Source organism: Nocardioides marinquilinus (assembly GCF_039543705.1).
In the GTDB taxonomy this organism is placed as follows: domain Bacteria; phylum Actinomycetota; class Actinomycetes; order Propionibacteriales; family Nocardioidaceae; genus Nocardioides; species Nocardioides marinquilinus.
This window is the reverse complement of the sequence record NZ_BAABKG010000004.1, coordinates 224,122-278,796: the sequence shown is the minus strand read 5'-3', so window position 1 is coordinate 278,796 and position 54,675 is coordinate 224,122. Positions and strand designations below refer to the sequence as shown.

Annotated in this window: 56 protein-coding genes and 1 other RNA gene (2 of these 57 cut by a window edge); 16 read left to right on the top strand and 41 right to left on the bottom strand. The window is 75.2% G+C overall.

Going from position 1 to position 54,675, the window contains the following annotated elements; translation table 11 throughout:
• The 7 genes from ABEA04_RS16755 to rpsB all read right to left on the bottom strand — a co-directional run.
• A protein-coding gene (locus ABEA04_RS16755) for a phosphatidate cytidylyltransferase (RefSeq protein WP_345461155.1) crosses the window boundary here: on the bottom strand, positions 1–646 show its 5' portion. The gene continues 239 nt to the left of window position 1, outside the view; 646 of the gene's 885 nt are visible here — the first part of the coding sequence; its start codon is at positions 644–646; its stop codon lies off the left edge, out of view.
• Between the two features lie 24 nt (positions 647–670).
• Positions 671–1,225 carry a ribosome recycling factor gene (frr, locus tag ABEA04_RS16750; protein ID WP_345461787.1) on the bottom strand — a complete coding sequence of 185 codons (555 nt, stop codon included), beginning with the start codon at positions 1,223–1,225 and terminating at the stop codon, positions 671–673.
• Positions 1,226–1,267: 42 nt separating this feature from the next.
• Entirely contained in the window at positions 1,268–1,981 is a 714-nt protein-coding gene (gene pyrH, locus ABEA04_RS16745) for a UMP kinase (protein ID WP_345461152.1), read from the bottom strand.
• A 73-nt stretch (positions 1,982–2,054) separates the two neighbouring features.
• Positions 2,055–3,245 carry a phospholipase D-like domain-containing protein gene (locus tag ABEA04_RS16740; RefSeq protein WP_345461149.1) on the bottom strand — a complete coding sequence of 397 codons (1,191 nt, stop codon included), beginning with the start codon at positions 3,243–3,245 and terminating at the stop codon, positions 2,055–2,057.
• A 47-nt stretch (positions 3,246–3,292) separates the two neighbouring features.
• The gene (locus ABEA04_RS16735; RefSeq protein ID WP_345461146.1) at positions 3,293–4,516 is read right to left on the bottom strand and encodes a phospholipase D-like domain-containing protein; all 1,224 of its coding nucleotides are present in this window, start codon (positions 4,514–4,516) and stop codon (positions 3,293–3,295) included.
• Positions 4,517–4,538: 22 nt separating this feature from the next.
• The gene (gene tsf, locus ABEA04_RS16730) at positions 4,539–5,348 is read right to left on the bottom strand and encodes a translation elongation factor Ts (protein WP_345461143.1); all 810 of its coding nucleotides are present in this window, start codon (positions 5,346–5,348) and stop codon (positions 4,539–4,541) included.
• Between the two features lie 61 nt (positions 5,349–5,409).
• A complete protein-coding gene (gene rpsB / locus ABEA04_RS16725) occupies positions 5,410–6,507 on the bottom strand; it encodes a 30S ribosomal protein S2 (protein WP_345461140.1) in 1,098 nt (365 codons plus the stop codon).
• A gap of 423 nt (positions 6,508–6,930) precedes the next feature.
• On the opposite strand from rpsB, the gene ABEA04_RS16720 reads away from it, so the two are divergent.
• Positions 6,931–7,533: a peptidoglycan DD-metalloendopeptidase family protein gene (locus ABEA04_RS16720; protein ID WP_345461137.1), complete on the top strand. Its 603-nt coding sequence runs from the start codon at positions 6,931–6,933 to the stop codon at positions 7,531–7,533.
• Positions 7,534–7,705: 172 nt separating this feature from the next.
• Here ABEA04_RS16720 and ABEA04_RS16715 read toward each other — a convergent pair whose 3' ends face one another.
• From ABEA04_RS16715 to ABEA04_RS16700, 4 genes are read right to left on the bottom strand one after another with little or no spacing between them, the layout of a single operon-like run.
• Positions 7,706–8,605, bottom strand: a complete 900-nt coding sequence (locus tag ABEA04_RS16715) for a tyrosine recombinase XerC (RefSeq protein ID WP_345461784.1) — start codon at positions 8,603–8,605, stop codon at positions 7,706–7,708.
• 38 nt (positions 8,606–8,643) lie between these two features.
• Positions 8,644–9,810, bottom strand: coding sequence for a DNA-processing protein DprA (gene dprA / locus ABEA04_RS16710; protein WP_345461134.1), 1,167 nt, complete (start codon positions 9,808–9,810; stop codon positions 8,644–8,646).
• Entirely contained in the window at positions 9,807–11,411 is a 1,605-nt protein-coding gene (locus tag ABEA04_RS16705; protein WP_345461131.1) for a YifB family Mg chelatase-like AAA ATPase, read from the bottom strand. The genes dprA and ABEA04_RS16705 overlap by 4 nt, the downstream gene beginning before the upstream one ends.
• The gene (locus ABEA04_RS16700) at positions 11,411–11,851 is read right to left on the bottom strand and encodes a YraN family protein (RefSeq protein ID WP_345461128.1); all 441 of its coding nucleotides are present in this window, start codon (positions 11,849–11,851) and stop codon (positions 11,411–11,413) included. Before ABEA04_RS16700 ends, ABEA04_RS16705 begins: the two co-directional genes overlap by 1 nt.
• Before the next feature lie 459 nt (positions 11,852–12,310).
• Here ABEA04_RS16700 and ABEA04_RS16695 point away from each other — a divergent pair, with 459 nt between their 5' ends.
• Positions 12,311–12,658, top strand: coding sequence for a nuclear transport factor 2 family protein (locus tag ABEA04_RS16695; protein WP_345461125.1), 348 nt, complete (start codon positions 12,311–12,313; stop codon positions 12,656–12,658).
• Here ABEA04_RS16695 and ABEA04_RS16690 read toward each other — a convergent pair.
• Positions 12,655–12,966 carry a DUF2469 domain-containing protein gene (locus ABEA04_RS16690; protein WP_345461122.1) on the bottom strand — a complete coding sequence of 104 codons (312 nt, stop codon included), beginning with the start codon at positions 12,964–12,966 and terminating at the stop codon, positions 12,655–12,657. The genes ABEA04_RS16695 and ABEA04_RS16690 overlap by 4 nt on opposite strands.
• Before the next feature lie 93 nt (positions 12,967–13,059).
• On the opposite strand from ABEA04_RS16690, the gene ABEA04_RS16685 reads away from it, so the two are divergent.
• Positions 13,060–13,836: a YqjF family protein gene (locus tag ABEA04_RS16685; protein ID WP_345461781.1), complete on the top strand. Its 777-nt coding sequence runs from the start codon at positions 13,060–13,062 to the stop codon at positions 13,834–13,836.
• Here ABEA04_RS16685 and ABEA04_RS16680 read toward each other — a convergent pair.
• The 8 genes from ABEA04_RS16680 to rpsP all read right to left on the bottom strand — a co-directional run bounded on the left by ABEA04_RS16680 (position 13,765) and on the right by rpsP (position 19,349).
• Positions 13,765–14,511, bottom strand: coding sequence for a ribonuclease HII (locus ABEA04_RS16680; RefSeq protein ID WP_345461119.1), 747 nt, complete (start codon positions 14,509–14,511; stop codon positions 13,765–13,767). The two genes, ABEA04_RS16685 and ABEA04_RS16680, sit on opposite strands and share 72 nt — an antisense overlap.
• A complete protein-coding gene (gene lepB, locus ABEA04_RS16675; protein ID WP_345461116.1) occupies positions 14,508–15,287 on the bottom strand; it encodes a signal peptidase I in 780 nt (259 codons plus the stop codon). Before lepB ends, ABEA04_RS16680 begins: the two co-directional genes overlap by 4 nt.
• Before the next feature lie 37 nt (positions 15,288–15,324).
• Positions 15,325–15,675, bottom strand: coding sequence for a 50S ribosomal protein L19 (gene rplS, locus ABEA04_RS16670; RefSeq protein ID WP_345461113.1), 351 nt, complete (start codon positions 15,673–15,675; stop codon positions 15,325–15,327).
• A gap of 215 nt (positions 15,676–15,890) precedes the next feature.
• Positions 15,891–16,736, bottom strand: a complete 846-nt coding sequence (locus ABEA04_RS16665) for a cupin domain-containing protein (protein WP_345461110.1) — start codon at positions 16,734–16,736, stop codon at positions 15,891–15,893.
• Between the two features lie 46 nt (positions 16,737–16,782).
• Positions 16,783–17,964 (bottom strand): tRNA (guanosine(37)-N1)-methyltransferase TrmD, encoded by a 1,182-nt coding sequence (gene trmD / locus ABEA04_RS16660; protein WP_345461107.1) that lies wholly within the window; start codon positions 17,962–17,964, stop codon positions 16,783–16,785.
• 11 nt (positions 17,965–17,975) lie between these two features.
• A complete protein-coding gene (rimM, locus tag ABEA04_RS16655) occupies positions 17,976–18,515 on the bottom strand; it encodes a ribosome maturation factor RimM (protein WP_345461104.1) in 540 nt (179 codons plus the stop codon).
• Between the two features lie 61 nt (positions 18,516–18,576).
• Positions 18,577–18,816 (bottom strand): RNA-binding protein, encoded by a 240-nt coding sequence (locus ABEA04_RS16650; RefSeq protein WP_345461101.1) that lies wholly within the window; start codon positions 18,814–18,816, stop codon positions 18,577–18,579.
• Positions 18,816–19,349, bottom strand: coding sequence for a 30S ribosomal protein S16 (gene rpsP, locus ABEA04_RS16645; protein ID WP_345461098.1), 534 nt, complete (start codon positions 19,347–19,349; stop codon positions 18,816–18,818). Before rpsP ends, ABEA04_RS16650 begins: the two co-directional genes overlap by 1 nt.
• A 228-nt stretch (positions 19,350–19,577) precedes the next feature.
• On the opposite strand from rpsP, the gene ABEA04_RS16640 reads away from it, so the two are divergent.
• Entirely contained in the window at positions 19,578–21,605 is a 2,028-nt protein-coding gene (locus tag ABEA04_RS16640) for a sulfatase-like hydrolase/transferase (protein WP_345461095.1), read from the top strand.
• A gap of 110 nt (positions 21,606–21,715) precedes the next feature.
• Here ABEA04_RS16640 and ABEA04_RS16635 read toward each other — a convergent pair whose 3' ends face one another.
• From ABEA04_RS16635 to ffh, 4 genes are all read right to left on the bottom strand, one after another.
• Positions 21,716–22,537, bottom strand: coding sequence for a sulfotransferase (locus ABEA04_RS16635; protein ID WP_345461092.1), 822 nt, complete (start codon positions 22,535–22,537; stop codon positions 21,716–21,718).
• A 73-nt stretch (positions 22,538–22,610) separates the two neighbouring features.
• Positions 22,611–23,693, bottom strand: a complete 1,083-nt coding sequence (locus tag ABEA04_RS16630) for an amidohydrolase family protein (RefSeq protein WP_345461089.1) — start codon at positions 23,691–23,693, stop codon at positions 22,611–22,613.
• 9 nt (positions 23,694–23,702) lie between these two features.
• A complete protein-coding gene (locus ABEA04_RS16625; protein ID WP_345461086.1) occupies positions 23,703–24,080 on the bottom strand; it encodes a hypothetical protein in 378 nt (125 codons plus the stop codon).
• Between the two features lie 8 nt (positions 24,081–24,088).
• Complete coding sequence (gene ffh / locus ABEA04_RS16620) at positions 24,089–25,672, bottom strand: signal recognition particle protein (protein WP_345461083.1); 1,584 nt, start codon at positions 25,670–25,672, stop codon at positions 24,089–24,091.
• Between the two features lie 90 nt (positions 25,673–25,762).
• On the opposite strand from ffh, the gene ABEA04_RS16615 reads away from it, so the two are divergent.
• From ABEA04_RS16615 to ABEA04_RS16595, 5 genes are all read left to right on the top strand, one after another.
• Positions 25,763–26,047: a hypothetical protein gene (locus tag ABEA04_RS16615; protein ID WP_345461080.1), complete on the top strand. Its 285-nt coding sequence runs from the start codon at positions 25,763–25,765 to the stop codon at positions 26,045–26,047.
• A gap of 33 nt (positions 26,048–26,080) precedes the next feature.
• Entirely contained in the window at positions 26,081–27,277 is a 1,197-nt protein-coding gene (locus ABEA04_RS16610) for a YibE/F family protein (protein WP_345461077.1), read from the top strand.
• Positions 27,274–27,732 (top strand): NUDIX domain-containing protein, encoded by a 459-nt coding sequence (locus ABEA04_RS16605; RefSeq protein WP_345461074.1) that lies wholly within the window; start codon positions 27,274–27,276, stop codon positions 27,730–27,732. The genes ABEA04_RS16610 and ABEA04_RS16605 overlap by 4 nt, the downstream gene beginning before the upstream one ends.
• A 60-nt stretch (positions 27,733–27,792) precedes the next feature.
• Positions 27,793–28,175: RNase P RNA component class A (gene rnpB / locus ABEA04_RS16600), an RNA gene on the top strand.
• Positions 28,176–28,362: 187 nt separating this feature from the next.
• Positions 28,363–28,947 carry a collagen-like triple helix repeat-containing protein gene (locus tag ABEA04_RS16595; RefSeq protein WP_345461071.1) on the top strand — a complete coding sequence of 195 codons (585 nt, stop codon included), beginning with the start codon at positions 28,363–28,365 and terminating at the stop codon, positions 28,945–28,947.
• A gap of 72 nt (positions 28,948–29,019) precedes the next feature.
• Here ABEA04_RS16595 and ABEA04_RS16590 read toward each other — a convergent pair whose 3' ends face one another.
• From ABEA04_RS16590 to ABEA04_RS16580, 3 genes are all read right to left on the bottom strand, one after another.
• A complete protein-coding gene (locus ABEA04_RS16590; RefSeq protein WP_345461069.1) occupies positions 29,020–29,730 on the bottom strand; it encodes a VIT1/CCC1 transporter family protein in 711 nt (236 codons plus the stop codon).
• A gap of 108 nt (positions 29,731–29,838) precedes the next feature.
• A complete protein-coding gene (locus ABEA04_RS16585; protein WP_345461067.1) occupies positions 29,839–30,462 on the bottom strand; it encodes an FMN reductase in 624 nt (207 codons plus the stop codon).
• The gene (locus ABEA04_RS16580; protein ID WP_345461065.1) at positions 30,459–31,604 is read right to left on the bottom strand and encodes an LLM class flavin-dependent oxidoreductase; all 1,146 of its coding nucleotides are present in this window, start codon (positions 31,602–31,604) and stop codon (positions 30,459–30,461) included. The genes ABEA04_RS16585 and ABEA04_RS16580 overlap by 4 nt, the downstream gene beginning before the upstream one ends.
• A 123-nt stretch (positions 31,605–31,727) precedes the next feature.
• Here ABEA04_RS16580 and ABEA04_RS16575 point away from each other — a divergent pair, with 123 nt between their 5' ends.
• Positions 31,728–32,231 carry a MarR family winged helix-turn-helix transcriptional regulator gene (locus tag ABEA04_RS16575; protein ID WP_345461063.1) on the top strand — a complete coding sequence of 168 codons (504 nt, stop codon included), beginning with the start codon at positions 31,728–31,730 and terminating at the stop codon, positions 32,229–32,231.
• A gap of 195 nt (positions 32,232–32,426) precedes the next feature.
• Positions 32,427–32,981, top strand: coding sequence for a hypothetical protein (locus tag ABEA04_RS16570; protein WP_345461061.1), 555 nt, complete (start codon positions 32,427–32,429; stop codon positions 32,979–32,981).
• 131 nt (positions 32,982–33,112) lie between these two features.
• Here the strand turns inward: ABEA04_RS16570 and ABEA04_RS16565 are convergent, their stop codons facing one another.
• From ABEA04_RS16565 to ABEA04_RS16535, 7 genes are all read right to left on the bottom strand, one after another.
• Positions 33,113–33,661 carry a DUF3618 domain-containing protein gene (locus tag ABEA04_RS16565; RefSeq protein ID WP_345461058.1) on the bottom strand — a complete coding sequence of 183 codons (549 nt, stop codon included), beginning with the start codon at positions 33,659–33,661 and terminating at the stop codon, positions 33,113–33,115.
• Positions 33,637–34,137 carry a phage holin family protein gene (locus ABEA04_RS16560; protein WP_345461055.1) on the bottom strand — a complete coding sequence of 167 codons (501 nt, stop codon included), beginning with the start codon at positions 34,135–34,137 and terminating at the stop codon, positions 33,637–33,639. The genes ABEA04_RS16565 and ABEA04_RS16560 overlap by 25 nt, the downstream gene beginning before the upstream one ends.
• Complete coding sequence (locus tag ABEA04_RS16555; RefSeq protein WP_345461052.1) at positions 34,134–34,862, bottom strand: hypothetical protein; 729 nt, start codon at positions 34,860–34,862, stop codon at positions 34,134–34,136. Before ABEA04_RS16555 ends, ABEA04_RS16560 begins: the two co-directional genes overlap by 4 nt.
• 120 nt (positions 34,863–34,982) lie before the next feature.
• Positions 34,983–35,978 (bottom strand): NAD-dependent epimerase/dehydratase family protein, encoded by a 996-nt coding sequence (locus tag ABEA04_RS16550; protein WP_345461049.1) that lies wholly within the window; start codon positions 35,976–35,978, stop codon positions 34,983–34,985.
• Positions 35,975–38,596, bottom strand: coding sequence for an alpha/beta fold hydrolase (locus ABEA04_RS16545; RefSeq protein WP_345461046.1), 2,622 nt, complete (start codon positions 38,594–38,596; stop codon positions 35,975–35,977). Before ABEA04_RS16545 ends, ABEA04_RS16550 begins: the two co-directional genes overlap by 4 nt.
• On the bottom strand, positions 38,593–39,618 hold the full coding sequence (locus ABEA04_RS16540) for a 3-oxoacyl-ACP synthase III (protein ID WP_345461043.1): 1,026 nt from the start codon (positions 39,616–39,618) through the stop codon (positions 38,593–38,595). Before ABEA04_RS16540 ends, ABEA04_RS16545 begins: the two co-directional genes overlap by 4 nt.
• A gap of 129 nt (positions 39,619–39,747) precedes the next feature.
• Entirely contained in the window at positions 39,748–40,746 is a 999-nt protein-coding gene (locus ABEA04_RS16535) for an RNA polymerase subunit sigma-70 (protein ID WP_345461040.1), read from the bottom strand.
• A gap of 137 nt (positions 40,747–40,883) precedes the next feature.
• On the opposite strand from ABEA04_RS16535, the gene ABEA04_RS16530 reads away from it, so the two are divergent.
• From ABEA04_RS16530 to ABEA04_RS16520, 3 genes are all read left to right on the top strand, one after another.
• Positions 40,884–41,849: an SDR family oxidoreductase gene (locus ABEA04_RS16530; protein WP_345461037.1), complete on the top strand. Its 966-nt coding sequence runs from the start codon at positions 40,884–40,886 to the stop codon at positions 41,847–41,849.
• Between the two features lie 70 nt (positions 41,850–41,919).
• The gene (locus ABEA04_RS16525; protein ID WP_345461034.1) at positions 41,920–42,891 is read left to right on the top strand and encodes an NAD(P)H-binding protein; all 972 of its coding nucleotides are present in this window, start codon (positions 41,920–41,922) and stop codon (positions 42,889–42,891) included.
• On the top strand, positions 42,888–43,367 hold the full coding sequence (locus tag ABEA04_RS16520) for a hypothetical protein (RefSeq protein WP_345461031.1): 480 nt from the start codon (positions 42,888–42,890) through the stop codon (positions 43,365–43,367). Before ABEA04_RS16525 ends, ABEA04_RS16520 begins: the two co-directional genes overlap by 4 nt.
• 4 nt (positions 43,368–43,371) lie before the next feature.
• Here ABEA04_RS16520 and ABEA04_RS16515 read toward each other — a convergent pair whose 3' ends face one another.
• The 3 genes from ABEA04_RS16515 to ABEA04_RS16505 form a co-directional block, all read right to left on the bottom strand.
• Positions 43,372–44,283: an NAD-dependent epimerase/dehydratase family protein gene (locus ABEA04_RS16515; RefSeq protein WP_345461028.1), complete on the bottom strand. Its 912-nt coding sequence runs from the start codon at positions 44,281–44,283 to the stop codon at positions 43,372–43,374.
• Between the two features lie 563 nt (positions 44,284–44,846).
• On the bottom strand, positions 44,847–46,004 hold the full coding sequence (locus ABEA04_RS16510) for a SpoIIE family protein phosphatase (protein ID WP_345461025.1): 1,158 nt from the start codon (positions 46,002–46,004) through the stop codon (positions 44,847–44,849).
• Positions 46,004–46,801 carry an alpha/beta fold hydrolase gene (locus ABEA04_RS16505; protein WP_345461022.1) on the bottom strand — a complete coding sequence of 266 codons (798 nt, stop codon included), beginning with the start codon at positions 46,799–46,801 and terminating at the stop codon, positions 46,004–46,006. Before ABEA04_RS16505 ends, ABEA04_RS16510 begins: the two co-directional genes overlap by 1 nt.
• Positions 46,802–47,885: 1,084 nt before the next feature.
• Here ABEA04_RS16505 and ABEA04_RS16500 point away from each other — a divergent pair.
• Together ABEA04_RS16500 and ABEA04_RS16495 are read left to right on the top strand one after the other, a co-directional pair.
• Positions 47,886–48,536 (top strand): LuxR C-terminal-related transcriptional regulator, encoded by a 651-nt coding sequence (locus ABEA04_RS16500; protein WP_345461018.1) that lies wholly within the window; start codon positions 47,886–47,888, stop codon positions 48,534–48,536.
• Positions 48,536–49,726, top strand: a complete 1,191-nt coding sequence (locus tag ABEA04_RS16495) for an FAD-dependent monooxygenase (protein ID WP_345461015.1) — start codon at positions 48,536–48,538, stop codon at positions 49,724–49,726. Before ABEA04_RS16500 ends, ABEA04_RS16495 begins: the two co-directional genes overlap by 1 nt.
• Here ABEA04_RS16495 and ABEA04_RS16490 read toward each other — a convergent pair.
• The 4 genes in view from ABEA04_RS16490 to ABEA04_RS16475 are tightly spaced (at most 33 nt apart) and all read right to left on the bottom strand, a layout consistent with a single transcriptional unit that may run on beyond the window.
• A complete protein-coding gene (locus tag ABEA04_RS16490) occupies positions 49,678–50,610 on the bottom strand; it encodes a thiopeptide-type bacteriocin biosynthesis protein (protein ID WP_345461012.1) in 933 nt (310 codons plus the stop codon). The two genes, ABEA04_RS16495 and ABEA04_RS16490, sit on opposite strands and share 49 nt — an antisense overlap.
• Before the next feature lie 33 nt (positions 50,611–50,643).
• A complete protein-coding gene (locus tag ABEA04_RS16485; protein ID WP_345461009.1) occupies positions 50,644–52,152 on the bottom strand; it encodes a nitroreductase family protein in 1,509 nt (502 codons plus the stop codon).
• Positions 52,149–54,044 (bottom strand): TOMM precursor leader peptide-binding protein, encoded by a 1,896-nt coding sequence (locus ABEA04_RS16480; RefSeq protein ID WP_345461007.1) that lies wholly within the window; start codon positions 54,042–54,044, stop codon positions 52,149–52,151. The genes ABEA04_RS16485 and ABEA04_RS16480 overlap by 4 nt, the downstream gene beginning before the upstream one ends.
• Positions 54,041–54,675: the 3' portion of a hypothetical protein gene (locus tag ABEA04_RS16475; RefSeq protein ID WP_345461005.1), read on the bottom strand. It continues 856 nt past the right edge of the window; only the last 635 of its 1,491 coding nucleotides appear in the window; the start codon falls outside the window, past its right edge; it ends in the stop codon at positions 54,041–54,043. The genes ABEA04_RS16480 and ABEA04_RS16475 overlap by 4 nt, the downstream gene beginning before the upstream one ends.

Here is a 54,675-nt window from a genome sequence, read left to right as displayed (position 1 = left end):
AGCCGGCGGCGAGGCAGGCGACGGCCGAGCCGGCGAATCCCTCCCACGACTTCTTGGGCGAGATGACCGGGGCCATCGGGTGCCGGCCGAACAGGACGCCGGCGATGTAGCCGCCGATGTCGGAGGCGATGGTGACCAGGATGAAGGCCAGGATGCCCTGGACGCCGTCGTTGTCGAGACCGCCGCCGCTGCGGCCGCCCTCGGCCAGCATCAGGCCGACGAACGAGCCGAGGAACGGCACGTAGATGAGCGTGAAGACCGACGCGGTGGCGTTCTTGACGTAGCCGTCGATGCCGCGGTGCAGCAGCCACAGCATGATCACCAGGGCGGTGACGGCGGTGGCGGTGACCAGCGCGTCGGTGCCCCACAGGAAGGCGACGACGACCATGATCGCGCCACCGAGCATCAGCGGCTGCTCGGGCAGGTCGATGTCGCGGGCCAGCAGGCCCTGGCGCAGCTCCCAGACGGCCACCACGACCGCGGCGACCACGATGACCATGAACGCCGGCTTCCAGAACGCCAGCGAGGCGGCGATGCCGACCAGCAGCACGAGCGCCGACAGGACGGCGGCCCGCAGGTCGCGACCGGCGCGGCCGTGGTCCTTGACCGGTGGGGTCGCGGGCGACGGGGAGGAGGACGTGGCCATCGAGGGCATCGAGGGGCGAGGCGCTCAGACCTCGAGCAGCTCGGCCTCCTTGTTCTTGAGCATGTCGTCGATGGCGTCGGTGTGCTTCTTGGTGATCGAGTCGAGCCGCTTCTCGGCGCCGGTGACGTCGTCCTTGCCGACCTCGCCGTCCTTCTCGAGCTTCTCGAGGTTCTGCTTGGCGGTGCGGCGCAGGTTGCGCACGGCGACGCGGCCCTCCTCGGCCTTGGAGCGCGCGAGCTTGATGTACTCCTTGCGCCGCTCCTCGGTGAGCTCGGGGAACACGCAGCGCAGCACCTTGCCGTCGTTGGCCGGGTTGATGCCGAGGTCGGAGTCGCGGATGGCCTTCTCGACGTTGGCCATCGCGCCCATGTCGTAGGGCTGCACCATGATGATGCGCGGCTCGGGGGCGGTGAAGCCGGCGAGCTGCTGCAGCGGCGTCGGGGTGCCGTAGTAGTCGACCATGATCTTGGCGAACATGGCGGGCGTCGCACGGCCGGCGCGGATCGTGGCGAACTCCTCGCGGGTGGAGTCGACCGACTTGTCCATCTTGGAGTCGGACTCGTTGAGGATGTCGTTGATCACGGGTGTGCCTTCCTGATCACTGGTGCGGCGTCGAGCCGGTCACGACGGGCGGACCAGCGTGCCGATCCTCTCACCCCGCATGGCCCGGGTGATGTTGCCCTCGGGCTCCATGCCGAAGACGACCATGGGCAGCTTGTTCTCCGCGCACAGCGTGAACGCCGTCTGGTCGACGATGCGCAGGCCGCGCGAGATCGCCTCGTCGAAGGTGAGCTCGTCGTACTTGGTGGCGGTGGGGTCGACCTTCGGGTCGGCGGAGTAGACGCCGTCGACGCCGTTCTTGGCGAACAGCACCCGGTCGCAGCGGCTCTCGAGGGCCCGCTGCACAGCGACGGTGTCGGTGGAGAAGAACGGCATGCCCATGCCGGCGCCGAAGATGACGACGCGGCCCTTCTCCATGTGGCGGATGGCGCGGCGCGGGATGTAGGGCTCGGCGACCTGGCCCATCGTGATGGCGGTCTGCACCCGGGTGTCGACGCCGAGCTTCTCGAGGAAGTCCTGCAGCGCCAGGCAGTTCATGACGATGCCGAGCATGCCCATGTAGTCGGCGCGCACCCGGTCCATGCCGCGCTGCTGCAGCTCGGCGCCGCGGAAGAAGTTGCCGCCGCCGGTGACGACGGCGACCTGCACGCCGGCGCTCGCGACCTCGGCGATCTCGCGGGCCACGGCCTGCACGACGTCGGGGTCGACGCCGACCCGGCCACCTCCGAACACCTCGCCCGAGAGCTTCAGGAGCACACGCTGGTCGCCGGTCATCTGGTCCTCTCGTCGCCCCGAAGCGCACTCGTCACCGGGCCGCGAGAGGGCCCGTCGCCGGGTCGGAGCGAGGCTACCGCTCCCCCGCCTCGCGCTCGACCCGGGCCGTGATCTCCTCGACGAGACGCACGTAGCGGCGGTAGTCGCGCTCGGCCGGCCCGCGGTCGGCGTCCACGGCGACGAGCACCTCGTCGCGCTCGAGCGGGCCGTCGCCGAGGTTGAGCGAGCCGGTGACGATCATGCGCTGCTGGCCTCCGTCGCCGTCCCACTCGGCCAGCGCGAGCTTGTTGTGGGTGTCGGAGCCGTCGTCGAACTTCGCGAGGTAGACCGGGACGTCGGCCCCGCGGAGGACGTCGGAGACGCGCGGGGTGAGCACGTCGCCGCTGACCACCTCGACGTCGGCGCCGGCGCGCCGCAGGGCGGCGACGCGGTCGGCGAGGCGCAGCCCGCGCTCGCCGCTCCACGCGTAGGCGACCATGCGCAGCCTGGTGCCCGGACGGGCGGGCAGGTCGTCGAGCAGCCGCTGCAGCGGGTCGTCGTCGAGGGTGAAGCCCGGGAAGAACCACGCCCGGACGTCGTCCAGCCGTGCCGTGACCGCCGGGTCGCGCACCGGGCGGTCGCGGCGCTGCTGGTCGAAGACCCGGCCGAACGCACGCCACACGTCGCGGCGGTCGACGAAGGCGTAGGTGTCGTTGTACTGCCCGGTGGAGTAGTAGGACAGGTTCATCGAGCCGACCATCACCACGTGCCGCGACTGGCCGGTCCGCGAGAACATCCAGGTCTTCTGGTGCATGCGGCCGCGGGAGCCGCGACGGGCGGAGCCGTCGGTCTGCACGATGAACGAGTCGGCGGAGGCGTCGTCGCCGAGTCCCTCCTCGAGCAGCTCGTCGGCCTCGCTGTCGCGGTTGGCCTTGTAGTCGAGCACCACCTGCACCGAGACGCCGCGGGCGTCGGCGGCCAGCAGCGCCTCGGCCACGGGGTAGAGGCTCAGCGAGTAGCCGACGATGCGGATGGTAGCGCCGGGCGGGGTGTGCGCGATGTTGTCGAGCAGCGCCCGCAGCGCGACGTAGTCGGTCTCGTCGCCGTCGGGCACCGGCCGCGAGAGCAACGCCCCCGCCTGCGCCCGGAACGGCTCGCGGTAGGTGGTGGCGTCCTGGGGTGGGTCGTCGCCGGAGATGGCGTCGCACCCCGCGACCAGGGCCGAGGACGCCAGCAGCGCGGTCGCCAGCGCCAGGGCGGCGGGCCGTCGGGGGCGTCGGGTCACGCGGTCATCATGCCTGGCGGCCCCGCCAGGGCGCGGTCACGGCGCGGTCAGCGGCCCTCGCGGCGGGCGCGGGCCAGCAGGGTGTCGACGTGGCGCCGGTACGACGTCCACGACCGTCGGGCCGCACCGCGGTCGGCGTCGACGTGGGCGACCACCTCGTCACGGCCGAAGGGGGCGTCGCCGACGTTGTCGGACCCGGTGGAGACGACCCGGCGGACGCGGCCGGCGTCGTCGCGCCACGAGACCAGCACCAGCTTGTGGTGCACGTAGTCGCCGTTGTCGAACGGCGAGCGGTGCACCTCGATGCCGCCGTCGGCGAGGGTGCGCTCGACCAGGGGCCCGAGCGCGCCGACGACCACGTCGACGCGCACGCCGGCGTCGTGCAGGGCGACCACCCGACGGGCGATGTCGAGCCCACGCTCGCCGCTCCAGGCGAGCTGGACGATCCGGAGCCGGGCGCCCGGGCCGGGCCGCACCCGGTCGAGCAGCCGCTGCACCGGGTCGTCCTCGCGCGAGAAGCCGGGGTGGAACCACAGCCGGACGCCGTCGAGGTCGACGACGCGGGCGGGGTCGGTCACGGGCCGGTCGCGCACCTGCTGGTCGAAGACCCGGTTGAAGGCCCGCCAGACGTCGCGCCGGTCGACGAAGGTGTAGACGTCGTTGTACTGGTCGAGGCAGCCGTAGGTCAGGTTCAGCGAGCCGACCATCGTGACCCAGCGCGACCCGCCGGTGCGCGAGACCATCCAGGTCTTCTGGTGCATCGCCCCCTCGGGCCCGCCGCGGGCCGACCCGCGCACGCGGTAGAGGAACGACTCGGCGCTGCGGTCGCCGCCGAGCGCCCGCTGCACGATGTCGGGGGCGTCGTCGTCCCGGTTGATGCGACGGTCGACGAGCACCTGCACGTGGACGCCGCGCTCGTGCGCCGCGACCAGCGCGTCGGCCACCGGCAGCAGGTGGAAGGAGTTGGTCGCGACCCGCACCGTCGCCCCCGCCGGGGCGTGCTCGACGGCGTCGAGGAAGGCGTCGACCGCGGTGCAGTCGGCGACGTCGTCGCCGGCCGGCGGGGCCATGATCGCCCCGGCCCTGACGCGGAACGGCCGCTCGACCCCGCCCGGTGCGCGGCCGTCGTCCCGGCCGGACGGCGTGGCCCGCGGCCCGGGCGGGGGGTCGTCGTCCGGGCTGCTGCAGCCGGCCAGGAGGCCCGAGACGCACAACAGCGCTGCCGCGAGCGGCAGCGCTGCTGTGAGTGGACTGCGTGGACGTCGGGTCACCCCGACGATGATGCCTGGTGCGTCAGGCGCCGACCTCGAAGCGGGCGAACCGCTTCAGGGTGGTGCCGGCCTCGTCGAGCACGGCCTTGACGGTCTTCTTGTTCTCGGTGACCGACGGCTGCTCGAGCAGCACGACGTCCTTGAAGAAGCCGTTGAGGCGGCCCTCGGTGATCTTGGCGATCGCCTGCTCGGGCTTGCCCTCCTCGCGCGAGGTGGCCTCGGCGATGTCGCGCTCCTTGGCGACGACGTCGGCGGGGACCTCGTCGCGGGTGAGGTACTGCGGGCGCATGGCCGCGATCTGCATCGCCGCGGCACGGGCCGCGGCGGCGTCGCCCTCGTACTCGACCAGGACGCCGACGGCGGGCGGCAGGTCGGCCGCGCGCTTGTGCATGTAGGCGACGACCTCGCCGTCGAACTGGGCGTATTGGCCCAGCTCGATCTTCTCGCCGATGCTGACGGCCAGCGCGTCGACGAGCTCGCCGACGGTCTGGTCGCCGACGCTGACGCCACGCAGGGCGGCGGCGTCGGCCGGGCGGGCCTCGGAGGCCGCGTCGGCGATGCGCTGGGCCGCGTCGACGAAGTCACCGTTCTTGGCCACGAAGTCGGTCTCGCTCTTCAGCTCGACCAGGACTCCGGGGGCGTGGGCGACCAGGCCCGAGGAGGCCTCGCGCTCGGCGCCGCGCTTGGCGGCCTTGGCCTCGCCCTTGATGCGCAGCAGCTCGACGGCCTTGTCGAAGTCGCCGTCGGTCTCGTCGAGCGCCTTCTTGCAGTCCATCATCCCGGCGCCGGTCTGCTCACGCAGACGCTTGACGTCGGCAGCGGTGAAAGCCATGGGGTAACTCCTCCGTTGGAACAGCGGGGGTGGGACGGGAGCGGGCCGGGGCCCGCGCCGGTCAGGACTCGGTGGTCGCCTCGGCGGGCTGCTCGGCGTCCGTGGCCTCGGCCGGAGCCTCGGCAGCGGCGTCCTCGGCGGGGGCCTCGGTGGCGGCGTCCTCGGCGGGGGCCTCGGTGGCGGCGTCCGCGGCGGGAGCCTCGGTGGCGGCGTCCGCGGCGGGAGCCTCGGTGGCGGCGTCCGCGGCGGGGGCCTCGGCCGGCTGGGCCGACTCGGCGGCCTCGGCGGCCGCAGCACCCTCGGACGAGGCGCCGGTGGACTCCGAGGCCGGGGCGTCGGTGGTCTCGGTGCCCTCGGCGGGGGCGGCGGTCGCGGCGGCGGCGGCCTGCTCGGCGTCGCCGCCCAGCAGCTCGCGCTCCCACTCGGCCAGCGGCTCCTGGGCGCCGGCGTCGGTGCCGGTGCGCGCGCCGGAGCGGGCGATGAGGCCCTCGGCGACGGCGTCGGCGACCACGCGGGTCAGCAGGCCGACGGCGCGGATGGCGTCGTCGTTGCCCGGGATCGGGAAGTCGACCTCGTCGGGGTCGCAGTTGGTGTCGAGGATGCCGATGATCGGGATCCGCAGCTTGCGGGCCTCCTCGACCGCCAGGTGCTCCTTCTTGGTGTCGACGATCCACACCGCGGAGGGGGTGCGGCTCATCTCGCGGATGCCGCCGAGGGTCTTCTCGAGCTTGTCGCGCTCCCGCTTCATCTGCAGGAGCTCCTTCTTGGTGCGACCGGAGCCGGCGACGTTGTCGAAGTCGAGCTCGTCGAGCTCCTTCAGGCGGGTGATCCGCTGGTTGACCGTCTGGAAGTTGGTGAGCATGCCGCCCAGCCAGCGCTGGTTGACGAAGGGCATCCCGACGCGCGTCGCCTGCTCGGCGATGGCCTCCTGGGCCTGCTTCTTCGTGCCGACGAACATCACGGTGCCGCCCTTGGCGACGGTCTCCTTGATGAAGGCGAACGAGCGGTCGATGTAGGCCAGCGACTGCTGCAGGTCGATGATGTAGATGCCGTTGCGCTCGGTCATGATGAAGCGCTTCATCTTCGGGTTCCAGCGACGGGTCTGGTGTCCGAAGTGCACGCCGCTCTCGAGGAGCTGGCGCATGGTGACGACTGCCATGATGGTTCTCTCCAGGTGGTGGAGGCACCGTCCGTGCGCCCACCCTTGTGCGGACGGCGAGGCCGTGCCGCGGCAGGGTGGACCGGTGGTGCTTCCGGTCGATTTCTCAGTTGTTCGCCTCGGACGGGTGCCCTCGGCCCTGACGCTCCGCGCGATCCCACCGTCCGGGACCTGAGGTGCGGGTGCCCGGGCGGACCGAGGATCGTCGCCCACGGGTGGCCGGTGCCGGCCTGGGCCGACGCCGTCGCGGTCTGGAGGCGTGCGAATTGGCCGTTCCGGAGAACGACCTGTCGCCAGACTAGTCCGTGGGTGTGGGGACGGCGAATCGCCAGGAACCGTGCACAGGCCGCGCTCGCGACGGGGTTCTCCACAGGGTGCCGGACGCCGCTCGACGTCGGGGCGGCAGGACGGGAGGGTCGCCCGATGCGCCGTCCTGCCGCCGTCCTGGCCCTGCTGCTGCTCGTGCTCGCCGTCGTCCCGGCCGCGGCCGACGGGGCCGACCGTGCCGACGGGGCCGACCCGGTCGGCGTCTGGCCGCTGGCGCCCGAGCCCGCCGTCGTCCATGACTTCGACCCGCCCGAGGACCCCTACGGACGCGGGCACCGCGGGGTCGACCTGGCGGGAGCCGTCGGGCAGCCGGTGCGCACGGCGCTGCCCGGCCGGGTCTCGTTCGCGGCGCCGCTGGCCGGGCGCGGCGTCGTGGTGGTCGACCACGGCTCCACCCGCACCACCTACGAGCCCGTCACCGCGTCGGTGGCGGTCGGCGACGCCGTCGCGGCGGGCGACGTCGTCGGCGCCCTGCAGCTGCCCGGGTCGCACTGCTTCCCGCGCGCGTGCCTGCACTGGGGCTGGATCGAGGGGGCCGAGCACTACCTCGACCCGCTGCGCCTGGTCGGGCTCGGGCCGGTGCGACTGCTGCCGCTGTGGCGTGACTCCCCCGTCGGCGCGCCCGGCGTGGGTGGTGTCGGCGTCGTGCCGGTCGCGGCGCGGGACGTGGTGGCCGCGATGCGCACCGCGCTGCTGTGACGACGGACCTCGCCGTCGACGGGGGTCGGATCTGTGGGCCAGGTGGGCACGGAGGGCCCGCGGTCTCGAGGCTCGTCGCCGGGGCTCCTCGCACCTCGACCATCGTCGACGCCCCGGTGCACGGTGGTCGAGGCGCGAGGCCGGCCACGGCCGAGCCTCGAGACCTCCTAGGTCAGGCGCGGGGGTGGGCCTGCTGGTAGGCACGACGCAGCCGGTCGGTGGTGACGTGGGTGTAGCGCTGGGTGGTGGCGAGCGAGGCGTGGCCCAGCAGCTCCTGCACCGAGCGGAGGTCGGCGCCGCCCTCCAGCAGGTGGGTCGCCGCGGAGTGCCGCAGGCCGTGGGGGCCGATGTCGGGCGCCCCGGGCACCTCCGCGATGCGGCGGTGCACCAGCGTGCGCACGGCCCGCTGGTCGATGCGCCGCCCGCGCGCCCCGAGGAACAGCGCTCCCCCGGCCCCCTCGGCCATGAGGGCGGGGCGGCCACGGCGCAGCCAGGCGTCGAGCGCGGCGGCGGCGGGACGACCGAACGGGACGGTGCGCTCCTTGCGGCCCTTGCCGAGCACCCGGACGACGTCGCGCTCGCGGTCGACGTCGTCGACGTCGAGCCCGACCAGCTCGCCGACCCGCACGCCGGTGGCGTAGAGCAGCTCGAGCATGGCGACGTCGCGCAGGCCGACCGGGGTGCCGTCGTCGGCGGCCGCGACGGCCGCGGCGATGAGGTCGCGGGCCTCGTCGGCGCGCAGCACCGACGGCAGCGTGCGGTGGGCCCGCGGGGTGGCGAGCGTGGCGCCGGCGTCGGCGGAGGCGCGACCGGTGCGGGCGAGCCAGGCGGTGAAGACGCGGGCGGCGGTGGCCCGGCGCGCAAGCGTGGTGCGCGACCGACCGAGCGTCTGCTGCTTGGCCAGCCAGCTGCGCAGGGTGCGCAGGTCGAGCTCGGCGGCGTCGGTCTGACCCAGCCGGTGGGCGTGCTCGAGCACACCGGCGACGTCGGCCAGGTAGGCCCGCACCGTGTGCGGGGTCAGGTCGCGCTCGGCCCGCAGGTGACGCTCGTAGTCGGCCAGCACCCGCACCATCGGCTCGGGCAGCAGGTCGGTCTCGTCCACACTGCAGGTTAGGCGCGGGCGAGCTCGGTGAGGCGCCATCCGGCGGGGGTGTCGAGCACCATCCCGGCCGCCTGCAGCCGCAGCAGCGACGAGCCCACCTCGAGAACGCCCAGCCCGGCGACCCGCGCGATCGAGTCGGCGCCGGCCGCGCTCGCGGCGGGGACGGCGTCGAGCACCTGCCGCAGCCGGTGGCTCAGCGCGTCACGTGCCGTGCCCGGCACCGGCGGCCGCTCGACCAGGGCCTCCCCCGCCCCGCCCACCAGCTCGAGGACGTCGGCGCCGCACGTGACCAGGGCGGCCGCACCCGCGCGGATCTGCTCGTGGACGCCGGCCGACCCGGCGCTGGTGACCGGGCCGGGCACGCCCATGAGCGGGCGGTGCAGCCTCGTCGCCCAGCCAGCGGTGTTGAGCGCCCCGCTGCGTCGCGCCGCCTCGACGACGACGGTGCCGGCGGCGAGCGCGGCGATGATGCGGTTGCGGGCCAGGAACCGGATGCGCAGCGGCGCGCAGCCGGGCGCGGCCTCGGAGACCACGGCGCCCGTGCGGGCCAGGTGCTCGATCAGCTCGCGGTGGGCCGCCGGGTAGACGCGGTCGGCGCCGCACGCCAGCACCGCGACGGTCGGGGCGCCGGCGGTCACCGCTCCCCGGTGCGCCGCGACGTCGATGCCGAAGGCGCCGCCCGAGACCACCGGACGGCCGGAGCGGCCCACGGCGGCCGCGATCTCGGCCGCGACACCGTCGCCGTAGGTGGTGGCGGCGCGTGAGCCCACCACCGCGACCGACCGGGCCAGCTCGTCGAGGCGCAGCGGACCGCGCACCCACAGCCCGACCGGCACGCCGCCGCGCTCGTGCAGCGGCGCCGCGGTCGCCAGCGACTCCAGCTGCACCGGCCACTCGGCGTCGCCGGGCACCACGAAGCGCAGGCCGAGCCGCGCCGCCTGCTCGAGCTCGCGGGCAGGGTCGAGCGCGGCCAGCCGCGCAGCGACGTCGGTCTGCAGCCCGTTCGTCTCGCCCTCGCCCAGGAGCATCTCGTGCAGCCGCTCGGCGCCGAGCTCGCGAGTCAGCGACGTCAGGCGCAGGTCGCCCGGCTCGCCGAGCCGGTTGAGCGCGACCCGGGCCAGTCGCTCGCGCTCGCGGACGACGGCGGTCGGGGACGGCGTCGTGGCGGCGCTCATCCGGCCGCCCGCCGGTCGAGGGTGGCCACCCGCATCGGCTCACCGGTGCGCAGCTGCAGGGCGACCCGCACCTCCGACGGCCCGGGGACGACGTCGTCGCCGGACGCGACCGAGCGGAGGTCGGCGACGGTCCAGGCCAGGCGGTGCACCCGCACCGCCCCGCGGCTGCTGAGGCGCCCGGCGTACAGCTGGTCGTCGACGAGCCGTTGGGCCTCGGGGGGCAGCGGCCACCGGTCGCGCATCACCGGGCCGGGAACGTGGCCGTTGAGGCGGTAGCCGCGGCCCTCGTAGCGCTCGTGCTGCCGCCGGCGGGCGGCCGTGACCCGGGCCCGCACGTCGGCCGAGCTCTCGCGCGGGGAGAACGGGTCGTCGTCGTGGGGCTGCACCGGTGCGACGTGCCGGGTGATGTCGACCCGGTCGGCCAGCGGGCCGGTGAGCTTGGCCCGGTAGTCGCGCAGGGCGACCGGCCGGCAGGTGCACCGGTTGGTGCCGTGGTCCTCGGTGTAGTCGCCGCAGGGGCACGGGTTGCAGGCCAGCACCAGCAGGCCGCGCGCCGGCAGCGTCACCGACTCCTCGGCCCGGGCGATCGTCACCTCGCCGCTCTCGAGGGGCTGGCGCATCGCCTCGATGATGTCGCTGCGGAACAGCGGCCACTCGTCGAGGAACAGCACCCCGGCGTGCGCGCGGCTGATCTCGCCGGGCCTCACCTGACCGCTGCCGCCACCGACGATGCTCGACTTGCTGGCGTCGTGGTGGGGTGCCGAGAACGGCGGCCGCTCGACGAGGCCGTCGCCCGGCTCGAGGGCACCGGCCAGCGAGTGCAGGGCGGTCAGCTCGAGCGACTCCTCGGCCGTCAGGTCGGGCAGCAGCGTGGGGATGCGCTCGGCCAGGCTGGTCTTGCCCGCGCCCTTCGGCCCCGACAGCAGGACGGCGTGCCCGCCCGCGGCCGCGACCTCGACGGCGTACTTGGCCTCGCCCATGCCCCGCAGGTCGGCGAGGTCGAGCTCGTCGAGCCGGTCGTCGCCGCGCCAGCTGAGCAGCCGCGAGCCCGACATCGGCGCCACCGGCGGGGCGGCGGGTGTCTGCCGGCCGTGCAGCTCGGCGACGACCTGCAGCAGCGAGCGCAGCCCCAGCACGTTCATGCCCGGCACCATCATCGCCTCGCGCGCCTGCGGCTCGGGCACGAAGACGTGCCGCACCCCCTTGTCGGCCGCCGCCAGCACCATCGGCAGCACGCCGGGCACCGCCCGCAGGCCGCCGTCGAGCGCCAGCTCGCCGATGAAGACCGTGCGGCCGAGCGCGTCGGTGGGCACCTCGCCCTCGGCCGCCAGGACCGCGATCGCGATGGCGAGGTCGAAGTGGGGGCCGCGCTTGAGCAGGTCGGCGGGCGAGAGCAGGACCGTGGTGCGGCGGGTGGCCGGCCACGGCAGGTCGCTGTTGACGATGGCCATGCGGCAGCGGTCGCCGGCCTCGCGCAGCGAGAGGTCGAGGCGGCCGCCCATGACCAACCCGGCCTGGCCGGGCGAGACGTCGGCGGCGACGTCGACCAGGTGGCCGAGCGCACCGTGCAGCGAGACCGAGCGGGCGGTGGCGAAGGCCATCAGCCGATCCCCCGCACGTGCTCGACCAGCGCCGGACCGCGCCGGGGCCTCATGACGGCGACGAGGTCGACGCGGGTCTCGGGCGGGACGACCCCGCGCGCCGCGGCCCAGCGGCCGCCGAGCCGCCGCAGCCGGTCGAGCTTGGCGTCGGTGATCGCCTCGTGGGGGCTGCCGTTGACCAGGCTGGTGCGGGTCTTGACCTCGCACACCACCAGCACCGGCCCCTCGCGCAGCACGAGGTCGATCTCGCCCTCGTCGCACCGCCAGTTGCGCTCGAGCAGCACCAGCCCCGCCTCGGCGAGGTGGCGCGCGGCCACCCGTTCGCCGTAGGCGCCCAGCGCGCGGCGCTCCAGGCGTGGGCCCGCGGTGCCGGTGTCTGGGGTGCCGGCGTCGGTGGTGTCTGACGCCCTCGTCGTCTTCGTCTCTGTCGTCTCGCTCATCGGTCGACCTCCTGGGCGTCAGGGTGGACGCCGGCGCCGACCTTCCGCGTGGGGCTGCGGTCGGCCTGTGGAGAAGTCGCGCGCGGGGGCCGCCTGTGGACGGTTGGTGGTCATTTCGGGGGTTCGTCCACAGGGTGCGGGCGGGTTCGGCGTCCGGTCGGGGCCCTTCGACAGGCTCAGGGTCCGTGTTGCCGGGCTGGCCTCGAAGGGCCAGCGGTCTCGAGGCTCGTCGCGGGGGCTCCTCGCACCTCGACCATCGTCACTCGGGCCCTTCGACAGGCTGAGGGTCCGCGGGGCGGGTCGGCGTGCGAGGGCCGGGGTCTCGAGGCTCGTCGCCGGGGCTCCTCGCACCTCGACCATCGTCACTCGCGGCCCTTCGACAGGCTCAGGGTCCGTGGGCGGGTTCGGCGTCCGGTCGGGGCCCATCGACGGGCTCGGGGTCCGTGGGAGGGTGGTGGGGTGTCACTCGAGCAGGTGATGGCGCTGGAGCGCGAGCTGCAGACGCCGGTGTGCCGGGGTGACGAGGTGCGGGTGCGTGAGCTGCTGGCGGTCGACTTCGTCGAGATCGGGGCGTCGGGGCGGCGGTGGGACCTCGCGAGCACGCTCGCGCTGCTGCGCGAGGAGACCCCCGACCAGGCCGTCATCGAGGTCGAGGGGCTGGAAGGCCGCGAGCTGGCGCCGGGCGTCGTCCAGGTCTTCTGGGAGTCCCGCCGGGGCGGGCGCCGGGCGCGGCGGACGTCGATCTGGCGCGAGCGTGACGGGCGGTGGCAGCAGGTCTACCACCAGGGGACGCCGCTGCCCGGCTAGCCCTTGTCGGGCGGCTCGACGTCGGAGTGCACGAGCTCCTCGACGTTGACGTCCTTGAAGGTCAGCACCTTCACGTTCTTGGCGAACCGGGCGGGCCGGTACATGTCCCACACCCACGCGTCGGACATCGAGACCTCGAAGAAGACGTCGTCGGCCTCGGTGCGGGCCTTCACGTCGACCTGGTTGCACAGGTAGAAGCGACGGTCGGTCTCGACGACGTACTTGAAGATGCCGACGACGTCGCGGTACTCGCGGTAGAGGGTGAGCTCCTGCTCGGTCTCGTACCGCTCGAGGTCCTCGGCGCTCATGGGACGAGCCTAGTCACCCCCCTGGCGAGGTCGCGCGGGCGACGGGGTGTGCCCGACGTCGGGCGTCCTCGGCAGCCTGGGAGCGTGTCCGGCATGCAGCAGGAGCACCACCTCGACCCGCAGGGCCCACCCCTCGACGGCCCGGCCTGGACCCACCAGCGGTGGCGCGACCTGACCTACCTGCACTGGCGCGTCGACCCCGACCGGGTGGCGCCGCTGCTGCCCCGCGGCACCCGCCCCGACGTCCACGACGGCAGCACGTGGGTCGGGCTGATCCCGTTCACGCTGGCCGACGGCGCGGTCGGCGGCTCGCTGCCCGGCGTCCCCTACCTCGGCACGTTCCTCGAGACGAACGTGCGGCTCTACTCCGTGGACGACGAGGGCCGCCGCGGCGTCGTCTTCCGCTCCCTCGAGACCGAGCGGCTGGCCATGGTGGCTGCGGCCAACGCGGCGCTGGGGGTGCCCTACCGGTGGGCGGCCATGGACCGGGTGCCGCCGCGTGACGCGTCGCTGCCCGACGACCCCACCGGGACGACGCTCGCCTACCGCTGCCGCCGCCGCTCCGCTGCGCTCCGTCACCGCCCCGCGAGCGAGGTCGTGGTCGAGGTGGGCGAGCCGATCGCCGAGCCGACGCCGCTGCAGCACTTCCTCAGCGCCCGGTTCGGCGCGCACACCCGCGCGTGGGGCCGCACGCTGTGGGTGCCGAACACGCACTCCCCGTGGCCGCTGCGCGAGGCCCGGCTGCTGCGGCTGCGCGACGAGCTCGTCGCCGCGGCCGGCCTGCCGGGGGTCGTGGACTCACGCCCCGAGTCGGTGCTCTTCTCGACCGGGGTCCACACCTGGTTCGGCCCGCCCGTCGTCGTCCGGTAGACCCTCGTCGGGGAGCGGTGGCTCGAGCCCGGCGGCGCGGCGCACGTTGACGAACCGCATGCGGTGCACCGGCGACGGTCCGTGCTCGTGCAGCGCCGCGGTGTGGACGTCGGTGATGTAGCCCTTGTGGGTCTTGAAGTCGTAGACGGGGTGCTCGCGGTCGAGCTCGACCATGATCCGGTCGCGGGTCACCTTCGCCACGACGGACGCCGCGGCCACGCACGCCGCCACCCGGTCGCCCTTCCACACCGCGAGGCCCGGCACGCCGAGCCCGTCGACCGGGAACCCGTCGGAGAGCACGAACTCGGGCCGCGTCTCGAGCCGGGCGACCGCCCGCCGCAGCGCCTCGACGTTGGCGACGTGCATGCCGAGGCGGTCGCACTCCTCGTGCCCGATCACCACCGCCGACCAGGCCAGCGCCCGCTTGACGACCTGCGCGTAGCAGCGCTCGCGCGCCAGCGGCGTCAGCAGCTTGGAGTCGGCCAGGCCGGGCACGATGCCCGCCTTGCCCGGGGGCAGGACGACGGCGCCCGCGACGAGCGGGCCGGCGCACGCCCCGCGACCGGCCTCGTCGACGCCGGCGACCAGGCCGACGCCGTGCCGCCGCAGCGCCCGCTCGTAGCCGTAGAGGCCGGCGTCGCGGCGCACGGTGAGGCCCCGGGGCAGCGCGCTCACGAGCCGGCCGGGTCGGGGACGGCGTCGAAGGTGGCGGGGCGGCCGATGAACCGCGCGTGCCCGACGGGCCAGACCACCGAGAACACCTTGCCGACGACGGAGTCGACCTCGACGTAGGGGTCCTTGGCGCACTCGGTCTCGTTGGGCAGGCACAGGTGCACGGTGGAGTCGGCGGAGTCGGCGCGGTTGTCGCCCATGACGAACAGCTCGCCGGCGGGCACCGGGCCGGCGGTCCAGCCGCACGGGATCATCGGCGCGTTGCACTCGTCGGCGTCGTCGAGGTCGGCGATGTAGGCGCCCTCGTCGAGGGGGTGGCCGTTGACCTCGATGCGGCCTTGGTCGTCGCAGCAGACGATGGTGTCGCCGGCGACACCGATGACGCGCTTCACGAGGTGTCCGCCGGTGGGGTAGAGCCCGACCGCGGCCAGGGCGCCGCGCAGCCCGCCGGGCGCGGCGTTGTCCGCCTCGAGCCAGCCGCCGGGGTCGTCGAAGACGACGACGTCACCGCGCTGCGGGGTGCCGCCGAACCAGTAGCTGACCTTCTGCACCAGGATCCGGTCGTTCTCGACCAGGCCGGGCTCCATCGAGCCCGACGGGATGTAGAAGGCCTGGACGAACAGCACCTTGACGAGCACGGCGAGCACGACCGCAGCCGTGCCGAGGACGACGCACTCCTGCCACAGCGACCAGCGCCGCCGCGGGGCGTCGTCCTCGTGCTCGTTCTCGCCCTCGTCGGCGGACGGGTCGGTGACCCGGTCGGCGCCGTCGCTGCTCACGCGCCGATGGTAGGCAGCGCGTCGTGAGCGGCGGGGCTCACGCCTCGCGGCGCTCCTTGATCTTGGCGGCCTTGCCGCGCAGGTTGCGCAGGTAGTAGAGCTTCGCGCGGCGCACGTCGCCGCGGGTGACGACCTCGATCTGCTCGAAGATCGGGGAGTTCAGGGGGAAGGTGCGCTCGACACCCACGCCGAAGGAGACCTTGCGGACGGTGAAGGTGCGGCCGACGCCGGACCCGTGGATGCGGATGACCACGCCCTGGAAGATCTGGACGCGGGAGCGGTTGCCCTCCACGACCCGCACGTGCACCTTGACGGTGTCGCCCGCGCGGAAGTCGGGGTTGTCGTCGCGCTTGTGGACGCTGCCGAGCTCGGCGATGACGTTGCTCATGGGTTCTCCTCGCGAGTGCCACAGGTCAGCCGCGGTATCGGACGGTGTCGCCACCGGCATGCATTCAGATGGACGGTCGAACCTGTGTGGCCGGCGGCGTGGACGTCCCCTGTGGCAGGCGTCCGACGCAGGCTGACAGGCGCATCGCGCCGGACAGCCCTTCGGCCGGTTGGACCGGTGGTCGAGTCTGCCACAGCGGCGGGGGCCGAGCCGAATCAGGCGAGCTCGAAGTCGTCGAAGTCGAAGCCCGGCGAGACCAGGCAGCGCACGAGCGCGTCGGCGTCGGTCGGCACGGTGCGCTGCCACGTGTCGGCCGGCACCAGCGCCTGCGCCGCCCCGACGTGCGTCAGGTCGTCGGCGTCGAGGACGACGCGCTCCCCCGGCTCGGGCGCCTCGCCGTCGCCGCCGAGCTCGAGGACGACCCGACCCGCGTGCGCGAGCCACAGCTCGTCGGAGGCGACGCGGTGCCAGGCCGAGGCCTCCCCCGCCGCCAGCGAGAACCAGATGAGCGTGGCGGTGGGACGCTCGCGGCCGTCGGGGAGCGTCACGGTGACGGGCGAGGCCCAGGTACGGCGGTAGGAGCCGCCCTCGGGGTGCGGCTCCAGCGCGAGCGTCTCGGCCACGGTGTAGCCGCCGTCGTCCCGCTGACGCCGCGGGCCGGCCGGCGCACCGGCGAGCAGCCGCGTCGCGAGGACGACGCCCGAGCCGGTGACGAGCAGCGCCACCAGCCCGAGCTCGGTCTGGCGGTCGGTGCGGGCGTCCTCGCAGGCCGCCAGCACGGAGGTCTCGATCAGTCGGCGCTCCGCGTCGGGGTCGTCGCTGTTGCGGGTCTCGGCCTCGACCCAGTCGGACGCGATGGACGACTGCTCGGGGGTGAGGAGGTCTCCGGCGTAGCGGAAGGGCGCCTCGCCGTCGCCGCGCGGCGTGGGGCCGAGCGGCTCGCACGGGACGGTGGCCTCGTCGTCCACGCCGGCCCCGTCGAAGTCGACGGTCGGGCTCGACCAGAACAGCCAGGCGGCCAGGAGGAGGCCGGCCCCGGTCAGGGTCCACAGCAGGCGCATGGCGGGGGTGTTCCCTCGCCGCGCCGCCGGTCAAACCGGCGGTGGGTCAGCCCCGACGGCGCGGCTTGGTCATCACCACGGCGAGCGGCGGCGGGGTGAGGTCGGGACGCACCCGGAAGCCGGCGCGCCGGTACATGCGGATGTTGTCCTCGCTGTGCTGGCCGGTGAACAGCACGAACAAGGTGGCCTCGGGCGGGGCGACGTCCTGGATGAGCTCGAGCAGCCGGCGTCCGAGCCCGCGGCCCTGCAGGTCGGGGGCGACCATGACGCGGCCGATGTCCCACGCCGTGCCGTCGTCGGTGTGCTCGAGGCGGCCGCGGACGGCTCCGACCAGCCGGCCGGCCGAGCGCACGACGTACGTCGTCCACTGCGGCAGCCAGGCGCGGACGTCGTCGAGGCTCTCCTGCAGCGCGGGGATGCCGACGACGCTGTCGTTGGCGATCGCCTCCTGCAGCCAGCAGGCGCGCTGGAGGGTGAGGATCTCGCCGGCGTCGGCGGGGGTGGCCGGGGCGACGACCCACTCCTCGACCTGGCCGGGCGCGAGCAGGTCGGGACGACGGCGCGCGGTGCGGGCGCGGGCCTGCTCGAGGCGCCACCCGGCGATGGCGCCGTGGTCGCCCGAGCGCAGCACGGCGGGCACGTCGAGACCGCGCCAGGTGGCGGGCTTGGTGTAGACGGGGTGCTCGAGCAGGCCGCCGGACGCCGCCTCGTGCGACTCCTCCTCGAGGGAGGCGGCGTTGCCGACGAAGCCGGGCACCAGCCGCACCACGGCCTCGGTGACCGCCAGCGCGGCCACCTCGCCGCCGTTGAGCACGTAGTCGCCGAGGCTCACCTCGCGCACCTCGACGTCGTCGCGGGACGCCGCGTGGTCGAGCACGCGCTGGTCGATGCCCTCGTAGCGGCCGCAGGCGAAGACGAGGTGCTCGCGGGTGGCCAGCTCGCGGGCGGTGGCCTGCGTGAACGGCGTGCCCGCGGGGGTCGGCACCACGAGCACCGAGCCCGGCCGCAGCACGGCGTCCAGCGCCTCGCCCCAGGGCTCGGGCCGCATGACCATGCCGGCGCCGCCGCCGTAGGGCGTGTCGTCGACGGTGCGGTGGCGGTCGTGGGTGAAGGCGCGCAGGTCGTGCACGCCCACCTCGAGCAGGCCGGACTCGACCGCCCTGCCCGCCAGCGAGAGCGACAGCGGGGCGAAGAAGTCGGGGAAGATCGTGACGTAGTCGAGGCGCACGGACGCGCGCCTCAGTCGAGCGGGGCGACGAGCCCCGGCCGGTCGGCGACGACGACCCGGCCGCCGGCGACGTCGACCTCGGGCACCAGCGCGGCCACGAAGGGCACCAGCGTGGCGCGGCCGTCGACGGCCCTGACCGCCAGCAGGTCCTGCGCCCCGTGCACGAGGCCGGTCACCTCGCCGAGCAGCGTGCCGTCGAGGTCGTGGACCGCGAGCCCGACCAGCTGGTGGTCGTAGAACTCGTCGGGGTCGTCGGGCTGCTCGTCGGCGGCCACGTCGGCGTGCAGGACGACGTTGCGCGCGCCCTCGGCGGCGTTGCGGTCGGTGAGCTCGTCGAAGGTGACCAGCAGCGTCTGCTGGTGCCAGCGCGTGGCGCCCACGGTGAGGGCGGTGTGCGGGAAGGCCGAGCCGGTCGGCGCCTGGGCGCGCAGCACGGCGCCCGGCGAGAACCGCCGGTCGGGCTCGTCGGTGCGCACGTCGAGGGTCACCTCGCCCCGGATGCCGTGCGGCTTGCCGATGCGGGCGACCACGACCTCGATGGTCTCGGTCATCGTTGCTCCCAAATCGACGCTGACCCGTCGCTCACGAGCGACGGGTCAGCGTGCAGGTCGATCAGTGCTTGTCGACGTCGACGAAGTCGATGCGGGCACCGCCGCGGCCGGCGAGGGCCGAGATGACGGTGCGGAACGCGGACGCCGTGCGGCCGCCGCGGCCGATCACCTTGCCGAGGTCGTCGGGGTGCACCCGGACCTCGAGCACGGAGCCGCGGCGCAGCTGGCGGTCGCGGACGGTGACGTCGTCGGGGTGGTCGACGACCCCGCGGACGAGGTGCTCGAGCGCGTCGGCCAGCATCAGCTGCTCGGCTCGCTCTTCGCCTCGGCGGCCTCGGCCTGCTCGGCGGCGGCCTCGGGGGTCTCACCGGCGGGGGCCTCGGCCTTGTCGCCGGCCTTCTCGTCGGCCTTCTCGTCCTTCGCGGCGGACTTCTTCGCAGCGGACTTCTTGGCGGCCGACTTCTTGGTCACGGCGTCGCCGTCGGGCGAGCCGCCGGCCTCCTTGAGGGCCTCGTTGAACACGTCCTGCTTCGAGGGCTTCGCCTCGGCGGACCGCAGGGTGCCCTCGCCGCCCGGGAGGCCCTTGAAGGCCTGCCAGTCGCCGGTGATCTTGAGCAGCTTCGCCACGGCGTCGCTGGGCTGGGCGCCGACGCCGAGCCAGTAGCGGGCACGGTCGGAGACCACCTTGATGTAGCTGGGGTCCTCCTTCGGGTGGTAGAGGCCGATCTCCTCGATCACCCGACCGTCGCGCTTCTTGCGCGAGTCGACGACGACGATGCGGTACTGCGGCACCCGGACCTTGCCCAGGCGCTTCAAACGGATCTTGACGGCCACGGTTGTGGTGTCTCCTCGGAACTCGTGTGCGGGTGAAGAGGCCGTCGCCAGGTGGGGAACACCAGGACGGCGCCTTCGTGTGGGCCGCGCCGCGTCGGAGAGAGGGGCCGACGCACGGGACTCGGCACGGAAGTCTGCCAGACCCCGCGCAGGGCGCCGAAACGCCGTCGTCACCGTGGTCTATTCTCGACCGACTCGCTCGACTTACAACCTCTCGGGAGCTCTCGGATGACGCCCACCCTGCCCTCACCTGCCCGCCCGACCCGACGCGGGGTGCTGCGCGGCGCCGCGGCCACCGGCGCCCTCGGCACGGTCGGTGCGCTGACCCTCACCGCACCGGCCAGCGCCGCGGCCGCGCGCCGGCCGGGCGCGCGTCGTCCGCCCAACGTGGTCGTGGTCTCGATCGACGACCTCGGCTGGGACGAGCTCGGCTGCTACGGCAACACCTTCAACGAGACGCCGCACATCGACGCGCTGGCCGCGGCCGGCGTCCGGTTCACCCAGGCCTACGCCGCCGCGCCGCTGTGCTCGCCGACCCGCGCCGCGCTCGTCACCGGCCGCTACCCCGCCCGGGTCGGCATCACCGACTTCCTGCGCGGGCCGGACGCGCCGAGCGACACCTTCCTCTCCCCCGACGTGCCCACCGTGCCCGACCACCTCGGGCCGCTCGGCTACACGACCGGTCTCATCGGCAAGTGGCACCTCACCGAGACCTACCGCGGCGAGTACGCCGAGCGGCCCGGCAACCCGTTCGCGCACGGCTTCGACGAGGTGGTGGCCTCCGAGCAGCTCTACATCGGCGACGGCGACTACGTGCACCCCTACGGCTTCATGCCGGCCCTGCCGGCCCGCGAGCCGGGCGAGTACCTCACCGACCGGCTCGCCCAGGAGGCCGTCGACTTCGTCACCCGCCACGCCGCCGAGCCGTTCTTCGTGCACCTGTCGAACTACGCGGTGCACACCCGCCTCGACGGCAAGCCCGAGCTGGTGGCCAAGTACGCCGCCAAGCCCGGCGCCGACGCGCTGCCCAACCGGCCGCAGCTGGCCGCGATGCTCGAGAGCATCGACCAGCAGGTGGGCGCGCTGGTCGCGGCCCTCGAGGCGCTCGGCATCGCCGAGGACACCCTGCTGGTCGTGGTCTCCGACAACGGCGGTCCCTACCGCGACGCCAACGCCCCGCTGCGCGGCGGCAAGGGCGAGCTCTACGAGGGCGGCATCCGGGTGCCGATGGTGGTCTCGTGGCCGGGCCGCACCGGGCGACCCGGCCGGGACGTCGACGTCCCGGCCAGCACGGTCGACCTGCTGCCCACGGCGCTCGACCTCGCCGGCGGCCGCGCCCACCCCGGCGCGTTCGACGGCGTCAGCCTGGCGCCCGTGCTGACCGGCGCGGGCCGGCTGCGGCGCGAGACGCTGTTCTGGGTCTACCCGCACCACATCGGGCAGAGTCACCCGCAGGCCGCCGTCCGCGACGGCGACCTGAAGCTGGTGATGCACCTGCGCGACGGCCGCTGCGAGCTGTTCGGGCTCCGCGACGACCCCGGCGAGACCACCGACGTCAGCGCGGAGCGACCGCACGAGACGCGGCGGCTGCAGCGCCTGCTCGAGCGTCACCTGCGCGAGGTCGACGTGCTGCCGCCGGCGCCGTCCCGCCCCGCCTACCCCCGCACCGAGACGCTGCCGGGCTGGGACGGCTACGACGTCCTCACCGTGGCCGGCACCACCGCGACGCCGGTGGTCGAGCCGGACGGCGACCGGGTGCGCGTCGCCGCCGACGGGGCGGCGCACGTGCTGCTGCGCTCGCCGGTCGCACCGCGCTCCGACCAGGTGGCCGTCGTGCTCGAGCCCGCCGCCTTCGACGGCGCCGCCCGGCAGGAGTCGCTGTTCGTGGGGCTCGCCGCCGGGCCGCGCGACTACCTGGTGCTGCGCTACCGCCACGACCTGCGGCGGGTCGGCTGGGACCTGCGGGTCGCGGGCGAGCTGATCACCGCCGGCGCCGAGCCCCTGCAGACCCTCGACGGCACCGTCGACCTCTCCGGGCCCGGCGCCCGCTACGGGTTCGTGCTGCGCGGAGCCCAGGCGGCGGCGTGGGTCGACCAGGGGCGCGGCGCCGGCTGGGAGTTCCTGTTCAGGTTCGACACCGCCGGCGCCTTCGACCTCGCCGACCCGGCCCTGCGCGCCACCACCCGCTACGCCGCCGGCGTGCGGGTCGACCGGTCGGGCGTCGTCCTCGGGAGACTGACGGCGTCGTCGCGCTGAGCACGCGAACGGTGGTGTGGACGGCGCGGGGTCTCGAGGCTCCGGCCGTGGCCGGCCTCGCACCTCGACCATCGTCACGTCACGTCACGTCACGGTGGTCGAGGTGCCGGTCAGACCCCGGCCCACCGCGCGGGCACGGCGGCCCCGAAGCGGTCGCGCACGTACTCGTACTGCGGGCGCAGCTCGGCCGCGAGCTCGGGGGTCACGTCGGGCATCGGGGTGCGGGCGGTGGCGAGCGGCTTGGCCGTGAGCTCCCAGTCCCACACCTCGTCGACGCCGAGGAACGAGGCCACCCGGCGCAGCCCCTCCTCGCCGACGAGGTCCTCGTAGAACAGCACGAGGACGTCGTCGGCCGGCAGGTGCCGGTCGATCAGCTCGAGCGTGGTGCGGTAGTCGCCGCGCACCTGCACGGTGGGCAGGCGCCAGTGCTCGGCGAAGACCTCGGCCGGGTCGCCGCGGTCCTTGACGGCGAACTTCACCGCCGACCAGTAGCGGGCGAGGGGGTCGCGCATGAGGAAGATCGCGCGTGGCTGCTCGAGCGCCGGGCCGATGGCGGCGAACCCCTCGTCGCCGAGCGTGGAGTAGGACGGCGTGATCTCGCCGGCCACCACGGTGTGCTCGTCGGCGTGACGCCGCAGCCGGGCCCGGTAGGCGTGGTCGCCGCGCATGACGAAGTCGAGCCAGTCGGCGGCCGCGTCGACGCGCCGGGCGTCGGCGCGCGTCGTCCCGCCCTCGCGCACGCGCTCGGCCGAGGCACGCAGCGACGGCACGAAGTGGGTGCCGAAGCGGGGACCGGCGCGCGGGCGGTGGACGCCGTCGAAGTAGTGCAGCTCCTTCGGCTGGGGCACCGCGACCTGCGGGTGCAGGCCGAGCTGGTGGTGCAGCCAGCTGGTGCCGCACTTCTGCGCGCCCAGTCCGACGAAGTACCTCACGGGCGACCACCCTAGGGCGCGGCTCCACCGGACCGGCGCGGTGACCTGCCCGCCGCGCGAGGCGGGCCCCTGGCTAGATCCGGGACGCGACGACGCGGCCGCGCAGTACCACGCAGGCGGGCCGGGCGAGGGTGTCGAGGTCGACGCGCGGGTCGGCGTCGAGGACGACGAGATCGGCCGGCGCTCCCTCGGCGAGCGTCGGCTCGAAGCCGAGCCACTCCCGGCCGCGCCACGACGCCGCGGCCACGACGTCGGCCGCCGGCAGGCCCATCGCGACCATCGCGGCGACCTCCTCGGCGAGGTAGCCGTGGCGTCCGGTGCCGCCGCCGTCGCTGCCGACGTAGAGCGCGACGCCGGCCTCGTGAGCGGCCAGCAGCGTCTCGCGGCGCCGGGCGTGCAGCTCGGTCATCGTGTCGGCGTAGTCGGGGAACTTCTCGCGGCCGGCGTCGGCGAACTCGGGGAACTTGCCGGTCTGCAGCACGGTGGGCACGAGCGCGACGCCCGCGGCCGCCATCCGGTCGAGCTGGTGGGGCCGCAGGCCGGTGCCGTGCTCGATGCAGTCGATGCCGGCGTCGAGCAGGCCGTCGAGGACGTCGGTGCCGAAGCAGTGCGCGGTGACCTTGGCGCCGTGCTCGTGGGCGGCGGCGATGGCCGCGGCGAACGCGCCGTCGCCGAAGGACGGCGCGAGGTCGCCGTCGTCGCGGGAGATCCAGTCGCCGACGAGCTTGACCCAGCCGTCACCGCGGCGGGCCTCGCCGGCGACGGTCGCGACGAGGTCGTCGGGCTCGACCTCGTGGGCGTAGTTGCGGATGTAGCGGCGGGTGCGGGCGACGTGGCGGCCGGCGCGCAGCAGCCGCGGCAGGTCGTCGCGCTGCTGCACCCAGCGGGTGTCGGCGGGCGAGCCGCAGTCGCGCAGCAGCAGGACGCCGGTGTCGCGGTCGGCCACCGCCTGCCGCTCGGTCTCGGCGTCGTCGACGGCGCCGCCGTCGTCCATGCCGAGGTGGTTGTGGGCGTCGACCAGACCGGGCAGCAGCCAGCCGCTCGCCACCGTCTCGGCGCCCGGCTGGGGCTCGTAGGTGATGCGGCCGTCGACGACGTAGAGGTCACGCTGCTCGTCGTCGGGCAGGACGACGCCGCGGAGGCGCAGGGCGGGCACCCGTCGACCCTAGGTGGTCTCCTCGAGCACGTCCCAGAGCCACGACGGGCCGCTGACCCGGGCCACGCCGGCCACGTTGGCCGCGAGCGCCCGGTCGGCGGTGACGACGGTGACCTCGCGGCCGGCCTCGGCCGCCTCGCGGGCCTGCTTGGCGATCTCGGTGTCGCCGTCGCGGGCGGCGTGGACCACGCGCACGTGCGCGTCGCGACCGGGCCGCACCCCCGCCTTGGCGCCGCCCTCGAGCACCAGGACGACGACGTCGTGCGGCACCGGCGCCGTCAGCAGCGCCTCGTGCAGGCGGCGGGCCGCGCCGGCCCGGTCCTTCCACCAGCCGTCGGGCCGCGCGCCGACGACGTTGGCGGCGTCGACGACCAGCACCGTCCTCACCCGGGCCACTACTTCAGGAACTTCGAGAAGTCTTTCGGGAGGTTGAGGTTGGCGGCCGCCTTCTCGTAGTCGACGTCCTCGCCGTCGGGCATGCCGAAGGGGTTGCCGCCGGCGGCGGCCGCCTTCTCCTTGGCCTGAGCGGCCTCCTGGGCGGCCTTGGCGGGGTTGCCGGAGACCCGACGTCCCTTGGCCTTCTTCGGCTGCTGCTTGCCCTTGCCGCGCTTGCCGCCGCCGGGCCCGCCCATGCCGGGCATCCCCGGCATCCCGGGCATGCCGGGCATGCCGCCGCCGCGGGCCATCTGCATCATCATCTTGCGGGCCTCGAAGAACCGGTCGACGAGCGAGTTGACGTCGCTGACGGCGCGGCCGGAGCCCTTGGCGATGCGGGCGCGGCGCGAGCCGTCGATCATCTTCGGGTTGGCCCGCTCAGCGGGCGTCATCGAGCGGATGATGGCCTGGATGCGGTCGATCTCGCGCTCGTCGAAGTTCTCCAGCTGCTCGCGCATCTGGCCCATGCCGGGCAGCATCCCGAGGATCTTCGACATCGAGCCGAGCTTGCGCACCTGCTGCATCTGCTCGAGGAAGTCGTCGAGGGTGAACTCGCCGCCGCGGCCCGACAGCTTCTCGGCCGCCTTGAGCGCCTGCTCCTGGTCGAAGGTCTTCTCGGCCTGCTCGATCAGGGTGAGGACGTCGCCCATGTCGAGGATGCGCGAGGCCATCCGGTCGGGGTGGAAGACGTCGAAGTCGGAGAGCTTCTCGCCGGCCGAGGCGAACATGACCGGCCTGCCGGTGACCTGGCGGATCGAGAGCGCCGCGCCACCGCGGGCGTCGCCGTCGAGCTTGGTGAGGACGACGCCGTCGTAGCCGACGCCGTCGAGGAAGGCCTGGGCGGTGCCCACGGCGTCCTGGCCGATCATGGCGTCGACGACGAACAGCACCTCGTCGGGGCTGACGGCGTCGCGGATGTCGGCGGCCTGCTGCATCAGCTCGGCGTCGACGCCGAGCCGGCCGGCGGTGTCGACGATGACGACGTCGTGCAGGGTGCGCTTGGCCTCCTCGACCGACGCGCGGGCGACCGCGACGGGGTCGCCGACGCCGTTGCCCGGCTCGGGCGCGAAGACCTTGACCCCGGCGCGCTCGCCGTTGACCTGCAGCTGGTTGACGGCGTTGGGGCGCTGCAGGTCGCAGGCCACGAGCAGCGGCGAGCGGCCCTGCTCCTTCAGCCAGAGCGCCATCTTGGCGGCCAGGGTGGTCTTGCCGGCGCCCTGGAGGCCGGCGAGCATCACCACGGTCGGGCCCTGCTTGGCGAAGCGCATGCGGCGGGTCTCGCCGCCGAGGATGGTCACCAGCTCGTCGTGGACGATCTTGATGACCTGCTGCGCCGGGTTGAGCGCGCCGCTGACGTCCTCCTCGCGGGCGCGCTGCTTGACCGCGGCGACGAAGTCCTTGACGACCGGCAGGGCGACGTCGGCCTCGAGCAGCGCGATGCGGATCTCGCGCGCGGTGGCGTCGATGTCGGCCTCGGAGAGACGGCCCTTGCCCCGCAGGTTCTTGAACGTGTCGGCGAGACGGTCGGAGAGAGTGGCGAACACGGGGGTCCTCGATGTCGTGGCGCTGGAGGCTGATCTGACGCTGATCTGCTGACGAAGCCTACTTGCGAGGTCGTCGGCTAGGTTCGTCGCGTGGTCGTGGTCCTCACCGTCGTCGGCGGTCTGCTGCTGGTCGGGCTGGCCATCTGGGTCGGCAACCACAGCCTGCGCTCGGGCGGCCCCTCGGCCGGCACCGGCAACGCCCTCGGCGGCGGCTTCGAGGTCTTCGACCCCGCTCGGGCGCGGGGTCGGGAGGACCTCGAGTCGAAGGAGAACGAGGGCGAGGCGCTGCCCTCCCCCGAGCCCGGCTCGCAGCCGATGCGGGTCGACCTGGGCTCCGGCACCGTCCACGTCCGTCGTCCCGCCCCGCGCGACTGACCGCGCCCGGCGACCGACGGACGACGACCGCCGATGGGTGGCGCCCACGCGCACCGCGCGAGCGACCTCGACGTCGAGGTGCAGCGCACCCCGCGCCTGGTGCTGGTCGGCTCGCTGGTGCTGGCCGCGCTCGTCACGGTCATCGGCGTGGTGCTGCTGTGGCCGGACGGCGACCGCGTCGACGCGCTCGCCGAGGCCTCGCCGTTCGCGGCCCCGGGCGTGACGTTCCCGCGCGCCGAGGTGCTCGAGGTCGGCGACCCGTGCCCGCCGGGGCAGCCGGCACCCGACTGCGGGCAGGCGCGGGTGCGGGTCACCGAGGGCGCCGACGACGGCCGTGAGCTCTCGATCGGGCTGCCGCCCGAGGTGGTGGCCTCCGACCTCGCGGCCGGCGACACGGTGCGGCTGATCCGCAACCCGCCCGCGGCCGAGGGCCAGGAGTCCTCGCTCGGCTTCTTCGGCGTGGCGCGGACGACGCCGGTCGTGGTGCTGCTGGCGCTGTTCGTGCTGGTGGTGCTCGCCGTGGCGCGGTGGCGGGGCCTGATGGCGCTGGTCGGGCTGGCGTTCGCGGGCGTCGTCCTGTCGCTGTTCGTGCTGCCGTCGCTGCTGTCGGGCGGGTCGCCGACGTGGGTGGGGGTGGTCGGCTCGGCGGCGATCATGTTCGTCGTCCTCTACACGACCCACGGGTGGTCGCTGCGCACGAGCGCGGCGCTGGCCGGCACGCTCGCCGGCATCGGGGTGACCGCCGTGCTGGGGGCGCTGGCGGTCTCGTCGACGCGCCTGAGCGGGGTGGCCGACGAGGGCGGGCAGGCGCTGCTGACGTTCGCGCCCGACCTGTCGTTCACCGACCTGTTCGCCTGCGCGATCGTCATCGCCGGGCTCGGCGTGCTCAACGACGTGACCATCACGCAGGCCTCGGCCGTCTGGGAGCTGCGGGCCGCCTCCCCCACCATGTCGCGGGCACGGGTCTTCGCCAGCGGCATGCGCATCGGGCGCGACCACATCGCCTCGACCATCTACACGATCGTCTTCGCCTACGCCGGCACCGCGCTCGTCGTCCTGCTGGTGCTGCGCCTCTACCAGCTGCCGGTGCTCGACCTGCTGGCCACCGAGGAGATCGGCCAGGAGGTGGTGCGCACGCTCGCCACCTCGATCGGGCTGGTGCTGGCGGTGCCGCTGACCACGCTCATCGCGGTCGCCACGCTGCCGCCGGGCCAGGACGAGCACGCGTGAGCTGGACCCGCTGCCGCCTGGGCCACCGCCACTGGGGCCCGCACGGCGCCGCCGGCCTGCTGCTGGCCCGCGACGGGACGGCGCTGCTGCAGCTGCGGGCCACGTGGGCGCACCGCGGCGGCACCTGGTCGGTGCCGGGCGGCGCCATCGAGCGCGGCGAGTCGGCGCTGCGCGCCGCGCTGCGCGAGACCGAGGAGGAGCTCGGCGTGGCCGGCGCGGCCGTGCGCACGGCGGGCTCGCGCGTGGCCGACTGCGGCGGCGGCTGGACCTACGAGACCGTGCTCGGCGTGCCCGCCGACCCCGGCGCGACCCTCGCCGTGCGCGACCTGGCCGAGAGCGCCGGCCACGCCTGGGTGCCGGCCGCCGAGGTGACCGACCTGCCCCTCCACCCCGCCTTCCGCGCCGCGTGGGCCGACCCCGACGGCGTCCTGCGCGACTTCGTCGCCGCCAGCTGAGGGCATCGATACGGCCGGGCGCCGGCCGCGCCGCTAGGCCGCTAGGCTGCGTGGCGCGGACGGGCCGGCCGGGCGACCGCGTGGACGACGGGCGACCGCCGTCCCCGAGGAAGGTCCGGGCTCCGAAGAGCAGGGTGGTGGGTAACGCCCACCCGGGGTGACCCGCGGGACAGTGCCACAGAGAACAGACCGCCTCCCGCTCCCAGCATCATCGGGGGCGAGGGGTAAGGGTGAAACGGTGGTGCAAGAGACCACCAGCACGCCGGGCGACCGGCGTGGCTAGGCAAACCCCACCCGGAGCAAGACCAGACAGCACGCGCAGGTTCCGACCGAGAGGGCTGCTCGCCCGAGTGTGCGGGTAGGTCGCAGGAGGTCGCCGGCAACGGCGGTCGTAGATGGATGGTCGCCCCCGACAGAACCCGGCCTACAGGCCGGCCCGTCCGCACCACCGCTCCCCTTCCGGACGACTGCCTCACCGTTGCACCCACTGACCCGCCGCTATACGGGCGGGAAGGTAGGGACGACGGTGAGCCAGTCATGCGGCCGCACCCCGGACCGGGCGCGGACGTCGGCCGACCGGGCTTGCGCGTTCCGCCTCCGGCCGACGCTCGGGCGGGCTACGTTCCGCCGGTGCAGACTCTCAAGCGGATCCCCCGCTCAGCCCCTCTCGTCCTCGCGCTCGTCGCGGCCCTGCTGATCGGCGCCACCTCCGGCGCCGTGGCGGCCAAGAAGATCACCGGCAAGGACATCGCCCTCAACACCATCACCGGCGCGAACGTCAAGGCCGGCTCCCTCGCGGCGTCCGACCTGAGCGCGGCCGCCAAGGCCACGCTGCGCGGCGCGCGCGGGCCCGCCGGACAGCAGGGACCCAAGGGTGACCCCGGCCCCCAGGGTGACCCCGGCCAGCCCGGCGCCGGGTTGGACGACTTCGCCTACTACCAGAACGTGGCGACCGCCGTGCCGGCCAACACCAACGACTTCATCGTCGAGGGCGACTGCCCGACCGGCCAGAGCATCATCAGCGCCTTCGCCTACTGGGCGACCGACAACTCCCCGCTGCAGGTGTCCGTCGGCTTCATCGACGACACCACGATGGCGGCCGTCGCCTACAGCCCCGGCATCTCGACGACGCAGAACGCGACCATCCAGTTCAGCTGCGCCACCGTCCCGCTGCCGGCCCGTGCCGAGCGCCGGGCGCTCCCCAGCCTGCGCTGACCCGCCTCGACCCGCGCACGACCGCCCGTCACCCCGGCCCGGGGTGGCGGGCGGTCGTCGTCCGGGGTCGGCTCAGATCGCGCTGACGTGCGCCAGCTGGCCCACCGCGGCGGTGATGGCCATGGCCAGCACGCCGCCGGCCAGCACCCGCAGAGCCGGCCGCAGCACCGGCGTCGCGGCGGCGCGGGCAGCGAGGACGCCGGCCACCCCGAGTGCCAGCAGGGTGATCGCCACGACCACCCACACCCGGGCCTGCGCCGACGGCGCCAACACCCCGAGCAGCGGTAACGCACCGCCGACGAGGAAGCTCGCGGCCGAGGCCAGCGCCGCCTGCAGCGGACGTGCGGCCGTGCTCTCGGTGTAGCCCAGCTCGTCGCGCATGTGGGCGGCGAGCGGGTCGGCACGGTGCAAGGCGGTCGCGACCTGGGCGGCGAGCTCGGGCTCGAGGCCACGCTCGACGTAGATCGCGGCCAGCTCGGCCAGCTCGGCGTCCGGGTCGTCGCTCAGCTCGCGCGCCTCGATCGCGCGGTCGCCGCGCTCGACGTCGGCCTGCGAGCTGACCGAGACGTACTCGCCCACGGCCATCGACATCGCACCCGCCGACAGCGCGGCGACGCCGCCCGCGGCGATGGTGCCCGCCGACGCGCCCGCGGCACCGAGGCCGACCATCAGGCTCGCCACCGAGACGATGCCGTCGTTGGCGCCGAGGACGGCGGCGCGCAGCCAGCCGGCCCGGCCGCTGGCGTGGGTCTCGGGGTGGGTGTCCTCGCCGGCTCGGCTCATCGCGCGCTCCTCGCTCTCGGGATGGCGCGGCACGTCCCGGCCACCGTGCGGCCACCCTGCTCCTGACGGGTGGGCGCCGCAACGGCGACCGGGACGCCGTGGTGCCGGCTAGCCGCGGCTCGCGCGGGCCAGCAGCTCCTCGAACGGGGTGGGCTCGGCCAGCTCGTCCTCGACGGTGCGGCGGCGGGAGCGGACGGCGTCCGCGGACGTCGTCTTGCCGGCCAGGGTGGCCAGCTCGCCGGCGGCGCGCGTGATGCGGTCGTCGAGGTCGGTGCCGGCGGTGCCGAAGTCGTCGGTGGCGGCGAAGACGCCGGTGGGCACGACGACGGCCCGCAGGTAGGCGAACAACGGCCGCAGCGCGTGGTCGAGCACGAGCGAGTGGCGCGCCGTCCCGGCCGTGGCCGCGGCGAGCACCGGCGTGCCGTCGAGCGCGCCGGCCGGCAGCACGTCGAAGAACGTCTTGAACAGCCCGGAGTACGACGCGCTGAAGACCGGGGTCACCGCGATGACGCCGTCGGCCTCGCGCACCTGCTCGATGGCCCGATCGAGGGCCGCGCTGGGGAAGCCGGTGAGCAGGTGGTCGGTGAGGTCGTGGGCCAGCTCACGCAGCTCGACGGTGTGGACGTCGACCTCCTCGAGCGCCTCGACGGTGGCGGCGGCCAGCCGGTCGGCCAGCAGCCGCGTGGACGACGGGTTCGACAGCCCCGCCGAGACGACGACGATGCTGGTCATGCCGACACCGGCTCGGCGTCGCGGACCTGACCGGTGACGTCGTCGACCGCGTGCACGGTGGTGTCGTGGGCGCCGCCGGCGGCCGCGACGAGCGAGGCGTGGGTGGGAGCGTCGGGCACGTGGGCCGGGCGTCCCTCGGCGAACCCGGCGCGCATCGCGGGCAGGATCTCGCCGAGCAGGTCGAGCTGCTCGAGCACGGTCTTCAGCGGCAGGCCGGCGTGGTCGACGAGGAACAGCTGGCGCTGGTAGTCGCCCACGTAGTCGCGGAACGACAGCGTGCGCTCGAGCACCTGCTGCGGCGAGCCGACGGTCAGCGGCGTCTGCGCGGTGAAGTCCTCCAGCGACGGGCCGTGGCCGTAGACCGGCGCGTTGTCGAAGTACGGGCGGAACTCACGCACGGCGTCCTGGCTGTTGCGGCGCATGAAGAACTGGCCGCCGAGGCCAACGATGGCGGTGTCGGCCGGGCCGTGGCCGTGGTGCGCCCAGCGGCGGCGGTAGAGGTCGACCATCTGCTGGGTGTGCGAGGCCGGCCAGAAGATGTGGTTGTGGAAGAACCCGTCGCCGTAGTAGGCCGCCTGCTCGGCGATCTCGGGGCTGCGGATCGAGCCGTGCCACACGAACGGCGGGACGCCGTCCAGCGGGCGGGGCGTGGCGGTGTAGCCCTGCAGCGGGGTGCGGAAGCGGCCCTGCCAGTCGACGACGTCCTCGCGCCACAGGCGGTGCAGCAGCGCGTAGTTCTCGACGGCGAGGTTGATGCCCTGGCGGATGTCCTTGCCGAACCAGGGGTAGACCGGGCCGGTGTTGCCGCGGCCCATCATCAGGTCGACGCGACCGTCGGTGAGGTGCTGGATCTTGGCGTAGTCCTCGGCGATCAGCACCGGGTCGGTGGTGGTGATCAGCGTGGTCGCGGTCGAGAGCAGCAGCCGCTCGGTCTTGGCGCCGATGTAGGCGAGCGTCGCGGTGGGGTTGGAGGAGACGAACGGCGGGTTGTGGTGCTCGCCGGTCGCGAAGACGTCGAGACCGACCTCCTCGGCCTTCTCGGCGATCGCGACGGTGGCCTTGATGCGCTCGTGCTCGGTGGGCGTGCGCCCGGTGGTGGGGTCGGCGGTCACGTCGCCGACGGAGAAGATGCCGATCTGCATGATGGCCTCGCAGCGGTAGTTCGGGTCGCGCCGCCCGGTCGGGCGGCGTCACTGGTCCCAACCTACGTGACACGTCATCTATTCCGCTAGGTGATATGTCACCAATCTAGGTAGGATGGGTCTGTGACCGACCGCGAGAGCCCCTGGCTGAGCGACGACCAGCAGACCGCGTGGCGCGCCTGGCTGGCGCTCAACGGCGAGCTGCCCGCCCTCCTGCACCGGCGGCTGCAGGCCGACAGCGGGCTGTCGCTGCCCGACTTCGAGGTGCTGGTGCAGCTGAGCGAGGCCGACGAGCCGCGGCTGCGCGTCAGCCCCCTGGCCGCCGCGCTCGGGTGGGAGCGCAGTCGGCTCTCGCACCACCTCAAGCGCATGGAGGGCCGTGGGCTGGTCGGTCGCGAGGAGTGCGAGGACGACGGCCGCGGCGCGTGGGTGACGCTCACCGACGCCGGACGCCGCGCCATCACCCAGGCCGCCCCGCCGCACGCCCGGGTCGTGCGCGAGCTGCTCTTCGACGACCTGAGCGCCGACGACCTCGCCGTGATCACGCGGTTCACGACCGGCGTCCTCGAGCGGGTGCGGGACGCCGCCGGCCCGGCCTCGGCGTCCCGGCCGGCGCGCCCGGCCTGAGTGGGTCTCGGCCGCCCCTGGCAGCACTACCTCACCGCAAGGCGCACTCACCCGCCCGTACAAGGGCGGCTAAGTAGGTACAGCGGTGAGGTAGTCGCGCGGGACGTCGGCGGGACGGCCCCGGGGTGTCCGCCGGGCCGCGGGTGGGCAGGCTCGCCACGTCCTGCTCCCCCGACCCTCCGAGAGAGCCGAACGATGTCGTCCGCGTACCCACCGCCCCCGCCCCCGCCGTCCCGGTCCACGCCGCCGCCACCGACCGCGCAGCCGTGGAACGGCCGCCACTGGCCGGGCGAGGCGGCGTCCCGGGGCCGGGCCTGGCTCGCCGGTCTCGCCGACCAGGCGGTGCTGGTCGGGTTCTTCCTGCTCGCGCTCGGCACCGCGCTGCTGCTGCCGGACTCCTCGGGTGAGGGACTGCGCGCCGGCCTGGTCGTGACGGCGGCCGTCGGTGCGCTCGTGCTGATGCTGGTCGAGTGCTGGTGCCTGGTGGTGCGGCGCGCCACGGTGGGGCTGTGGCTGGCGGGCGTGCGCGGCAGCCGCTCGGTGCGCGTCGGCCTCGACGACGCCCTCGAGCACTTCGCCTACTTCTGGCCGAGCACGGTGCTGCTCGTGGCCGGCTCTCTGTTCGGCGACCGCGGCCCGAGCGGCCTCGTGCACGACCCGCGCGGCTCGATCAGCCCGTGGGCACGAGCGGTCGGGTGGGTCGTGCTGCTCGCCTCCCCCGTGCCGCTGGTCGTTGCGCTCGCCGGCTGAGCCGGCTACCGACGTCCGCGCCGGACATCGCGAGCCGGGCCGGGACGCGAGGACCGCCCCCGCCCGGCCCCGGGGACGTCGGGGTGCGGGCGGAGGCGGCCGGTACTGCGGTGCTGCGGCGGTGCCGTGCCCTACCGGGTCGGGGTGGGGCCGCTGTCCTTGACCTGCTGCGCGGAATCGGAAGCGCTGTCCTTGACCTGCTGCGCGGAATCGGAAGCGCTGTCCTTGACCTGCTGCACCGACTCGGCCGCGCTGCCCTTGAGGTGCTCGGCCGCCTCGCCCGCCGCCTGCTTGGCGTCGTCCATCAGCGGCTGGGCGTGCTCCTGCACGGCGTCCTTGACCTGCGTGGCGGTCTTCTGCTCCGCGCGGCTGGCCGGCACGAGCGCCGCGGCCAGCATGCCGAGACCGAAGGCGACGACGCCGGCGGCGATCGGGGCGCCGGCCACCTGCTGCCGGGCCGAGTCGGCGGCCTCGGACGCCGACGGCGTGCTGTCGCCCGCCGAGCGGGCGGTGCCCATGGCCTTGTCGCGCACCCCCATGATCCGCGACTTCGCGGCGTCCTTCTGACGCCCGGCGATGGCGGTGGGGCTGACCTTGTCCTGCAGCTCGTCGAGGTGGTCGCCGAGGCGACCGCGGGTCTGCTCGATGTCCTGGGTCAGCTGGTCGGGTGTTTCGCCCATCGTGCGTCCTCCTTGAGCGTCTGCTGCGTCTGCGGCAACGCCGGGTCGGCGTTCCTGAGGTTGGTGCGGCCCACCACGGCGAGCGCGGCGGCGACCAGCGCCCACAGGCCGGCCACGATCAGCGCCGAGGCCGAGCGGGGCAGCACGTCGTCGAGCAGCCACATCAGCGCGAGGGAGAGGAAGACCAGCAGCATGACTGCGGCCACCCCGGCTCCGGCGAGCATGCCGGCGCCCTTGCCGGCCTTGCCGGCCTCCTGCTTCAGCTCGACCTTGGCGAGCGCGACCTCCTGCTTGAACAGCTCGCTCAGGTCGGTGGTGACCTCGGTCAGGATCTCGCCGAGGCTGCGCGTCTCGCCGCTGCCGGAGCCCGTGCTGCTGCCGCTGCTGCCGGTGCTGCCGGTGCTGCCTGTGCTGCCGGTGCTGCCGGCCGTCCCGGTGACGGCGTGGGAGCCGGTCGGGGTGTCGGTCCCGCTCACCGACCCGACCCCGGCACCGGCTCGTCGGCGAAGGGCGCGGCCGCGGGCGGCGGCATCGGCGGCACGTCGACCGGCGCGTACGGGTCGGGGGTGATCGCCGCCGGGTGGGTCGGGCTGGACGCCGTCTCCGGCGCGGCACGACCGGGGCTGCTCAGGTCGCTCGTGCCCGTCGTGACGTCGTCGGAGTCCTTGACGCCGCGCACGACGCGTCCGACGACGACGCCGGCCGCGAGGGCCCCGAGCAGGAACAGGCCCGGACGGCGGCGCGCGAAGTCGCGCACGTCGTCGAGCAGCTGCGCCGGCTCGCGACCGTCGAGGTGCGAGGTCAGCGAGCGGGCGTGCCCGGCGACCTCGCGCACCACGTCGGAGGCGAGACCGGCGTCGCTCTGGTCGGCCATGCGGTCGAGGTCGTCCCCGAGCGTGCCGAGCGTGCCGACCAGCTTGTCGCGCTGCTGGCGGGTCTGGTCGTCGAGCTGGGTGGCCACCTGGTCGCGGGACTCGCCGACCAGTGACCTCACCTGGTCCTTGGCCTCGGTCGCGACCTTGCCGGCCTCGCCCTGGGCGACGCCGGCCACGTGCTTGCCCTCGTCGGCGGCGGTCGACGCCGCCGCCTGGGCGGAGCCGCTGCTGCTGGTGTCGTCGGCGGTGTCGTCGGCGGTGCCGTCGGTGCCCGGGGTCGTGCCCGGGGTGGTGCTGGCGGGCTGGGTGCTCGCGATGTCGGTCATGGTTCTCCTCGTCCTCGGCTCTCAAGCCTGGTGCCGCCTCGGGGGGCCTGGCTTCCGCCTGGCCAGGTGGACGGAACCCCCTCGGGGCCGCCCCGCCGGGTGGCCGGCAGGGCCGTGGTCTCACCCGGTCGGGGGTGCACCGCGGGTGGCGTGCCAGCGGGCCAGCCGGGCGAAGCCCTCGTCGATACCGACGGCGGGTCGCCACCCGAGCACCGCACGCGTGCGGCGCTGGTCGAACCAGTGGGCGGTCGTGAGCTGCTCGGCGAGGAACCGGGTCACCGGTGGGGTGTCGGTGCGCCCGGTCGCGGCCCAGACGGCGTCGACCGCGCTGCCGGCCCACCGGCCGAGCCGCACCGGCAGGTGGCGTCGCGGGCCCGGCACGCCGGCCGCGCGGCAGACCCGCTCGAGGATCTCCCCCACCGGGCGGGGCTCGCCGCCGCTGACCACGAGGGCCTCGCCGTGCGCCGCGGGCCCGCACGCGTCGAGCGCCGCCACCAGCGCGGCGGCGGCGTCGTCGACGTAGGTGGTGTCGATCAGGGCCGCGCCGGAGCCCAGGACGACGAGCCGCCCGGCCCGGGCGCGCTCGACCAGCCGGCCCACCAGCTGGGTGTCACCGGGCCCCCACACCAGGTGGGGGCGCACCGCGAGCACCGCGAGCGCGGCGGAGTCGGCGTCGAGCGCCAGCAGCTCGGCGGCGGCCTTGGTGCGGGAGTAGTGGCCGCGGGCGCCGTCCGGGTCGGCCGGCCCGGCGCCGACGCCGACCAGCGGGTGGCCGGCGTGGGCCACCGAGGGCGACGAGACGTGCACCAGCCGCGCGACACCGGCGCGGCGCGCCTGCTCGACGACGACCCGGGTGCCCTCGACGTTGGCGCGCACGTAGTCGGCCCGCGCCCCGACGACGTCGACCTTGGCCGCCAGGTGCAGCACGGCGTCCTGGCCCACCACGGCTCGCGCCACCGCGACCGGGTCGGCGACGTCGCCCAGCACCTCGCCGACGGTCGAGCCGTCGCCGGCGGGGCGGCGCTGCATCGTGGTCACCTCGTCGCCCCGGTCCTGGAGGGCCGCGACCGTCGTCCGGCCGAGCAGCCCGGAGGCGCCCGTGACCAGCACCCTCACGCGTGCCCGCCCGCGAGCAGCCGGTGCGCCTGCCGGGCCACCTCGGTGCGGTCGACCTTCGCCGCGTGGCGGATGTCGAGCGGCAATCGGTCGGCGGCCAGGACGGCGGCGACCGGCACGCCGGCCGCGCGGCGGACGATGTCGGCCAGGTCGTGGTCGGCGGGCCGCAGCCCGAGCCGACCGCGCGGCCGGGGCCGGGTGCTGGGCGCGTCGTCGGCGACCACCACCACGGCCAGCACCTGGGTGCCGTCGGGACCGATCCCGACCGCGGCCGCGGCCCGCACGCCCGGCACGGCCTCGACCCGCTGCTCGACCCCCACGGGGGTCAGCGGACCGTCGGGCGTGGTGATCACGTGGGCCAGCCGGCCCTCGACCCACAGCCGGCCCTCCTCGTCGAGGTGGCCGACGTCGCCGGTGCGATGCCAGCCGGCGTGGCGCCCGGCCTGCCACTCGGTGAGCCACCGCGCGTCGTAGCGGTCCTTGACGTGCGCGGCGCGCACGCAGATCTCGCCGGTCGTCCCCGGCCGGTCGCTCGGCTCCGTCGGGCCGGAGGGGTCGTCGTCCGCGATCGGAGCCAGGCCGACGTCGACGCCGTCGAGCGGCCGGCCGACGCAGACCCCCTCACCGGGGCCCGCCTCGCGCAGCTGCTCCAGCGACACGTCGGTCACCGGCAGCGCCTCGGTCATGCCGTACGGCGTGTGCAGCCGCGCCCCGGGCAGCACCCGCGCCACGGCCTCGAGCAGCGGCACCGGCACGGGCGCGCCCGCCGACATCAGCAGCCGGACGCCGGCCAGGGCGTCGCGCTGCGCGGCGCTGACGTCGTCCTGCGTGGCCACGACCCGCCGCAGCGCCGCCGGTGAGGCGAACACGACGCGGGCGTCGACCGCGGCGACGGCGTCGGCGAGCAGCGGCGCGGTCAGGCCGTCGGGGGCGGTGACGTCGATCTCGGGCACCGCCGAGCCGAGCCCGAGCGCCGGGCCGAGGATGGCGAAGGGCGCGAACGCCGCCACGAACCGGTCGTCGGGCCGCAGGTCGTAGGTGCGCCGCACCAGGTCGACCTGGGCGCGCAGCTGACGGTGCCGGTAGACGACGCCCTTGGCGGGCCCGGTGGCCCCGGAGGTGAACACCACGGCGCAGTCGTCGTCGGGGCCGGGCACGGGCGGCGGCGGCGCGTGCCGCCCCAGGAGGCCGATCTCGTCGAGGTCGTGCTCGACGCCGAGCAGCCGGCGCACGGCGTCCGGCAGCGGCGTGGCGGAGATGCGGGTGCCCGGCAGCCCCATCGCCCGGGCGGCGAGCAGGCCGCGCTGCCCTGCGACGAGGTGCTGCAGCCCCGAGCCGCGCAGCGCCCGGCGCATGCCGGGGTAGCCGAGGCCCTGGTCGGCGACCACGATCACCGCGCCGGCCCGCCAGGCGGCGTAGACGACCGAGACGAGGTCGGCCGACGGCTCGACCAGCAGGCCGACGCGGTCGCCGGGGCGGACGCCGGCCGCGGCCAGGCCGGCGGCGAGCTCGGCGACCCGTCGCGACAGCGCGCCCCAGCTGACCGTGGTGCCGGCGACCGCGAGCGCCGGACCGGGGTCGGCCGCGCGGCGCTCCAGCGCCGTCCACGGAGGCTCCCCCACCGCGGCGGGCGGCACCGGGACGACGGGGCGTGGCCGGTCGAGCTCGCCCAGCCAGGCGCCCACCGCGTCGACGTACTGCGGCGCGTCCTCGGTGACCAGGTGCGAGGCGCCCTCGAAGCGGTGCAGCGAGGCGTGCGGCAGCCGCTGCTGCAGGTCGGCGAGGTAGCGCTCGCCGAAGACGGGGTCGCGCGGGCCCCAGAGCAGCAGGGCGGGCACGTCGAGGCCGCGCACGCCCTCGGCGTAGCCGGCGACGGCGTCGTAGGAGGGGTGGCCCGGCGAGAACGGGATGTCGGCCACGAAGTCGCCCACGGCCCGGCGGCGGGCCGGGCTGCCGTAGGGCAGGGCCAGGGCGTCGCGGACGGCGCGCGGCAGCGCGGGTCGCGAGAGCGCCGAGGTGGCCCTCACGAAGACCGGGGTGGCCACACATCCGAGCGGCCGGACGCCGGGCAGGTGCGCCAGGCGGATCAGCGGCGGTCCGAGGTCGCCGGGCGGCTGCGCCACCGCGGTGTTGGCCAGCACGACGCCGCGCAGCTGGTCGCGGTGCTCGAGCGCCCAGCCGAGCGAGATGATGCCGCCCCAGTCGTGGCCGACGGTGACCACGGGGCCGTCGATGCCGAGCGCCGCGGTGAGGGTGCCGAGGTCGGCCACCCGCTGGGCGACCGTGCGGGGCGACCCGGTGCGCTCGGAGTAGCCCATGCCGAGGTGGTCGGCCGCCACCACCCGCCATCCCGGCGGCGCACCCGCGAGCAGCCGGCGCCACAGGTACGACCAGGTGGGGTTGCCGTGCACGCAGAGCAGGGTGCCGAGCACGGGCTCGGCGCCGTTGTCGAGCAGGTGCCAGCGGCGTCGGACGCCGTCGGCGTCGTCGACCTCGACGGTGCGGGACCACCGGCGGTCGAGGCCGGGCAGGTCGGGCAGATCGGGCAGGCCGGGCAGGTCGTGCGCCTCGGGCCGGCCGTCGTCGCGGGCGTGGGTGTCTTCGGCGGGCGCGGTCACCAGTCGATCGCCAGACAGCAGGCGTTGAGGCCCGACCCGATGCCCATCATGAGGATCCGGTCGCCCCGCTCGAGCGAGGCCTGCTCGCCGGCCAGGGTGAAGACCACCGAAGCCGGGCCGATGTTGCCGAACGTCGGGAAGGTGCGCGGCACGAGCGCGGGGTCGATCTCGAGGCGCTGGCAGATCGCGTCGGTGTGCACCTGCGAGACCTGGTGGATGAAGTAGCGGGCCATGCCCTCGCCCCAGTCGAACTCGGCGGCGGCGTCCTCCCACAGGGCCTGCGACAGGTCGAGTCCGGCGTCGAGCAGGCCCCGCAGGTCGGTGAGCATGTGGTCGTCGTCGCCCACGCAGAGCGCGTGGTGCTCGGTGCCCGCGCGGCTGGCCGCCGCGACCACCCGGTGGCCCTCGGGGTGCCGGTCGGCCGGGCCGAGCACCATGGCCACCGCGCCCGACCCCAGGGTGAGCGCGGCGAACTCCGCCATCACCTCGGCGGCGGTGGTGGTCGGGCCCGCGAGCCGCTCGAGCGTCGTCTCCTGCAGCCGCCGCGAGTCCTCGCCGTCGACGACGAGCGCGTAGTCGACCAGGCCGGCGTCGATCATCGCGCCCGCGACCTCGATGCCGTTGAGGAAGCCCAGGCAGGCGTTGGTGATGTCGAAGTTCTGGCACGACGTCGACAGCCCGATCGCGTCGTGCACGACCACCGACGTCGCCGGCTCGAGCCAGTGCCGGCTGACCGAGGTGTTGATCATCAGGCCGATGTCGGCGGCCGCGACGCCGCTGGCCCACAGGGCGGCACGGCCGGCGTCGGCGGCGCCGTCGGTGAACGTCGTCCCCTCGTCCCACCACCGTCGCTCGCGGACGCCGACGAGGTTCTCGAGCATGCCGCCGCGCAGCCGGGCGCGGCGGTAGGTGTCGGCCAGCCGACGGTCGAACGAACGGGACGGGACGACCTCGGTGGCCTCGCACCGCTCGACCGCGAGCACCGCGGTGTTGGTGAAGTGATGGGTGGAGTTGCCGGCCACGCAGAGTCCGTTCGGAGAGGACGCTGGCCGGGGTCTGGGGCCAATCGGGAGGGGTGCGCTACCGGGAGGCAGGCTCGGTCAGGCTAGTCGGGCCCCCAAGCCTGACGCGCGCCCGCCGCCGGCCCGTCCTCAGCCCGCGTCGGCCGGCAGTCGCCCGGGCAACCCGAGCCGCTCGAGCTGGTCGGCGTGGAAGATGACGACCTCGGCCACCTCGCCGTCGACCACGCGCAGCACGTCGAGGGTCAGCGGCAGGAACGCGCCCTCGCCCTCGCGCCAGAGGTAGAAGGCCACGGCAGGCTGCCGGTTCACCGCGGTCGGCACGGCGCGCAGCTCGCCCAGCTCGGCGAACCCGTCCGACACCCAGTCGGCCACCACCGCGTCGCGGCCCACGTGCACGCCGGGCGTGGGCGGCATGGCGAAGCGGACGTCGTCGCGCAGCATCGCCGCGAGCGCGTCGACGTCCTTGGCGAGGCTGGCCTCGGTGAAGCGGCGCACGAGGTCGCGGGTGGCGGCGTCGTCCGCGGTGTCGTCGGTCCAGTCCTGCCGCGCGGCGGGCAGGTGCTCGCGCAGGCCCGCCCGGGCCCGCTGCAGCGCGCTGTTGACCGAGTTCACCGAGTCGCCGAGCAGGTCGGCGACGTCCTTGGCGGGCCAGCCGAGCACGTCGCGCAGCACGAGCACGGCCCGCGGCCGCGGCGCGAGGTGCTGGACGGCGGCCACGTAGGCCAGCTCGATCGTCTCGCGGGCGACGGCCACCGCCTCGGGCTCGTCGGCGCCGTCCGCGGGCAGCTCGTCGAGGAGCGCGTCGGGGTAGGGCTGCAGCCAGGTGACCTCGCCGCCGGTGGCCGCCTTCGGCCGCCGCTTCGCCAGCAGGTCGAGGCAGGCGTTGGTGGCGATGCGGTAGAGCCACGCCCGCAGCGTCGAGCGGCCCTCGAAGGTCTCGCGGCGCCGCCAGGCCCGCAGCATCGTCTCCTGCACGGCGTCCTCGGCGTCCTCGAACGAGCCGAGCATCCGGTAGCAGTGCACGTGCAGCTCGCGGCGGTGCCGCTGCGCGAGCGCGGTGAACTCCGGCTCCTCCACCTCGTCCAGCCTCGTCACGTCCGGCTCCTCCGTCAGCGTGGTCGCGCTCATCGCTCATCCTCTCGTCGGTGCTGTCGACGGTGTGACGGCGACGGGCCCGAGAACTCATCACTGCTCACGTGCAGGGGTGAGCGCCCTCCCTCGCGGGGAGGGTGACCGGGCGGTCGCCGGCCGCGAGGGTCGGGAGCATGACTGAGGTGCGCCCGGTGGCCGTGGTGACGGGTGGGACGGCGGGAGTGGGCCGCGCGACGGTGCGCGAGCTCGCCGCGCGGGGCTACGACGTCGGCGTCCTGGCGCGCGGCGCGGAGGGGCTGCGGGCGACCGCGGACGACGTCCGCAGGTCCGGTGGCCGGTGCGTGACGGTGGTGGTCGACGTCGCCGACGCCGCCGCGGTCGACGACGCCGCGCGGCAGGTGGCCGACGAGCTCGGCCCGATCGTGGTCTGGGTCAACAACGCCTTCGTCGGCACGCTGGCGTGGTTCTGGGACAGCCCGGAGGAGGAGTTCCGCCGCGTCACCGAGGTGACCTACCTCGGCCAGGTCAACGGCATGCGCACGGCGCTGAAGCACATGCGGCCCCGCGACCGCGGCTCGATCGTCAACGTGTCGTCGGCGCTGGCCCACCGCTCGATCCCGCTGCAGGCCGCCTACTGCGGCGCCAAGCACGCCATCGTCGGCGCGACCGACGCCATCCGCACCGAGCTGAAGGCCGAGGGCAGCCGCGTCGGGCTCAGCCTGATCACGCTGCCCGGCGTCGACACCCCGCAGTTCTCGTGGAACCTCAACCGGATGCCGCGGCGTCCGGCACCCGTGCCTCCGTTGATCACCTCCGAGGTCGCCGCCCGCGCGATCGTCGACGTCGCCGAGCGGCCGCGCCGGCAGACGTGGGTCGGCCTCGGCACCGTGATGACCGTGCTCGGCGGCCGCTTCGCACCGTGGTTCATGGACGCCTACCTCGCCCGCACCGGCGTCGAGTCGCAGCAGACCGACCGGCCCACCCACCGCGGGCACGGCAACCTCTACGAGCCGTCCGACGAGCACCAGGACGCCGGCGCCCACGGCGACTTCGGCGATCAGGCCCGCGACCGCGACCCGGTCTCGGCGGTCGGCCTGCTCGCCACCCGGCTGCGCGCGCGGCTGGCGCAGCGCGCGTGACGCAGGTCATCGTCCCGCCGCGGGGGCCGGGTGAGCCCGCCCGCGGCGTCGCGTGGCAGGTTCGATCCACATGACCTCCACGCCGCGCCGAGTGCTCGTGACCGGATCGACGGGCTACGTCGGCTCCCGGCTGGTGCCCGAGCTGCTCGAGGGCGGCCACACCGTGCTGGCCGCCACCCGCACCGAGTCGAAGACCGACGACTTCCCGTGGGGTGACGAGGTGCAGCCGCGCATGCTCGACGTCGCGGACGACGCCTCGGTGCGCGCCGCGGTCGAGGGCGTCGACGCCGTCGTCTACCTCGTGCACGGCATGGACTCCGACGACTTCGTGACCAAGGACCGCGAGGCCGCCGAGCGCATGGCCGCCGCCTGCGCCGACGCCGGGGTCGAGCGCGTCGTCTACCTCTCGGGACTGGTGCCCGACGGCGAGCTGTCCGACCACCTGCGGTCGCGCCACGAGGTCGAGCAGGTCTTCCTCGACGCCGAGGTGCCGGCCACCGTGCTGCGTGCGGCGATGGTGATCGGTGCCGGGTCGACGTCCTACGAGCTGCTGCGGCGGCTGAGCGAGCGGGTGCCGCTGCTGACGCCCGTGCCGGCGTGGATGCGCCACCGCATCCAGCCGGTGGCCGTCGACGACGTCGTCCACCTCATCCGGCGCGCCGTCGAGGGGACGCCGCGCAACCGCGCCTACGACGTGGGCGGCGACGAGGTGGTCACCTACCCCGAGCTGCTCGACCGCTACGCCTCGGTGGCCGGCCTGCGCCGCGCGCGGTTCCCGGTGCCGTGGGTGCCGGTCTGGCTCGTCGGCCGCGCGTGCGCGCTGATCAGCGGCATGGACCGCTCCACCGTCGAGCACCTCGTCGAGAGCCTGTCGGTCGACATGGTCGCCGAGGAGGACGACGTCCGCCGCGACCTGCTCGAGCCCGGCTTCACCTGGACCGGCGTCACCGAGGCGCTGCAGCGCTCGCGGCGCACCGACTCGGCGCCCGGCACCTCGCAGCGCGGCGACGTCCAGTCGTCGGCCGCCACCGACCCCGCGTGACCGCCGCCGGCACGGCCGCCACCGCCGGGCGGGCGCTGCTGGCCGGCGCCGCCGGCTCGGCGGCCATGTCGGCGACGAGCCGCCTCGAGCGACGGCTGCTGCCCGACAGCGTCGACGTCGTCGACTACGACGCGAGCTCGCACGTGGTCACCGCCGTCGCCGCCGTGCTGCGCCGCGAGCCGCGGGACGGCGGCGAGCACCGCGCCTACTTCGCGCTGGCCCACTGGGGCTACGGGTCGGCGATCGGCCTGGCCTACCCGGTGCTGCGCCGCCGGCTCGGCCCGGGGTGGGCGGCGCCGGTGGCGCTGTGGGCCGGCTGCCAGACCATGGCCCTCGTGCTGCTGCCCACCCTCGGCGACACCCCGCCGCCGTGGCGGTGGCGCGGCCGACTGCTCGCCACGTCGCTGGCCGGCCACGTCGTCTACGTCGTGGGGGTCGCCGCCGCCACGCGCGCGCTGCGGCGGAGGTCGTCCTGACGGCTCAGCGGCCGGGGTCGGCGAGCACGTCGCGCCAGGAGTGCTGCGGCTCGTAGCCGAGCAGCTCGCGGGCCTTGTCGATGCAGTAGAACGTCTCGTCGCGGCCCATCGGACGCCGCACCTCGACGCCCTCGTAGAAGCGTGCGATGACCTCGTCGGTGGTCGCCGCGACCGACATGTCGGCGTTGGCGACGTTGAAGACCTCGTAGCCCAGGCCGTCGGTCTCGAGGGCGTGGAGCGTGAGCCGACCGAGGTCGCGGGTGTCGATGTAGGCGAACAGGTTGCGGCGCCGCAGCGAGGGGTCCTCGAGGAACGGCGGGAACAGCTCGGCGTACTCGTGCGGCTCGATGACGTTGTTGATGCGCAGCCCGTAGACGTCGGCGCCGGTGCGGGCGTGGAAGGAGCGCGCCACGACCTCGCCGGCCACCTTCGACATCGCGTAGGAGTCCTCGGGCACCACCGGGTGCTCCTCGTCGACCGGTACGTAGAGCGGCTTGCGGTCGCCCTGGCCGAAGCAGACGCCGTACGTCGTCTCCGACGAGGCGAAGACGATCTTGCGGATGCCGAGCCGGGTGGCGGCCTCGAGCACGTTGTAGTGGGCCAGGATGTTGGTGGCGAAGGTCTTCTGGTCGGAGTGGACCTGCGGGGCGGGGATGGCGGCGTAGTGGACGACGGCGTCGTACGCCGACCCGTGCGTCAGGTCGAGGCCGTCGTCGTCGAAGTCGCCGGGTGCGGGCACGCCCGCCATGGCCGAGTAGGTCTCGCCGGCGTCGGTCAGGTCGACGCGCAGGTCGATGACGTCGGGGTGGCCGAGCGGGGTGAGGTCGGCGTTGACGACCTGGTGGCCCTGGGAGGCGAGGTAAGGAGCCACGTGGTGACCCGCCTTGCCGCTGCCGCCGGTGAAGAAGATGCGCATGACCTCCAGCGAACCACCCACCCTCCGCCCTCCCCCACCCCTCGGGGCGGGGGTGACCACACGCCATGCCGACGGTCGAGCTCGAGACCCCTCTCCGTCGACGCCACCTGGGCTCCACGGACCCTGCGCCTGTCGAAGGGCGGCCACCGGTGGTCGAGCAGGCCGAGCGCCCGCGCGAGGCCGTCGCTCGCTGCTCAACCACGAGACGCACCCCCACGATGGTCGAGGTGCGAGGCCGGCCACGGCCGAGCCTCGAGACCCCTCTCCGTCGACGCGACCTGGGCTGCACGGACCCTGCGCCTGTCGAAGGGCAGCCACCGGTGGTCGAGCAGGCCGAGCGCCTGCGCGAGGCCGTCGTCGAGACCCCGCACCGACCACGCGAACGCGCCCGATCACGGCCAGGCCCAACGACCAAGCTCAGGGTCCGTGCAGTTGCGCCGACCTCCGCGGGCCGGAGGTCTCGAGGCTCGTCGCCAGGGCTCCTCGCACCTCGACCATCGTCATCCGACCCCGCCAGTGGTCGAGCGGGCCGAGCGCGAGGCCGTCGGCGGGACCGTGGACGGTCAGGGGAGTTGGGGGGCGGCGGCGAAGGAGATGACGGCGATGTCGTCGCTGGCGTCGCCGCCCTGGAAGGTCAGGACGGCGTCGGCGACGCGGGCGGTGACCTCGCGGGGGTCGTGGGGGGCGGAGGCGATCAGCTCGCCGAGGGCGGCCTCGCCGAACAGCTCGCCGCCGCGGTGCGCCTCGGTGACGCCGTCGGTGTAGAAGGTGACGACCTCGTCGGCGAGCGTGTGCTCGACGCAGGTGAACCGGGCCTCGTCGAACAGCCCGATGGCGCTGCCGAACTCCCCGAGCTCGGTCACCGATCCGTCGCGACCCCGCACCAGCGCCGGCGGGTGGCCGGCGAGTGCGAGCCGCACCCGCCAGCGGCCGTCGATCTCGGTGAGCAGGGCGAGGACGACGGTGCAGTAGTGGCCGAGCTCGTCGCGGTCGAAGCGGCGGTCGAGCTCGTGGAGCAGGTCGGCCGGGTCGGGGTGCTCCACGGCGAGCGCGCGGATCGTGTAGCGCACGAACGAGGTGACGACCGCGGCCGACGTCCCCTTGCCGCTGACGTCGCCCAGCGCGATCACCCAGCTGGCCGCGTCGACCCGGAAGACGTCGTAGAAGTCGCCGCCGACCACCGTGCCGTCGCCGGCGGGCCGGTAGGTGGCCGAGACGGCGAGCCGCGGGATGGCCGGCGGCGCGGGCGGGATCAGCGTGGCCTGCAGGGTCTGGGCGAGGGCGGCCGCCTGCGACCGGGCGCGCTCGGCGGCGCGGGACGCCTCGAGCAGCCCGTCCTCGTAGCGGTGCCGCTCGCGGGTCTCGAACACCGCGAGCCGCACGCGACCCGGGACGACGGCGTCGGCGCGCGCGTTGACCAGCACCGGCACACGGGTCTCGTCGGGCCGCAGCAGGTCGAGCGAGACCTCGCGCACGACCCCGTCGTGCTGCAGCACCGGCCACAGGTGGGTCTGCAGGTAGACCCGGCCGCCGGCGGGCAGCAGCGAGGCCAGGGTGCAGCGTCCGGCGACGGTGCCGGGCTCGCGGCCGACGATGCGGTGGAACTCGGCGTTGGCCGACGCGATGACGCCGTCCGCGTCGAGGACGACGTCGCCGCAGGGCAGGTCGTCGTCGGGGGCGGAGCCGGTCGACGCGTCGTGCTGCTCGGCCCGGGCGACCATCAGCCGGCCGTCGTGAGGAAGCGCTGGATCGACCTCGTCGTCTCGTCGGGCGCGGTGAGGTGGGGGCAGTGGCCGCGGGTGTCGATCACCTCGAACGTCGCCCCGGGGATCGTGTCGGCCACGAACCGGCCGGCCGACATCGGGGCGACGACGTCGTCGCGCGCCTGCAGCACCAGCGTCGGCACCGTGACCGCGGCGAGGTCGTCGCGGTTGTCGCCGCGGAACGTCACGGCGGCGAACTGCTCGGCGACCTCGGGCCGGGTGCGGCAGAACGACTGCTCCAGCTCGTGTTTGACGTCGCCGTCGGTACCGGCCACGAGCCGGGCGAGGGGGTCCTGCCAGCCGAGGTGGTTGCGTCCCATCAGCGCCAGCAGGTCGGCGATGTCGGCCTCGGCGAACCCGCCGACGTACCCGTCGTCGTCGAGGTAGCGGGCGGACGGCGCCACCAGCACCAGCCGGGAGACGAGGTCGGGCCGCGCCGCCTGCACGAGCACCGCGATCATCGACGAGACCGAGTGGCCGACCAGGGTGGCGCCGGTCAGGTCGAGCTCGTCGAGCAGCGCCACGACGTCGTCGCGGTAGCCCTCGAGCGAGCCGTGGCGGACGGCGTCGTAGGCGGCCGGGTCGGCGGCGCCCGAGCCGGGCAGGTCGAAGGTGACGACGCGGTGGTCGCGCTCGAGGGCGGGCGCGACGAGCCGCCACATCTCCTGGCCGCAGCCGAATCCGTGCAGCAGCACGAGCACCTCGCCGTCCACGCGGCCGCGGACGGCGGCGTTGAGGTGCGTCGCAACCGGCATGCCAGAACTTTAGGGCGGACGGCGTCCGCGCACCGCGGTTCCACCCCCACCGGTGGTCGGGCAGGCCGAGCGCCTGCGCGAGGCCGTCCCTTGCGGCTCGACCACCGGAGTGGCACCCCCACGGTGGTCGAGGTGCGAGGCCGGCCACGGCCGAGCCTCGAGACCCCGCACCGTGAACGCGAACGTCCCCGTCCCAACGACCACGCTCAGGGTCCGTGGGGTCGCGGCGGCATAGGAGGGCCGGAGGTCTCGAGGCTCGTCGCCAGGGCTCCTCGCACCTCGACCATCGTCACCGGCCGCTCCGCCGGTGGTCGAGGTGCGAGGCCGGCCACGGCCGAGCCTCGAGACCGCGCACCGTGAACGCGAACGTCCCCGTCCCAACGACCACGCTCAGGGTCCGTGGGGTCGCGGCGGCACGGGAGGGCCGGTGGTCTCGAGGCTCGTCGCCGGGGCTCCTCGCACCTCGACCATCGTCATCCGGCCGCTCCGCACGATGGTCGAGGTGCGAGGCCGGCCACGGCCGAGCCTCGAGACCCCGCACCGTGAACGCGAACGTCCCTTCGACCGGCTCAGGGTCCGTGGGGTCGCGGCGGCACGGGAGGGCCGGTGGTCTCGAGGCTCGTCGCCGGGGCTCCTCGCACCTCGACCATCGTCATCCGGCCGCTCCGCCGGTGGTCGAGGTGCGAGGCCGGCCACGGCCGAGCCTCGAGACCGCGCACCGTGAACGCGAACGTCCCTTCGACCGGCTCAGGGTCCGTGGGGTCGCGGCGGCATAGGAGGGCCGGAGGTCTCGAGGCTCGTCGCCGGGGCTCCTCGCACCTCGACCATCGTCATCCGGCCGCTCCGCCGGTGGTCGAGGTGCGAGGCCGGCCACGGCCGAGCCTCGAGACCCCGCACCGTGAACGCGAACGTCCCCGTCCCGACGACCAAGCTCAGGGCCCGTGTCGTGCGTCGGCCTCGGCGGGCCGGTCGCACCCCACGGGCACAACGTGCCAGCACCACAAGTGCCCCCTGCGATCCCGTTGTGAGGGCCTGGTCGCTGGCGCAGGCTGCAGGCATGGGAGTGGAGCGAGGGAGCGAGACCATGACGATGACCGACGACCGACGACCGACCACCCGCGGCGCGAGCAGCGCGCTGCGGCTGGTGGTCTGGCACGAGTGTCGACTGACCGCGGAGGTGATCGCCGAGTCGTTGCGGGCGGCCACCCAGGCGGGGTCGATCCTGGTGCTGAGCGACCTGCACGACCTCGGCCGCGAGGCCGCCCGCCTCGGCAAGTGCGTGGCCGTCGTGGCCGGCGACATCGGCCCGAACGTGCTCTCGGCCACCAAGCGCCTGGGCGTCGAGGCGCCGAGCTGCAACGTCGTCCTCGTGGCGACGCAGCCCACGGCGGCGATCGTCGACGAGGCCACGCGCGGCGGGTCGGTGAGCATCGTGAGCCACAACGCCGGGATGGCGCACCTGATCCACGCCGTGCGCGGGGCGGCCGCCGGCTGCCCGACCATCGACGTCGGCGTCGTGGCGCCGCGGCCCGAGGCGGACGCCTCGCCGCTGAGCCGCCGCGAGCGCGACGTGATGATCCTGACCTCGAGCGGCTGCCCCATCAAGGAGATCGCCGCCAAGCTGTTCCTGACCCCCGGCACGGTGCGCAACGTGAGCTCGTCGGCCATCCGCAAGGCCTCGGCCCGCAACCGCTTCGAGGCGGCGCGCCTGGCCAGCGCCCACGGCTGGCTCTAGTGAGCCAGGACGACGTCCTCGTCGTCGGCGCCGGACTCGCCGGTCTCGTCATCGCGGGCGCCTGGGCGCACCGCGGCGGGCACGCCACCGTGCTCGACGCGTCGGCGTCCGTGGGCGCGTCGTCCGCCGGCGGCGGCCTCCAGATCGCCCCGCCGACGGTCGCGGTGCTGCGCCGGCTCGGCGTCGACCTCGACGCGGCCGGGGCGGTCGTCGTCCACGCGCAGGAGACCCGCGCGAGCGACGGCCGGCTGCTCGGCCGGGCGCCGCTGCACGCGTGCGAGCAGCGCTACGGCACCCCCTACGTCACGGTGCGGCGGGCCGACGTGCACGCCGCCCTGCTGGCGCGCGTCGCGTCCGTCGCCGACGTGCGCCCCGGCACCGCCGTCACGTCGGTCCACGAGACACACGAACCCGTCGTCACCCTCGCCGACGGCCGCACGCTGCACCCCGGCACGCTCGTCGGCGCCGACGGCATCCGCTCGGTCGTCCGCGCCGCCCTCGGCCCCGACCGCCCCCTCTACTCCGGCCTGTGGGCGCACCGCGCCCTCGTGCCGCTCGCGGGCCTGCCCGCGCACCTCGCCGCGCCCGTCGTCCGCCTCTGGGTGGGGCCGGGCGCGCACGTCGTGGCCTACCCCGTCGCCGGCGGCCGCGAGCTCAACCTCGTGGTCGTCGTCCCCGGTGAGGACGACGACCCCACGGCCCCGGCCTGGACGGCGGCCACCGACCCCGAGCCGCTGCGCCGCCGCCTGGCCGACTGGCCGGACGACGTCCGCGCCGTGCTCGACGCCGTCGAGATGCTGCGCGGGCACGCCGTGCACGACCGCGCCCCGCTCGAGCACCTGACGAGCGGGCGCGTCGCGCTGGTCGGCGACGCCGCGCACCCGATGGCGCCGTTCCTCGCGCAGGGCGCGAACCAGGCGGTGGAGGGCGCGGTCGAGCTGGCCGCGGCCCTCGCCGCCGCCGACCGGCCCGCGGCGCTGACCGCGTACGAGCGCCGTCGCGCCAGTCGCGCCGGGCACCTGCAGCAGGGCTCGCGGCGCTCGGTCGCGCTGCTGCACCTGCCCGCCGGCCCCGAGCGCGACGCGCGCGACCGCGCGTGGGCCGCCGAGACCGGCCTGGCCCACCGCGACCGGCTCTACGGCTACCCGGTGGCGACGCTGCTCGGGAACGCGCTGGCCAGCAGCGCGTAGGTGCGCAGCTCGTCGAGGATGCCCAGCCCCAGCCGGTTGTGGGTCATGTGCACCTGCGACGAGACGATCTCGCCGGGGTGCCGCTCGGGCGCGAGCGCGCGGACGTCGTCCACCAGGCCGCGCACGGCCTCGTGCCACGGCGCGAACGGTCCGTGGGCGGTGGGGTCGACGGGCACCGCGGCGACCGTCTCGGGGCTCGTGGCCAGGGCCGCGCGGACGGCGTCCGCCGGGTAGCCGAACTCCTCGGCCCAGCGCCGCCAGGCGCCGAGCCCGATGCCGTAGAAGACGGCCTGGTCGGCGGCGTCGCCCAGGGCGGCGGCCGCGGCGATCGTGGCGCGCAGCGCGGTCGCCGCGCGCTGCCCGCGGGTGGGCGAGGAGCGCAGCACGGCGAGCACCAGGCGGCTCGACAGCTCGAACAGCGCCTCGTTCGAGGCCATCAGCGCGGCCCCGCCGTAGCGGGCCAGCTCGGGCTCGTAGACCGCCGGGTGGACGCCGAGCCGGCGCACGTCGGCGACGACCCGGTTCTCGCCGGTCTCGGCGCGCGCGTGGCGGGCGGCCTCGTCGCCGAACGCGGCGACGTCGAGCGGCGTCTCGTCGTCGCGGGCGGCGCCGGAGGCGCGCAGCGACTCCTCCAGCAGCGCGGTCGTGGCGACGACCTGCTCGGTGGTCAGGTCGGCGACGCGCAGCCGCACGTGGGGGCCGCCCTGCCAGTAGCGGATGAAGAACCAGTCGTGCCCGGGCAGCGTGGCCACCACCGGCGCGACGGTCTCGCGCAGCACGCGGTCGGCGGCGCTGACGGCGGCGGTGCCGAGGTGCAGGTGCCAGGCGGTCCAGTCGCCGAGCGGTGGCGCGGCGGTCTCCGGGGTGGGATGGGTGGTGGTCATGTCGAGCTCCTCTCGGGTCGTGCGGTGGGCGGGTCAGGTGCGCAGGTCGAGCTGGACGCCGCCGACCGGCGGGTCGGTGCCCACGCAGACGGCGATCGCGAGCATCTCGTCGGGCTCGAGGCCGAGGGCGTCGGCGACGCCGGCCTCGGGGAAGGCGCGCATGGGGCGCGCGACGAGGTCGTGGGCGGCGGCGCTGAGGCACAGCCCCTGGGTGGCCCACCCGGCGGCGAGCTGGGCCGCCGTCCAGGCCGCGGGGCCGTGGGCCTCGACGAGGTCGCGCGGGCGCACGGTGAGGAACCAGAGCGCCGTGGCCGACCCGATGCCGCAGCCGACGCCGGCGTCGCGCGGGTAGCCGTAGCCGGCCTCGATCGTGGCGGCGAGCCGCGGGTCGGCGCGCTCCTCGCGCAGGGTGCCGTCGGGGGCCAGGCGGTGCAGGCCGTCGCGGACGCCGTCCACGCCCTGCAGCACCACGCGCACCGTGGTGGCGGCGTGCACGTCGGCGAGCAGCCCGGACGGCGGCGCGTGCCGCAGCCAGGCGACGGCGTCCGCCAGCACCTTGGCGGGCACGGGCCGGCGCAGGAACGAGAACCCGTGCAGGCCGCGCGGCATGCGGCCGGAGCCGCGGCGCCACATCACCTCGGCCCAGTCGACGGGCTCGGCGGGCGGCACGAGGTCGTCGGGGACGCCGGCGGGCAGCGGCACGGTGGGCCCGCCGACCGGGTGCCGCGCGAGCACGTCGGCGACCTCGCGCAGGCAGGGGTCGTAGTCCCGCGGGGCCACGGTGGGGCGCGGGAGCCCCGCGCCATGGGGGCGCGCGGGGCCCACGCGCCACACCGGGCTCCACGCCCCCGGGTCGTCGAGCGGGACGTCGTCCGGCACCGACCCCTCCCCCGGCGGCGTCACCCGCAGCGGCAGCCCACGCAGGGTCGCGGCGACGGCGAGCTGGCGCAGCACGATGCCGAGCTCGAGCCCGACGAGACTGCCGCGCATCCAGCCGTACAGCGACGGGATCGCGGTGTAACGGCCGGTGAGCGCGACGCTCGGGCCGGGGTCGGCCCGCCCCTCGCGGTCGGGGCCGAGGTCGAGGGTGGCGTGGGCGTCGGGCTGCAGCAGCCCGACGCGGCCCGCGTGGCGCTCGAACGCGCGCACCGGGAACAGGCAGCGGGCGCTCGGGTAGGCGCGGTGGTCGTTGTAGGGGTTGTCGGGGTCGCGCCGGGTGGGCCCGAAGGTGGCGGCGACGACGTGCCCCCACGCATCGACCGGGTCGGCTGGGTCGGCGTCGCCCTCCCCTCCGGGTCCACGCGGCGCGGCGTACGGCTGGGCGGCGAGACGGGCGGTGGCGCCCGCCGGCCAGGGCCGTGCCCGCCCCACGACGGCGGACGGCGCGAGGTCGCGACCGAGGTCCTCCGCGACCGGCGGCGCGTCGGCCGGCAGCGCCCATGCGGGGGTCACGGGGTCGTCGTCCCCGAGCGCGAAGCGCCACCACCACCGCTCCCGCACGATCGGCCCGGCGTCCGGGCGGGTCGCGAGAGCGGTGCTCACGGGAACGGGTGCGGGTCGAGCGGGCCGGACGGCGCCTCGGCCAGCGCGGCGTCGAGGCGCGGGATGCCCTCGAGCCGCTGGTGGGCCGTGCCGAAGCACATCGGCACCGTGCCGGGCACGAGGGCGCGCACGGCGGCGATGCCCTGGTCGTGGTGCTCGACCGACGACTGGTCGACGAGCACGACGTCGGGGCACCCGGCCGCGGCGAACCGGTCGGCCACGAGGTGCAGCAGCCCGCGGACGTCGCCGCCGGCGGCCCGGCTGATGGCGGCCGGCCAGTCGGGGAACGCCTCGGCCATCGTGGTGGTGGGGCCGCCGAGGCCCACCGCGGCGCGCGGCGCCGTCTGGGCCACGGAGTAGTAGCGCACGTGGTCCTCCAGCTGCAGCACCTGCCAGCGGTCCTCCAGCATCGGTGCGACCGTCTCGGGCGACCAGTCGATCGGCATGGTCACCAGCTGGGCCACCTCGCGCAGCCCGCTCACCACGGCCGCGACCGGGTCGATGCCCGAGCCGGCGCTGGAGAACGAGGCCGGGAAGGCGCCGTCCTCGCGGATGGCGAGCACCCAGAGCACGGGCAGGTCGACGTCCTGGGTGGCGACGAGCACGTGGACGTCGTAGCCGCGCGAGCGCACCAGGCGCGTGAGGGCGCGCACCGACTCGTCGTCGATGGTGTCGACCGGCACGGCGGGCAGCGGGCGCTGGCGGTGCCAAGCCACCTGGAAGGCGTCGCGCTCGGCCACCTCGAACAGGGCGTGCAGCGCGGCCTCCTCGAACGACGTCCCGAGGGCGCAGCCGCTGGAGGACTCCAGGAAGCAGCGCCGCGGCGTGCGGCCGGGGGCGCGGGCGGCGACGAGGTCGTGCCGGTGGTGGTAGTCGTACTGGTAGAAGGCGAGGTCAGCCGGCACCAGCCGCGGGCGGCCGGTGGCGAGCTCGTGGCCCCAGACCCAGTCGATGGGCAGGTCGGGCGTGAAGTGCTCGACGTCGTGGGTCGGGTGGGCGCGCTGCTCGGCGGTGTAGGTGCCGAGGCGGCGCGGGTCGAGGGCGTGGTCGCCCAGGTCGACCATCGGACGGTCGGTGACCACCGTGGCGTCGTAGGGGAACCCGGCCAGCCGCTCGTAGGCCTCGAGCACCGCGACCGAGCGGGTGCCGGCAAACCGCAACGCCCGGCCGTGGCCCATCACGGGGCCGCCGGCGACGACGGCCATGCTCATGGCGAACGGCGCGTTCGACTCGCGCAGGATCCGGCGCACCGGCCCGAACCGGGCGTCGACCACGCGCTCGTCGAGCGTCCTCTCGTCGAGCAGCGGCGTCGGCTCGGCGCCGCGCGAGGCGTCGTCCGGGTGCGCGGGCACGGCCCTCAGCGCCAGCGGCGCCGGCGGCTCGACGTCGGGCGACGCGGCGGGCAGCACCCGGCACACCGAGCACGCGTTGCTGCGCGCGATGCGGTGCCGCCGCTGGCCCTCGACGCCGACCGCCAGCAGCTCGCCGTCGGCCAGCGGCCGCTCGGCGAGCACGTCGGCGGCGCCGTCGACGAGGTCGGGCAGCGCCGGGTCGAGCGGGGTGGCGGGGCCGGTGCGCCGCAGCCCGGGGTGGGCCTCGAGCGGGTGGGCCAGCACCTGCCGCTGCCGCGCCTCGGCGCAGCCGGCGCAGCCGACGGGCGCGCCGGCCCGCCACCGCGGACCCACCAGCACCTCGGCGGCGTCGATGCGCATCGAGACCAGCGGACGGCCCGAGCCGAGCGCGGCGGCCACGGCCTCGCGCTCGGTCTGCAGGTCGAAGCCGCGGTGCACGACGACCTCGACGTCGCCGAGAGCGGCGACGAGGCGGTCGAGCGCGGTGGCGAGCTCATGGGTGAGAGCAGTGCTCTCGAAAGACGGCTGGGTGATCGTCATCGCTCGTCGGCCTCCAGTCGCACCGGGCCCGACCAGAGCGAGACGCCGTCGTCGGGCGCGGGCAGGGCGGGGTCGTCGACGGCGCGGACGCCGATGGCAGTCACGCCGCGCGCCTCGTTCATCGCGAGCACGTCGTGCGCCAGTCGAGCGATCTCGACGTCGGTGGCGCGTACCAGCGCGTCGGTGCCGACGGCGGCGACGGTGGCGGGCTCGGCGCTGCGGGCGGCCTCCTCGGCGGCGCGGGCGAGCGCGGCGGCGTCGTCCCGGGCCTCAGCGTCGGTGCGGGCCCAGGCGAGGTGTCCGCCGCTGGTGGCGCGCACCCAGTCGAGGCCGTGCACGGGCCGGGCGGCGAGGTGGCGCAGCACCCCGTCGAGCAGCCAGCGCAGCCGGGTGGTGCCGGCCGCTCCGGCGGGTCCGCCGGCGTCGCGCCGCAGCTGCAGCGCGAGCGAGAGCGAGACCGCCGCCTGGTCGGCCGCGGTGGCGACGCGGCTGGGGCCGCGGTGGGCGATCGGGACGCCGAGGCGCAGCGCGTCGGGCAGCTGCGGCAGGTCGAGCCCGCCGGCGGCGTCGTGGCCACCGCTCCAGGGGGCGGCGGCGGCCTCGACCAGCTCGCGCAGCTTGTCGGGGTCGG

Coding starts and splice junctions, on each gene's coding strand:
- ABEA04_RS16700 (WP_345461128.1), bottom strand. CDS start 11,851: ATGAGCGAGACGACAGAGACGAAGACGACGAGGGCGTCAGACACCACC.
- ABEA04_RS16585 (WP_345461067.1), bottom strand. CDS start 30,462: ATGACCAGCATCGTCGTCGTCTCGGCGGGGCTGTCGAACCCGTCGTCC.
- ABEA04_RS16530 (WP_345461037.1), top strand. CDS start 40,884: ATGACTGAGGTGCGCCCGGTGGCCGTGGTGACGGGTGGGACGGCGGGA.
- ABEA04_RS16570 (WP_345461061.1), top strand. CDS start 32,427: ATGTCGTCCGCGTACCCACCGCCCCCGCCCCCGCCGTCCCGGTCCACG.
- ABEA04_RS16580 (WP_345461065.1), bottom strand. CDS start 31,604: ATGCAGATCGGCATCTTCTCCGTCGGCGACGTGACCGCCGACCCCACC.
- ABEA04_RS16555 (WP_345461052.1), bottom strand. CDS start 34,862: ATGACCGACATCGCGAGCACCCAGCCCGCCAGCACCACCCCGGGCACG.
- ABEA04_RS16705 (WP_345461131.1), bottom strand. CDS start 11,411: ATGGCCTTCGCCACCGCCCGCTCGGTCTCGCTGCACGGTGCGCTCGGC.
- ABEA04_RS16720 (WP_345461137.1), top strand. CDS start 6,931: ATGCGCCGTCCTGCCGCCGTCCTGGCCCTGCTGCTGCTCGTGCTCGCC.
- ABEA04_RS16640 (WP_345461095.1), top strand. CDS start 19,578: ATGACGCCCACCCTGCCCTCACCTGCCCGCCCGACCCGACGCGGGGTG.
- ABEA04_RS16480 (WP_345461007.1), bottom strand. CDS start 54,044: ATGACGATCACCCAGCCGTCTTTCGAGAGCACTGCTCTCACCCATGAG.
- ABEA04_RS16715 (WP_345461784.1), bottom strand. CDS start 8,605: ATGGTGCGGGTGCTGGCCGACTACGAGCGTCACCTGCGGGCCGAGCGC.
- ABEA04_RS16505 (WP_345461022.1), bottom strand. CDS start 46,801: ATGCCGGTTGCGACGCACCTCAACGCCGCCGTCCGCGGCCGCGTGGAC.
- ABEA04_RS16690 (WP_345461122.1), bottom strand. CDS start 12,966: ATGAGCGCCGAGGACCTCGAGCGGTACGAGACCGAGCAGGAGCTCACC.
- ABEA04_RS16665 (WP_345461110.1), bottom strand. CDS start 16,736: ATGCGCCTGCTGTGGACCCTGACCGGGGCCGGCCTCCTCCTGGCCGCC.
- rpsB (WP_345461140.1), bottom strand. CDS start 6,507: ATGGCAGTCGTCACCATGCGCCAGCTCCTCGAGAGCGGCGTGCACTTC.
- ABEA04_RS16525 (WP_345461034.1), top strand. CDS start 41,920: ATGACCTCCACGCCGCGCCGAGTGCTCGTGACCGGATCGACGGGCTAC.
- ABEA04_RS16685 (WP_345461781.1), top strand. CDS start 13,060: ATGCAGCAGGAGCACCACCTCGACCCGCAGGGCCCACCCCTCGACGGC.
- tsf (WP_345461143.1), bottom strand. CDS start 5,348: ATGGCTTTCACCGCTGCCGACGTCAAGCGTCTGCGTGAGCAGACCGGC.
- ABEA04_RS16565 (WP_345461058.1), bottom strand. CDS start 33,661: ATGGGCGAAACACCCGACCAGCTGACCCAGGACATCGAGCAGACCCGC.
- rimM (WP_345461104.1), bottom strand. CDS start 18,515: ATGACCGAGACCATCGAGGTCGTGGTCGCCCGCATCGGCAAGCCGCAC.
- ABEA04_RS16535 (WP_345461040.1), bottom strand. CDS start 40,746: ATGAGCGCGACCACGCTGACGGAGGAGCCGGACGTGACGAGGCTGGAC.
- ABEA04_RS16650 (WP_345461101.1), bottom strand. CDS start 18,816: ATGCTGGCCGACGCGCTCGAGCACCTCGTCCGCGGGGTCGTCGACCAC.
- rplS (WP_345461113.1), bottom strand. CDS start 15,675: ATGAGCAACGTCATCGCCGAGCTCGGCAGCGTCCACAAGCGCGACGAC.
- ABEA04_RS16590 (WP_345461069.1), bottom strand. CDS start 29,730: ATGAGCCGAGCCGGCGAGGACACCCACCCCGAGACCCACGCCAGCGGC.
- dprA (WP_345461134.1), bottom strand. CDS start 9,810: ATGAGCGCCGCCACGACGCCGTCCCCGACCGCCGTCGTCCGCGAGCGC.
- ABEA04_RS16490 (WP_345461012.1), bottom strand. CDS start 50,610: ATGACCACCACCCATCCCACCCCGGAGACCGCCGCGCCACCGCTCGGC.
- ABEA04_RS16500 (WP_345461018.1), top strand. CDS start 47,886: ATGACGATGACCGACGACCGACGACCGACCACCCGCGGCGCGAGCAGC.
- ABEA04_RS16610 (WP_345461077.1), top strand. CDS start 26,081: ATGGGTGGCGCCCACGCGCACCGCGCGAGCGACCTCGACGTCGAGGTG.
- ABEA04_RS16510 (WP_345461025.1), bottom strand. CDS start 46,004: ATGGTCGCCCGGGCCGAGCAGCACGACGCGTCGACCGGCTCCGCCCCC.
- ABEA04_RS16515 (WP_345461028.1), bottom strand. CDS start 44,283: ATGCGCATCTTCTTCACCGGCGGCAGCGGCAAGGCGGGTCACCACGTG.
- pyrH (WP_345461152.1), bottom strand. CDS start 1,981: ATGACCGGCGACCAGCGTGTGCTCCTGAAGCTCTCGGGCGAGGTGTTC.